The sequence below is a fragment of the Hydrogenophaga sp. NH-16 genome, assembly GCF_004006415.1.
Lineage (GTDB): Bacteria > Pseudomonadota > Gammaproteobacteria > Burkholderiales > Burkholderiaceae_C > Hydrogenophaga > Hydrogenophaga pseudoflava.
The window spans coordinates 2,685,020-2,741,823 of sequence record NZ_CP029344.1 but is presented as its reverse complement, the minus strand read 5'-3'; the positions used below and the strand labels follow the sequence as shown (position 1 = coordinate 2,741,823).

General features: G+C 65.7%; 52 protein-coding genes and 2 tRNA genes (2 of these 54 running past the window's edge). 22 read left to right on the top strand and 32 right to left on the bottom strand.

The window, feature by feature from the left end; all coding sequences use genetic code 11:
• Positions 1-16 carry the 5' portion of a peptide deformylase gene (def, locus tag DD542_RS13250; RefSeq protein WP_127805978.1) on the bottom strand. 524 nt of this gene lie to the left of the window's left edge, so only the first 16 of its 540 coding nucleotides appear in the window; the start codon lies at positions 14-16; the stop codon falls past the left edge of the window.
• 113 nt (positions 17-129) lie between these two features.
• On the opposite strand from def, the gene DD542_RS13245 reads away from it, so the two are divergent.
• Positions 130-453 carry a hypothetical protein gene (locus tag DD542_RS13245; protein ID WP_066160341.1) on the top strand — a complete coding sequence of 108 codons (324 nt, stop codon included), beginning with the start codon at positions 130-132 and terminating at the stop codon, positions 451-453.
• Here DD542_RS13245 and ligA read toward each other — a convergent pair.
• The 7 genes from ligA to DD542_RS13210 form a co-directional block, all read right to left on the bottom strand.
• Positions 446-2,572, bottom strand: coding sequence for an NAD-dependent DNA ligase LigA (gene ligA / locus DD542_RS13240; protein ID WP_127805977.1), 2,127 nt, complete (start codon positions 2,570-2,572; stop codon positions 446-448). The genes DD542_RS13245 and ligA overlap by 8 nt on opposite strands.
• Positions 2,572-3,720 (bottom strand): cell division protein ZipA C-terminal FtsZ-binding domain-containing protein, encoded by a 1,149-nt coding sequence (locus tag DD542_RS13235; protein WP_127805976.1) that lies wholly within the window; start codon positions 3,718-3,720, stop codon positions 2,572-2,574. The genes ligA and DD542_RS13235 overlap by 1 nt, the downstream gene beginning before the upstream one ends.
• Before the next feature lie 31 nt (positions 3,721-3,751).
• Positions 3,752-7,273 (bottom strand): chromosome segregation protein SMC, encoded by a 3,522-nt coding sequence (smc, locus tag DD542_RS13230; RefSeq protein WP_127805975.1) that lies wholly within the window; start codon positions 7,271-7,273, stop codon positions 3,752-3,754.
• An 85-nt stretch (positions 7,274-7,358) separates the two neighbouring features.
• Positions 7,359-7,814, bottom strand: a complete 456-nt coding sequence (locus DD542_RS13225) for a DUF126 domain-containing protein (RefSeq protein ID WP_066160351.1) — start codon at positions 7,812-7,814, stop codon at positions 7,359-7,361.
• Positions 7,811-9,103: an aconitase X catalytic domain-containing protein gene (locus tag DD542_RS13220; protein WP_066160354.1), complete on the bottom strand. Its 1,293-nt coding sequence runs from the start codon at positions 9,101-9,103 to the stop codon at positions 7,811-7,813. The genes DD542_RS13225 and DD542_RS13220 overlap by 4 nt, the downstream gene beginning before the upstream one ends.
• Before the next feature lie 34 nt (positions 9,104-9,137).
• Positions 9,138-9,962: an IclR family transcriptional regulator gene (locus DD542_RS13215; RefSeq protein WP_127805974.1), complete on the bottom strand. Its 825-nt coding sequence runs from the start codon at positions 9,960-9,962 to the stop codon at positions 9,138-9,140.
• A 55-nt stretch (positions 9,963-10,017) separates the two neighbouring features.
• Complete coding sequence (locus tag DD542_RS13210) at positions 10,018-11,463, bottom strand: FAD-dependent oxidoreductase (RefSeq protein ID WP_127807392.1); 1,446 nt, start codon at positions 11,461-11,463, stop codon at positions 10,018-10,020.
• Between the two features lie 158 nt (positions 11,464-11,621).
• Here DD542_RS13210 and DD542_RS13205 point away from each other — a divergent pair, with 158 nt between their 5' ends.
• From DD542_RS13205 to DD542_RS13170, 8 genes are all read left to right on the top strand, one after another.
• Positions 11,622-12,644, top strand: coding sequence for a tripartite tricarboxylate transporter substrate binding protein (locus DD542_RS13205; protein WP_127805973.1), 1,023 nt, complete (start codon positions 11,622-11,624; stop codon positions 12,642-12,644).
• A gap of 46 nt (positions 12,645-12,690) precedes the next feature.
• Positions 12,691-13,917: a succinyldiaminopimelate transaminase gene (dapC, locus tag DD542_RS13200; protein ID WP_066160359.1), complete on the top strand. Its 1,227-nt coding sequence runs from the start codon at positions 12,691-12,693 to the stop codon at positions 13,915-13,917.
• Between the two features lie 34 nt (positions 13,918-13,951).
• Positions 13,952-14,785 carry a 2,3,4,5-tetrahydropyridine-2,6-dicarboxylate N-succinyltransferase gene (gene dapD, locus DD542_RS13195; protein ID WP_127805972.1) on the top strand — a complete coding sequence of 278 codons (834 nt, stop codon included), beginning with the start codon at positions 13,952-13,954 and terminating at the stop codon, positions 14,783-14,785.
• A gap of 26 nt (positions 14,786-14,811) precedes the next feature.
• Positions 14,812-15,972 carry a PilT/PilU family type 4a pilus ATPase gene (locus DD542_RS13190; protein WP_127805971.1) on the top strand — a complete coding sequence of 387 codons (1,161 nt, stop codon included), beginning with the start codon at positions 14,812-14,814 and terminating at the stop codon, positions 15,970-15,972.
• Positions 15,972-17,144, top strand: a complete 1,173-nt coding sequence (gene dapE, locus DD542_RS13185) for a succinyl-diaminopimelate desuccinylase (protein WP_066160370.1) — start codon at positions 15,972-15,974, stop codon at positions 17,142-17,144. Before DD542_RS13190 ends, dapE begins: the two co-directional genes overlap by 1 nt.
• Positions 17,145-17,149: 5 nt before the next feature.
• Positions 17,150-18,043, top strand: a complete 894-nt coding sequence (gene prmB / locus DD542_RS13180; protein ID WP_127805970.1) for a 50S ribosomal protein L3 N(5)-glutamine methyltransferase — start codon at positions 17,150-17,152, stop codon at positions 18,041-18,043.
• On the top strand, positions 18,040-20,052 hold the full coding sequence (locus tag DD542_RS13175; RefSeq protein ID WP_066160377.1) for an ATP-binding cassette domain-containing protein: 2,013 nt from the start codon (positions 18,040-18,042) through the stop codon (positions 20,050-20,052). The genes prmB and DD542_RS13175 overlap by 4 nt, the downstream gene beginning before the upstream one ends.
• A gap of 131 nt (positions 20,053-20,183) precedes the next feature.
• Entirely contained in the window at positions 20,184-20,435 is a 252-nt protein-coding gene (locus DD542_RS13170) for a GlsB/YeaQ/YmgE family stress response membrane protein (RefSeq protein WP_206610671.1), read from the top strand.
• Between the two features lie 66 nt (positions 20,436-20,501).
• Here the strand turns inward: DD542_RS13170 and DD542_RS13165 are convergent, their stop codons facing one another.
• The 8 genes from DD542_RS13165 to tolB form a co-directional block, all read right to left on the bottom strand.
• The gene (locus tag DD542_RS13165) at positions 20,502-22,067 is read right to left on the bottom strand and encodes a methyl-accepting chemotaxis protein (protein WP_127805969.1); all 1,566 of its coding nucleotides are present in this window, start codon (positions 22,065-22,067) and stop codon (positions 20,502-20,504) included.
• A gap of 273 nt (positions 22,068-22,340) precedes the next feature.
• Positions 22,341-22,416: transfer RNA gene (locus DD542_RS13160), tRNA-Lys, on the bottom strand.
• Positions 22,417-22,470: 54 nt separating this feature from the next.
• Positions 22,471-22,546, bottom strand: a tRNA-Lys gene (locus DD542_RS13155).
• A gap of 46 nt (positions 22,547-22,592) precedes the next feature.
• Positions 22,593-23,408, bottom strand: a complete 816-nt coding sequence (locus DD542_RS13150) for a tRNA threonylcarbamoyladenosine dehydratase (protein WP_127805968.1) — start codon at positions 23,406-23,408, stop codon at positions 22,593-22,595.
• Positions 23,405-24,517, bottom strand: coding sequence for a YeeE/YedE family protein (locus DD542_RS13145; RefSeq protein ID WP_127805967.1), 1,113 nt, complete (start codon positions 24,515-24,517; stop codon positions 23,405-23,407). The genes DD542_RS13150 and DD542_RS13145 overlap by 4 nt, the downstream gene beginning before the upstream one ends.
• Positions 24,518-24,573: 56 nt before the next feature.
• Positions 24,574-25,326 (bottom strand): tol-pal system protein YbgF, encoded by a 753-nt coding sequence (ybgF, locus tag DD542_RS13140; protein ID WP_241559549.1) that lies wholly within the window; start codon positions 25,324-25,326, stop codon positions 24,574-24,576.
• A 49-nt stretch (positions 25,327-25,375) separates the two neighbouring features.
• Positions 25,376-25,948 (bottom strand): peptidoglycan-associated lipoprotein Pal, encoded by a 573-nt coding sequence (gene pal, locus DD542_RS13135; protein WP_079365802.1) that lies wholly within the window; start codon positions 25,946-25,948, stop codon positions 25,376-25,378.
• A gap of 67 nt (positions 25,949-26,015) precedes the next feature.
• Entirely contained in the window at positions 26,016-27,326 is a 1,311-nt protein-coding gene (gene tolB, locus DD542_RS13130; protein ID WP_127807391.1) for a Tol-Pal system beta propeller repeat protein TolB, read from the bottom strand.
• Between the two features lie 205 nt (positions 27,327-27,531).
• Here tolB and msbA point away from each other — a divergent pair, with 205 nt between their 5' ends.
• Entirely contained in the window at positions 27,532-29,286 is a 1,755-nt protein-coding gene (gene msbA, locus DD542_RS13125) for a lipid A export permease/ATP-binding protein MsbA (RefSeq protein WP_241559798.1), read from the top strand.
• An 8-nt stretch (positions 29,287-29,294) separates the two neighbouring features.
• On the opposite strand, the gene rng is transcribed toward msbA, so the two are convergent.
• From rng to DD542_RS13085, 8 genes are read right to left on the bottom strand one after another with little or no spacing between them, the layout of a single operon-like run.
• A complete protein-coding gene (gene rng / locus DD542_RS13120; protein WP_066150998.1) occupies positions 29,295-30,836 on the bottom strand; it encodes a ribonuclease G in 1,542 nt (513 codons plus the stop codon).
• Positions 30,837-30,862: 26 nt separating this feature from the next.
• Positions 30,863-31,486, bottom strand: coding sequence for a Maf family protein (locus DD542_RS13115; protein ID WP_127805965.1), 624 nt, complete (start codon positions 31,484-31,486; stop codon positions 30,863-30,865).
• Positions 31,487-31,492: 6 nt separating this feature from the next.
• Complete coding sequence (gene rlmH, locus DD542_RS13110; protein WP_079365798.1) at positions 31,493-31,960, bottom strand: 23S rRNA (pseudouridine(1915)-N(3))-methyltransferase RlmH; 468 nt, start codon at positions 31,958-31,960, stop codon at positions 31,493-31,495.
• Positions 31,957-32,667 carry a ribosome silencing factor gene (gene rsfS, locus DD542_RS13105; RefSeq protein ID WP_066151008.1) on the bottom strand — a complete coding sequence of 237 codons (711 nt, stop codon included), beginning with the start codon at positions 32,665-32,667 and terminating at the stop codon, positions 31,957-31,959. Before rsfS ends, rlmH begins: the two co-directional genes overlap by 4 nt.
• The gene (gene nadD, locus DD542_RS13100; RefSeq protein ID WP_127805964.1) at positions 32,664-33,314 is read right to left on the bottom strand and encodes a nicotinate (nicotinamide) nucleotide adenylyltransferase; all 651 of its coding nucleotides are present in this window, start codon (positions 33,312-33,314) and stop codon (positions 32,664-32,666) included. Before nadD ends, rsfS begins: the two co-directional genes overlap by 4 nt.
• A complete protein-coding gene (hemF, locus tag DD542_RS13095) occupies positions 33,314-34,228 on the bottom strand; it encodes an oxygen-dependent coproporphyrinogen oxidase (RefSeq protein ID WP_127805963.1) in 915 nt (304 codons plus the stop codon). The genes nadD and hemF overlap by 1 nt, the downstream gene beginning before the upstream one ends.
• Before the next feature lie 2 nt (positions 34,229-34,230).
• Complete coding sequence (purD, locus tag DD542_RS13090) at positions 34,231-35,505, bottom strand: phosphoribosylamine--glycine ligase (protein ID WP_066151016.1); 1,275 nt, start codon at positions 35,503-35,505, stop codon at positions 34,231-34,233.
• Entirely contained in the window at positions 35,502-36,227 is a 726-nt protein-coding gene (locus tag DD542_RS13085) for a YebC/PmpR family DNA-binding transcriptional regulator (protein WP_066151019.1), read from the bottom strand. The genes purD and DD542_RS13085 overlap by 4 nt, the downstream gene beginning before the upstream one ends.
• Before the next feature lie 88 nt (positions 36,228-36,315).
• On the opposite strand from DD542_RS13085, the gene DD542_RS13080 reads away from it, so the two are divergent.
• Together DD542_RS13080 and DD542_RS13075 are read left to right on the top strand one after the other, a co-directional pair.
• Positions 36,316-37,857, top strand: a complete 1,542-nt coding sequence (locus tag DD542_RS13080) for a helicase HerA-like C-terminal domain-containing protein (protein WP_127805962.1) — start codon at positions 36,316-36,318, stop codon at positions 37,855-37,857.
• A gap of 31 nt (positions 37,858-37,888) precedes the next feature.
• Entirely contained in the window at positions 37,889-38,662 is a 774-nt protein-coding gene (locus DD542_RS13075; RefSeq protein WP_079365794.1) for an SGNH/GDSL hydrolase family protein, read from the top strand.
• Positions 38,663-38,739: 77 nt separating this feature from the next.
• Here DD542_RS13075 and clpA read toward each other — a convergent pair whose 3' ends face one another.
• The 3 genes from clpA to icd form a co-directional block, all read right to left on the bottom strand.
• Positions 38,740-41,079 (bottom strand): ATP-dependent Clp protease ATP-binding subunit ClpA, encoded by a 2,340-nt coding sequence (gene clpA / locus DD542_RS13070; RefSeq protein WP_066151025.1) that lies wholly within the window; start codon positions 41,077-41,079, stop codon positions 38,740-38,742.
• A gap of 92 nt (positions 41,080-41,171) precedes the next feature.
• Complete coding sequence (gene clpS / locus DD542_RS13065; protein ID WP_127805961.1) at positions 41,172-41,528, bottom strand: ATP-dependent Clp protease adapter ClpS; 357 nt, start codon at positions 41,526-41,528, stop codon at positions 41,172-41,174.
• Between the two features lie 216 nt (positions 41,529-41,744).
• Complete coding sequence (icd, locus tag DD542_RS13060; protein ID WP_066151028.1) at positions 41,745-42,998, bottom strand: NADP-dependent isocitrate dehydrogenase; 1,254 nt, start codon at positions 42,996-42,998, stop codon at positions 41,745-41,747.
• 134 nt (positions 42,999-43,132) lie between these two features.
• On the opposite strand from icd, the gene DD542_RS13055 reads away from it, so the two are divergent.
• Positions 43,133-43,585 carry a DUF192 domain-containing protein gene (locus DD542_RS13055; RefSeq protein WP_066151031.1) on the top strand — a complete coding sequence of 151 codons (453 nt, stop codon included), beginning with the start codon at positions 43,133-43,135 and terminating at the stop codon, positions 43,583-43,585.
• A gap of 70 nt (positions 43,586-43,655) precedes the next feature.
• Here the strand turns inward: DD542_RS13055 and DD542_RS13050 are convergent, their stop codons facing one another.
• From DD542_RS13050 to xseA, 3 genes are all read right to left on the bottom strand, one after another.
• Complete coding sequence (locus DD542_RS13050; protein ID WP_127805960.1) at positions 43,656-45,890, bottom strand: NADP-dependent isocitrate dehydrogenase; 2,235 nt, start codon at positions 45,888-45,890, stop codon at positions 43,656-43,658.
• A 257-nt stretch (positions 45,891-46,147) separates the two neighbouring features.
• The gene (locus DD542_RS13045; protein WP_127805959.1) at positions 46,148-46,729 is read right to left on the bottom strand and encodes a Fe-Mn family superoxide dismutase; all 582 of its coding nucleotides are present in this window, start codon (positions 46,727-46,729) and stop codon (positions 46,148-46,150) included.
• 93 nt (positions 46,730-46,822) lie between these two features.
• On the bottom strand, positions 46,823-48,049 hold the full coding sequence (gene xseA, locus DD542_RS13040) for an exodeoxyribonuclease VII large subunit (protein WP_241559797.1): 1,227 nt from the start codon (positions 48,047-48,049) through the stop codon (positions 46,823-46,825).
• 389 nt (positions 48,050-48,438) lie between these two features.
• Between xseA and DD542_RS13035 the strand changes: the two genes are divergently transcribed.
• From DD542_RS13035 to adk, 6 genes are all read left to right on the top strand, one after another.
• Positions 48,439-49,083, top strand: coding sequence for a MotA/TolQ/ExbB proton channel family protein (locus tag DD542_RS13035; RefSeq protein WP_066151043.1), 645 nt, complete (start codon positions 48,439-48,441; stop codon positions 49,081-49,083).
• Between the two features lie 20 nt (positions 49,084-49,103).
• Complete coding sequence (locus tag DD542_RS13030; RefSeq protein WP_079365791.1) at positions 49,104-49,541, top strand: biopolymer transporter ExbD; 438 nt, start codon at positions 49,104-49,106, stop codon at positions 49,539-49,541.
• 10 nt (positions 49,542-49,551) lie between these two features.
• A complete protein-coding gene (lpxK, locus tag DD542_RS13025) occupies positions 49,552-50,658 on the top strand; it encodes a tetraacyldisaccharide 4'-kinase (protein ID WP_127805957.1) in 1,107 nt (368 codons plus the stop codon).
• A complete protein-coding gene (locus tag DD542_RS13020) occupies positions 50,639-50,839 on the top strand; it encodes a Trm112 family protein (RefSeq protein WP_066151054.1) in 201 nt (66 codons plus the stop codon). The genes lpxK and DD542_RS13020 overlap by 20 nt, the downstream gene beginning before the upstream one ends.
• Positions 50,836-51,618, top strand: a complete 783-nt coding sequence (gene kdsB, locus DD542_RS13015) for a 3-deoxy-manno-octulosonate cytidylyltransferase (protein ID WP_066151056.1) — start codon at positions 50,836-50,838, stop codon at positions 51,616-51,618. Before DD542_RS13020 ends, kdsB begins: the two co-directional genes overlap by 4 nt.
• A 126-nt stretch (positions 51,619-51,744) precedes the next feature.
• Positions 51,745-52,401, top strand: a complete 657-nt coding sequence (adk, locus tag DD542_RS13010) for an adenylate kinase (protein ID WP_127805956.1) — start codon at positions 51,745-51,747, stop codon at positions 52,399-52,401.
• 74 nt (positions 52,402-52,475) lie between these two features.
• On the opposite strand, the gene DD542_RS13005 is transcribed toward adk, so the two are convergent.
• Positions 52,476-53,414 (bottom strand): asparaginase, encoded by a 939-nt coding sequence (locus tag DD542_RS13005; protein WP_347232076.1) that lies wholly within the window; start codon positions 53,412-53,414, stop codon positions 52,476-52,478.
• A gap of 116 nt (positions 53,415-53,530) precedes the next feature.
• On the opposite strand from DD542_RS13005, the gene lexA reads away from it, so the two are divergent.
• The 3 genes from lexA (at position 53,531) to DD542_RS12990 (ending at position 55,749) form a co-directional block, all read left to right on the top strand.
• Entirely contained in the window at positions 53,531-54,211 is a 681-nt protein-coding gene (gene lexA / locus DD542_RS13000) for a transcriptional repressor LexA (protein ID WP_066151065.1), read from the top strand.
• 132 nt (positions 54,212-54,343) lie between these two features.
• A complete protein-coding gene (locus tag DD542_RS12995) occupies positions 54,344-54,694 on the top strand; it encodes a hypothetical protein (RefSeq protein WP_127805955.1) in 351 nt (116 codons plus the stop codon).
• Between the two features lie 47 nt (positions 54,695-54,741).
• Positions 54,742-55,749, top strand: coding sequence for a D-2-hydroxyacid dehydrogenase family protein (locus tag DD542_RS12990; protein ID WP_127805954.1), 1,008 nt, complete (start codon positions 54,742-54,744; stop codon positions 55,747-55,749).
• Between the two features lie 72 nt (positions 55,750-55,821).
• Here DD542_RS12990 and DD542_RS12985 read toward each other — a convergent pair whose 3' ends face one another.
• Positions 55,822-56,804, bottom strand: the final stretch of a protein-coding gene (locus DD542_RS12985; protein ID WP_127805953.1) for a hypothetical protein. 1,060 nt of this gene lie beyond the right edge of the window; the window shows 983 of its 2,043 coding nt (coding positions 1,061-2,043); its start codon lies beyond the right edge, outside the window; the stop codon is at positions 55,822-55,824.

The window sequence follows — 56,804 nt, the reverse complement described above, 5'->3', positions numbered from 1 at the left end:
TCGTGTGAATGGCCATGAGAAAGCGGCGGTATTGGGGTTTTGCCCGGGTGGCGCGCGATTGTGGCGCAGCTAGAGTGGGCAGAGATACCCACCCCTGTAATTGCTGCCACCACGTTGTCAGGAGGACCCATGAACTTCGCGCCGATTGGCACCGCTTTGGCCACCCTGGCGTTCTCAGGCGCCGTCTTCGCCCAGGGCGCCGAGATTTTCAAGGGCGCCGACCTGGCGCTGGGCGAGAAGCTCATCGCCGAACACAAGTGCGCGCAGTGCCACGCCAGCAAGGTGGGCGGCGACGGCAGCGCGATCTACAAGCCGCAAGGCAAGTTCAACAACGCTGGCCTGCTGCGCGGCATGGTCGAGATGTGCAACACCCAGATGAACCTGGGCCTGTTTCCCGAAGAAGTGACGGCAGTGGCCGCGGTGCTCAACCGCGACCACTACAAGTTCAAGTAGCCAGCAAGGCCAGCATCCCGGCTTCGTCGATGACCGCCACGCCCAGCTCACGCGCCTTGTCCAGCTTGCTGCCCGCCTCTTCGCCGGCCACCACGTAGTCGGTCTTCTTGCTCACCGAGCCGGCCACTTTGGCGCCCGCGGCTTCTAGCATCTCCTTGGCCTGTTCGCGCCTGAGCGTGGGGAAGGTGCCAGTCAGCACGAAGGTCTTGCCCGCCAGCGGCTGGGCTGCGCGCTCGGCGGGTGCCCCTTCTTCCCAGTGCACGCCGCAGGCCCGCAGCTGCTCGACCACCTCGCGGTTGTGCGGCTGGTCGAAGAAGGTCCGCAGGCTCTGCGCCACCGTCGGGCCGACATCGTTGACCTCCAGCAGCTGTTCCTCGCTGGCGTCCATGATCGCGTCGAGGCTGCCGAAGTGGCGCGCCAGGTCCTTGGCGGTCGCCTCGCCCACGTGGCGGATGCCCAGGCCGAACAGGAAGCGCGGCAGCGTGGTGTGCTTGGACTTCTCCAGTGCGTCCAGCACGTTCTGCGCCGACTTTTCGGCCATGCGGTCCAGGTTGGCCAAGGCCATCAGGCCCATGCGGTAGAGGTCGGGCAGGGTCTTGACCACGCCGGCGTCCACCAGCTGCTCCACCAGCTTGTCGCCCAGGCCTTCGATGTCCACCGCACGGCGCTGGGCGTAGTGCAGGATGGCCTGCTTGCGCTGCGCGCCGCAGAACAGCCCGCCGGTGCAGCGGTGGTCCACCTCCCCCTCTTCGCGCACCGCTGCGCTGCCGCAGACCGGGCAGGTGTGCGGCATGGTGAAGATGGCCGCACCCTCGGGGCGCTTCTCCGGCAGCACCGCCACGACCTCGGGAATCACGTCGCCCGCGCGGCGCACGATCACCGTGTCGCCGATGCGCACGTCCTTGCGGCGCGCCTCGTCCTCGTTGTGCAGCGTGGCGTTGGTCACCGTCACGCCGCCGACGAACACGGGGGCCAGTTTGGCCACGGGCGTGAGCTTGCCGGTGCGGCCGACCTGAATCTCGATGCCATTCAGTCGGGTCAGCTGTTCCTGCGCCGGGTACTTGTGGGCCACGGCCCAGCGCGGCTCGCGGGTCTTGAAGCCCAGCTCGCGCTGCAGCGCGAGCGAATTGACCTTGTAGACCACGCCATCGATGTCGAACGGCAGCGCGTCGCGCTTCGCAGCAATCTGCGCGTGGAACGCCACCAGCCCGGCCGCGCCCTGCGCCACGCAGCGTTCGGCGCACACCGGCAGACCGAAGGCGGCCAGGGCTTCGAGCAGGCCGCTGTGGGTGCCGGGCAGGGTCCAGCCACGCACCTCGCCCAGGCCGTAGGCGAAGAAGGACAGCGGGCGCTGCGCCGTGATCGCCGGGTCGAGCTGGCGCACCGCGCCGGCGGCGGTGTTGCGCGGGTTGATGTAGGTCTTCTCGCCCTTCTCGCGCTGGCGCTCGTTCAGCCGCTCGAAATCGTCGCGGCGCATGTAGACCTCGCCGCGGACCTCCAGCACTTCTGGAATAGCGCCGTGGGTTTCGCCGCCGGGCCGCCCCAAGGCGAAACGCGCCCCCTCGGGGGGCAGCGAACCACGCGAAGCGGGGAGCGAGGGGGCCAACATCAACGGAATCTGCCCGATGGTGCGGATGTTCTGTGTCACGTCCTCGCCGGTTTCGCCGTCGCCACGTGTGGCCGCCTGCACCAGCACGCCGTGCTCGTAGCGCAGGTTGATCGCCAGGCCGTCGAACTTGAGCTCGGCGGCGTACTCGACCGCGGACGCGTCCACGGGCAGACCCAGTTCGCGGCGCACGCGCGCATCGAAGGCCTCGGCGCCCGCGGCGGTGGTGTCGGTCTCGGTCTGGATCGACAGCATGGGCACCGCATGGCGCACCGGCACCAGTCCGTCCAGAATCTTGCCACCCACGCGCTGGGTCGGCGAGTCAGCGGTCAGCAGTTCGGGGTGCGCGGCCTCGATGGCCTGCAGCTCCTGGAACAGCCGGTCGTACTCGGCGTCCGGCACCTCTGGCGCGTCGAGCACGTAGTAGCGGTGGGCGTGGTGGTGCAGTTGGGCGCGCAGGTCGGCGGCGCGTTCCGCCGGCGTGGGCTCGGCGGCAAACAGGTCAGGTGTCATCAGGAGAACAGGCGTCGCGCCTGCGGTGAGCCGGCGGAGAGGTCGTGGCTGTCGAGCGCGTCGTAGAGGGACTCGAGGTCGGCGCCGATCTGGTCCATGGTGTCGGCGCCCAGTGGCTGGCCGGCGTCGTCGGTGACCACACCGTCCATGGCCTCGGCCAATGCCGAGGCGGCCTGGCGCAGGCGCACAAAAGGCTGCTCGCTGCGGGGCACGTGCGTGACCTCCAGCGACAGGTTGATCTCGCGCAGCGCACTCTGCTCCGGGTCCTCGGCCATGGCCGCCTGCGGATCGAACGACAGACTGAGGATGGGGGCCTGGCCCGCGGCGCTGCCGGGCAGCACCATGCGGCCGGGCAGCACGCCCGCCACAAAACCGAAGCGCGCGGCGTTCTGCGACACATAGCCCGGGCTCCAGGCCGCGCGGCGAGCGCGCAGCGTAAAACCCAGCTGCGCGTCGTGGCCGCTGGCAAAGGCGTCCAGCTCTCGGGCCCGCGCCACCTCGGCCCGCATGTCAGGGAAGTCCGGCATAGCGCCGATGGCGTCGGCAAAGGCCTGGGCCTTCATCACGAACTCGGAGAACTCGATGTCGTTCAGGGCGCCGGCGCGGTTGGCCAGCTGCACACCCACCTGCAGGGCCTTGTAGCGCTGCCCCAACCGGGGCGCCTCCCACTCGCCGCCATCTTCGACCAGCCCTTCGACCGCGAACGGCTTGCTGCCCACGCGGCGCGTGCCCGGCAGGGCGGCGATCACGGCATCGCCCGAGACCTCGCCATCGAGCTGCAGGGGGGCGATGACGTCGATCAGCGCATCCAGCCCGGGCCGCTTGTCCGGCGTGGTGACGACGTGGTTGAGCGTGACCGCCACCGAGGGCACGGGCCGCACTTCTTCGCGCACCGACACCGCTTCCACCGGCTCGTCGCGCAGCACGGGTTCGATGCGCTCGCCGTCGCCCACCGCGCGATCCACCACGGGTTCGGACTCGCCCACAGGCACGGTGTCCGCGCCCGCATCATCGTGCGACAGGTCGGCCTCGGGCAGGCCCCGGGCGGTGCGAGGGGCGCTGCGGCGCGTGACCCAGGCGTTGTAGGCGACCACGCCCGCGAGAACAAGACCGCCGACGATGGCCAGGCTGATTTGCAGGGTGCTCATGGGTGGAAATCGGCGGTGGTGGGGGATGGCCTCAGGCGGATTCGAGCATACCGGCGGCGGATTCCATGTCCACCGCCACGATGCGCGAGACCCCCTGTTCCTGCATGGTCACGCCGATCAGCTGCTCGGCCATTTCCATGGCGATCTTGTTGTGGCTGATGAACAGGAACTGCGTACCCTGCTTGCTCATGCTGGTCACCAGGCGGGCGTAGCGCTCGGTGTTGGCATCGTCCAGTGGCGCGTCCACCTCGTCCAGGAGGCAGAACGGCGCCGGGTTGAGCTGGAAGATGGCGAACACCAGGGCGATGGCGGTCAGCGCCTTCTCGCCGCCCGAGAGCAGGTGGATGGTCTGGTTCTTCTTGCCCGGTGGCTGGGCCAGCACCTGCACGCCAGCGTCCAGGATCTCTTCGCCGGTCATCACCAGCTTGGCGTTGCCGCCGCCGAACAGCTCGGGGAACATGCGGCCGAAGTGCTCGTTGACGGTGTTGAAGGTGTTGCCCAGCAGGTCGCGGGTCTCGGCGTCGATCTTCTTGATCGCGTCTTCCAGCGTGTTCATCGCCTCGATCAGGTCCTTGGACTGGGCGTCGAGGAAGGTCTTGCGCTCGCGCGCGGCGGTCAGCTCGTCCAGCGCGGCCAGGTTGACCGCGCCCAGGGCCTGGATCTCTCGGTGGAAACGGTCGATTTCGGACTGCAGGCCGGCCAGGCGCACATTGCCTTCGGTGATGCTCTGCGCCACCGCGGCCAGGTCGGCCTGTGCCTCGGCCAGCAACTGGCTGTACTGCTCGACGCCCAGGCGCGCGGCCTGTTCCTTGAGCTGGAAATCGGTGATGCGCTGGCGCAGCGGGTCGAGCTCGCGCTCCAGCTTCAGGCGGTGTTCGTCGCTGGCGCGCAGCTTGGCGGTGAGGTCGTCGTACTGGCTGCGCAGTGCGCCCAGCGCCTGCTCACGCTCCAGCTTCATGGCCAGCGCCGACTGCAGGCCGGCCTGGGCGGCAGCGTCGTTCAGGCGGGCGAATTCATCGGCGGCGCGCGCGGCCTCGTCGGCCAGCGCCTTTTCCTGCGTCCCGGCAGTCTCCAGCGAGCGCTGCAGCTCGCCCTGGCGCGCCTGCAGGCTGCGCAGCGTGAAGGTGGCCTCCTGCGCCTGGCGCTCCAGCCCGCGCTGCTGTTCGCGCGCATCGTTCAGCGCCCGTTCGGCAGCGATCACCTTGTCGTCCAGCTGGGCGTGCCGCTCCTGGCTGTCGGCCAGCTGCATGTCCAGTTCTTCGAAGCGGGCTTCGGCCGTGACGCGGCGCTCCTGCAGCTCGTCGAGCTGGCCATCGACCTCGGCGAGGTCGGCGGCGATCTGCTCGCTGCGGGCGCGGGTCTGCTCGGCCAGCTGGGTCAGGCGCAGCATCTCCACCTGCAGTTCGTGCGCGCGGGTGCGGGTCTCGGCACCCTCGCGGCGCGCGGCCACCAGGCGCTGCGAGGCGTCGGTGTAGGCCGCTTCGGCGCGCACCAGCGCGGCGCGCGCCTGTTCGGCGATCAGCACCTGGGCCTTGAGCTGTTTGTCGAGGTTCTCGATTTCCTGGGCGCGGGCCAGCAGGCCGGCCTGTTCGCTGTCGGGCGCGTAGAAGCTGACGCTGTGCGCCGTGACCACATGGCCGGCCGGCACATAGAGGGCTTCGCCGGCCTGCAGCTGGCTGCGCAGCGCCATGGCCTCGTCCAGGCTCGCGGCGGTCCAGCAGCCCTGCAGCCAGTCGGCCAGCAAGGCCTTCTGCCCGGCGTCGTTCAGGCGCAGCCAGTCGGCCAATGGCTTGAGACCGGCGCGGGCCGGCGCGGGCACGTCCGCAGCAGGCGGACTGTAAAACGCCAGTTTGGCCGGCGGCGCGTCGTTGCCGAAGGCGCGCACCATCTCCAGGCGCGACACCTCCAGCGCGCTCAGGCGCTCGCGCAAGGCGGACTCCAGGGCGTTTTCCCAGCCGGGCTCTATATGAATACGGCTCCACAGGCCCTGCAAGCCGTCCAGCCCATGCTTGGCCAGCCAGGGCTTGAGCTTGCCGTCGGTGCGCACTTTCTCCTGCAAGGCCTTGAGCGCTTCCTGCCGGGCCGACAGGTCGGACTGCCTGGCCGACTCCTGGTTGACCGCGAGCTGCGCCGCGCGACGCTGTTCGTCCAGCTCGGGCACGCTCTCCTGCAGTTCGTGCAGCACCGCCTCGGCCAGCTCGGCGGCCTGCTCGGCCTGCTGGAACGCCGCCTGGGACTGCGCCAGTCGGGCCTCATCGGGCGCGGCCAGGGCGTTGCGGTCGGCCACCAGCCGCTCGCGCCGCTGGTTGAGCTGGCGGCTCTGTTCTTCGATGTTGCGCTGCTCGGCGGCCAGCACCTGGATCTGCTGCTGCACCTGGGTCACGCTGCCGCGCTGCTCGTTGGCGGCGTTCTGCGCGGCGCGCAGCGCGTCTTCCAGTGACGGCAGGCTGCCGGACTGCTCCTCGCCTTGCGCTGCAAGCTCGACCGAGCGCTCCTCGGCCGCGACGATGTTCTCTGCCAGCTGCTCCAGCTCGACGGCGGCGTCCTGGCTGCGGGTCGACCAGGAAGCAATCTGCTCCTTGAGCTGTGTCAGGCGCTGCTCGGCGCGCTGGCGGCCCTCGACCACGAAACGGATCTCGGCTTCGAGCTTGCCCACCTCGGCGCTGGCCTCGTAGAGTTTGCCCTGGGCCTGGTTGACCTGGTCGCCCGCGGCGTAATGCGCCTGGCGGATGGTTTCCAGCTCGCTTTCCACACGGCGTAGGTCCGCGGTTCGCGATTCCAGATCGTTTACCGCCTGGGCCGCATCGTTCTTGACCTTGACCTGGTCGGCTTCGGCTTCGGCGCGCTTGAGGAACCACAGCTGGTGCTGCTTGAGCGTGGCGCCGGACTGCAGCTCGTGGTAGCGCGCCGCCACCTCGGCCTGCTTTTCCAGCTTGTCGAGGTTGGCGTTGAGCTCGCGCAGGATGTCCTCGACCCGGGTCAGGTTCTCGCGCGTGTCGGCCAGGCGGTTGGCGGTCTCGCGGCGGCGCTCCTTGTATTTGGAGACGCCCGCGGCCTCTTCGAGGAACAGGCGCAGTTCCTCGGGCTTGGATTCGATGATCCGGCTGATCGTGCCCTGGCCGATGATGGCGTAGGCCCGCGGCCCCAGGCCGGTGCCCAGGAACACATCCTGCACGTCGCGGCGGCGCACCGGCTGGTTGTTGATGTAGTAGCTGCTGGTGCCGTCGCGCGTGAGCACGCGCTTGACCGCGATTTCGGTGAACTGGCCCCACTGTCCACCGGCGCGGTGGTCGCTGTTGTCGAACACCAGCTCCACGCTGGAGCGGCTGGCCGGCTTGCGGTTGTTGGTGCCGTTGAAGATCACGTCCTGCATGGACTCGCCACGCAGTTCGGAGGCCTTGGACTCGCCCAGCACCCAGCGCACCGCGTCCATGATGTTGGACTTGCCGCAGCCGTTCGGGCCGACCACGCCCACCAGTTGCCCGGGCAGCATGAAGTTGGTCGGCTCGGCGAACGATTTGAAGCCGGACAGCTTGATGGAATTCAGACGCAAAGGGGCCCCAGTCGGTGATCGGATACAGGCCCGAAATGTTACCCCAGCCGCCCTGGCGCCCAAGGGGGCAGCGCCCCGCCCCGCCTCAACCGCGCTTGGTGATTTCCACCACGCCGGCTTCGGCGTCCACCCGCACCCAGTCTCCGGTCTCGATGCAATCGAGCGGATCTCGATCGAACCCGGTCATGGCCGGTGCATGGGTCACCACGGCGCCCAGTGCCATCTTGGTGGTCATTTCATTGAACAGGAACGCCGCCGGCGCGGTCTTGAGCAACCGGGTCATGTGGAACATGGCCGACCAGCCCGAGGAGCCTTTGGCTCCCGGGAACACCAGCACCTTGCCGGCAAAACTCTGTCCCCGCAGTTCGTGGCGGGTTTCGATCACGCTGCCGGTGCGCGGGTCGATGCCGCCCCAGCCTGAAATGTGGTCGCGCGTGACCAGCGCCTCGCCTTCGCTGATGCCACCCACCACTTTGCGTCCGTGGATGACGATCACCTTTGGTTCGCTGGGCGGGGCCAGGGACGGTGTTTCGGTGCTCATTGCAGTCCTCCTTGCCAGCGGCCGGTGCATGCCGCGTCGATGCATTGCGCCGTGGTGCCGAACCAGGCCTGCACGCCGAGGATGGCGGGCAGGTAGTGCGCCTGCTTGGCCGAGTCCAGTGCCACCGTCCGGGTGCCCTTGGGCACAGCGCGGCTCATGGCAGAACAGCTGTCGGACATGAGGATGCCGCCGGCGTCTTCGATGATCTTGGTGTAACCGTTGCGGTCGGCCAGCGCCTTGATGGCGCGCGGCGTGAAGATCCACAGCTCGCAGTCCGGATGCACGCGCCGTCCTTCCAGCAGTTGCGCGGCTTCCCAGATCTGCTCGATTGTGTAGTGCGGACAGCCCAGCATGACGTACTGGATCTCGGCCGACTGCGCGGTCATGTTGAGCTTCTCGTAAGCGAGGCGGCGCTCGGCCTCACCGTAGCGCAGCACTTCGCGCGGCGCCCGCCCCCCGAGCGCCTGTTCCAGCGTCAGGGCATCAGGGGTGATGCCGGCGATGTGGAAAAGCTCCACCCCGCCCGAGGACGCGGCGGCGGCGCCAAAGTGCTTGAGGCGCGGCAGGTTGGGCACCTGCTCCAGCCCCCCTCGCCGATGCAGCACCGGCACCCGATCCTGCACATGTTCGCCGATGAAGTAGCCCAGCAGTCCCCAGTCCTGCACCGACTCGACCTCGATGTCGAGTTCCACGAGGTGTGTGGCGTATCGGTTTTCGGGAAGGTGATAGCCCCAGTAGGGAATGCGCCCGGTCAGCATCGCCGCACCACAGCTCTCGCGTCCCTCGGTGTTGGTGCGCGCCCCCAGCACCGAGTTGCAGTAGACCACCGCGGACGACTCCATCCATGCGCAGTGCTCGCCGCGGGTGGGAATGTTGCCCACCTGATACGGGGTGCAGGTGTTCATGATCTGGGCGCCCAAACCGGCAGCGTGGCGCTCGCTCTGCTCATAGAACCGCACGGTCTCCTCGTTCACGCCCATGCGCTCGGGCTGACCGGGATCGAAGCCCAGCTGCAGATGGCTGGTGAAGACCTTGAACTTAGGAATCTGCACCACTTCCTGGCTGTCGAGGCTGAACTCGGAAAACACCGCGTCCATGCCGCCCTTGGCCAGCGCGAATTCGCGCTGGAACGGCGTGGTCGAGGTGATGGTGGCGCAGACGTTGCGGGTCTGCACCAGGCACTCGGCATCCAGCGCTTCTCCGTAGCGCACCAGCAGGTCCATCGCCTTCTGAACGGCCGGTCCGTCGCGGCCGTCGTACATGGCTTTCTCTTCATCGCTCAGTTGCATGGGGTCTCCGTAACGTGGGTGGTGGCAGGCCGCCTCAGGACGGCCGCAGTTCGGGCAAGCGCCCGCCGATGGCCTGGGCGATGTCTTTGGCAATGGCCCGCAGGCGCGGCGCCAGCTCCTCGCGCAGGCGCTGTTCGGTGAACATGAACGCGGCGCCACCGCAGTTCAGCGCCATGACCTCGCCGGACGGTCCGTACAGCGCCACCGACACCGAATTGATCTCGCGGTGGAATTCGCCGAGCGACAGGCAGTAGCCCAGCCGCCGGGCCTCGTCGATCGAGCGGTGCATGGCCGGGGCCACACTGTCCCATTCGGGGCCGCGCAACAGCCGCAGCGAATCGATCAGCTGCTGGCGCTGGGCATCGTCGACGGCCGACAGGAAGGCTCGCCCCAGTGCCGACACCGGCAGTGGTGCGCGCGAGCCCACGTCCAGCCGTGCGGTGAGCATCGACGAGCGCGGACGGCACGCCTCGATGATCACCATCTCCATGCCGTCGCGCACAGCCAGATAGGTGGACACACCCACTTCCTCCGCCAGCGCCTGGAGGTGGGGCCGGGCCACGCCCCGAACATCCAGGCTGCCGAGAAAGACCCGCGCCAGCGACACCACGCCCGGCCCCAACATGAACCGGTCGGCCGCAGGCGCGCTCTTGAGCATGCCGGCCCCCAGCAATGTGCCGACGATGCGGTTGAGCGTGGGCCTGGGAATGCCCGTCATGCGCACCAGCTCGGCGTACCCCTGCACTGGCCGTTCCTCGGAGAAACAGCGCAACACAGAAAGGCCACGCTCCAGCGCGGACACGGTATCGGGGCGCTCGGCTCGCGGCGCGTCGTGGATGCCTGGACGATCGTTCGCCATGGTGGTCTCCTCCTGGAAACCCGCCAATATAAGAGGTGCCTTCATGAGGATGCGCTCACGCCGACGCGACCAACGGCTCGGGCTGCACGGCCGCGCCGGGTCGCAGATACACCCCCTGGCGCAACAACTCGGCCTGCAAGGCACCGATGTCCACCGCGCGCGGTGCGACGCCGTGGCGCACCGCCAGCGCGGCCCCCACTCCGGCGGCCTGGCCGGTCAGCCAACATTGCGGAATCTCGCGCATGAATCCGTGCGAATTGCGGTCACAGGAAATGTGGCGGCCACAGGCCAGCAGCCCGTCGAGCTTCTCGGGCACCAGCGCACCGTAGGGCACGGAGATGTTGGGGAATTTGGGCGAGACCGCCGGCGAAACCGCCACCTCGTCGGGCAGCGCACGCCCCTCGGGCCAGCGGTGGCGCCAGACGCCATCCGTGCCGACCAGCCGGCGCGCGTGGCGCACGCCGATCTGCGGCGCGCTTTGCAGCAGATAGGCGTCTTCGAAGCCCGGCGCGTGTGCCTTGAAATAGTCCAGATGGGCGGCCATCGCCCGGTGCGAACGCACTTCAACCGCCGTCAGATCGTCCACATCGAGCGCCGAGTACCCCGACTGCCGCGGCCCCATGAACAGCGCGATGTCGTTGCGCCAGGACACAAACGGGCGTTCGAACAGTTTGAGCTGCTCACGACCTCGGGCCATGAAGGCCGCGTGATCGTCGGGTCGCCCAGTCTTGAAGTCGATCCAGCGGTTCATGTCAACGCCCCCGAACAGCCAGGAGGTGTTCATGCAGTGGTGCACGTCGGCCTGTTCGATGTCGTTGACGAACGCCGCACCGGCGCGCGCGAACAGATCACCGTCGCCGGTGGCGTCGACCACCACGTCGGCCATGATGGCCATGCGCCCTTCCTTGCTCTCGAAGACCACGCCTTTGACGACCCCCTTTTCATCCACGATGGGCAGCGCGGCCCATGAGTGGTAGATCAGCTTGACGCCACGCTCGATCACGATTTCCTGCGACAGAAGTTTCAGACGCTCGGGGTCGATGGTGGGCGACCAGGTCACGACGCCGTGGAAGCCCGCCGTGCGGTGCGACCAGTAGCCCGCCTTGTCGGGCTCCTGGGACCCCCAGTCCTCCCGGGTCGGCCCGGCGATGGCATCCGCCGGCAACCGCTCGAACACCTCCTGGGCGAAACCTCGCACAACCAGTTGCCCTTCCCAGTCGGTCATGCGGTCGATCCAGATCACCAGCCCGCCGGTTGACAGCCCGCCCAGGTGGTTGTAGCGCTCCAGAAGTGCCACGTCGGCACCGGCGGCGGCGGCGGAGGCGGCGGCGGCGGTACCCGAAGGCCCCCCACCCACGACCAGCACACCACAACGGTGGTAAATCGGGATGCGCCGCCCGGGCTCGTCCCAGGTGCCGTGATCCGGCCGCGCCACCCGCTGGTCGCGATCGAACACATCCGAGGTGAGGAAGCGTTCGTCGGTCCGCGTGAGGGTCTGCACTTTCATATCTTCTCCTTGGTTGCTCTAATTATGGACTGTGTTTTCATTTTTACAATCCAAATTGGCGTTTATAAGGGTTAACACCGACAAAACACGCTTACTGAAAGTGTTTTATGGATATACAGTCCATTTTCATCGCAACCACAACAGGAGACAACATGCCCGAACTTGGCCCCACCACCCCTTCTCGTACGGCCTCGCGCACACGCCGTCAGGTCGTGACGCTGCTGGCAGCCGCCGCACTGACCGGCAGCACGCTGCCCGCATTCGCCCAGGATTTCCCGACAAAAGACCGTCCGATCCGCCTGGTGGTCGGCTTCACCGCAGGTGGCGGCACCGATGCCCAGGCCCGCACCGTGGCCCAGAAGCTCGGCGAGGTGCTGGGCACCAATGTGGTCGTGGACAACCGGCCAGGCGCCAGCACCATGCTCGCCGCCAGCGAGGTCGCCCGAGCCGCACCGGATGGCTACACGCTCATGTACTCGCCATCCTCCACCTTTGCGCAGAACCCCCACATGTTTGCCAAGGTGCCCTACCACCCGTTCAAGGACTTCACCCCGCTGTCGGTGGGCGGGCGGGGCCCGCTGGTGCTGTCGATGAGCACCTCCGTGCCGGCGAACAACGTGCGCGAACTGGTCGCCTACATCAAGGCGAATCCCGGCAAGACCAGCTATGCATCGTTCGGCCTCGGCACGTCGTCGCACATCTACGGTGAGGCGTTCACCCGTCAGACCCAGATCGACTCCGTGCACATCCCCTACAAGGGTGGCTCCGACGCGGCCAAGGACCTGATCGGGGGCCGGGTCCAGTACATGTTCGATTCCGCACCCTCCGCGATCATTGCCGCGCAGAGCGGCAAGGTGAAGATCATGGCCATTGCGGCGTCCCAGCGCGTCAGCGCCCTGCCCGACGTGCCCACGTTTGCCGAACAGGGGTACACCGGCATGGACCTGCCCAGCTGGCTTGGCTTCTTCGGCCCGGCCAACATGCCGCCGGCCGTCGTGAAGAAGCTCAACGACGCGCTGGTGAAAGTGCTGGCCATGCCCGAAGTCGCCAAGTTCTACCGGGATGGCGGCTACGAGGCGGGCGGCAACACACCGCAGGAATTCGCCGCGCTCGTGCAGAAAACCCACGACGAATGGGGCGCCATGATCAGCAAGCTGGGACTGCCCAAACAGTAAGACCTGCAGCCGGCGGGCCGCAGGCCATGGCCGATAATCGCGGCCCATGAATCCCCTGCTCTCCCGCCTGCAGCCCTACCCCTTCGAACGGCTGCGCCGGCTCTTCGCGGGCGTCACGCCCAACCCCGACCTGCGTCCCATCAGCCTGGGCATCGGCGAGCCCAAACACGCCACGCCGCAGATGCTCAAGGACGCGCTGGCCGCCGCGCTGGACACCGGCCTGACCGGTTACCCGGCCACCGCCGGCGAACCCGCCCTGCGACAGGCCTGCGCCGCCTGGATGCAGCGCCGCTATGGCGTCCCCGTCGACGCCGCCACCCAGGTGCTGCCGGTGAACGGTTCGCGCGAGGCCCTGTTCTCGTTTGCACAGACGGTACTGGACGCCTCAAAGCCCGGCGCCACGCTGGCCTTTCCCAATCCGTTCTACCAGATCTACGAAGGTGCGGCCCTGCTCGGCGGCGCCCAGCCCTTCTACGTACCCAGCGTGCCGGCGCGCAACTTCGCGGTGGACTGGGACAGCGTGCCCGACGAGGTCTGGGCGCGCACGCAGCTGATCTTCGTCTGCTCGCCCGGCAACCCCACCGGCGCCGTGATGCCGCTGGACGAGTGGCAGAAGCTGTTCGAGCTGAGCGACCGCCACGGCTTCGTGATCGCGTCCGACGAGTGCTACAGCGAGATCTACTTCCGCGACGAGCCGCCCCTGGGCGGCCTGGAAGCCGCGGTGAAGCTGGGCCGCCCGGACTTCAAGAACCTCATGATGTTCACCAGCCTGTCCAAGCGCAGCAACGTGCCCGGCCTGCGCAGCGGCTTCGTGGCGGGGGATGCCGCGCTCATCAAGAGCTTCCTGCTCTACCGCACCTACCACGGCGGCGCCATGAGCCCGGCCGTGCAGGCCGCCAGCGTGGCCGCGTGGGGCGACGAGGAGCATGTGATCGACAACCGCCGCCAGTACCGCGAGAAGTTCGCCGCCGTCACACCCATGCTGGCCGAGGTGCTGGATGTGGCGCTGCCCGACGCGGCCTTCTACCTCTGGGCCGGCGTGCCGGCCTCGTTCGAGGGCAAGGTGGCCGGCCTGAGCGCCGACGAGGCCTTCGCCCGGGAACTGCTGGCTCAATACAATGTGACCGTTTTGCCCGGCAGCTACCTGGCGCGAGCCAGTGGTGGCACCAACCCCGGCGCCGGCCGCGTGCGCATGGCCCTGGTGGCCGAACCCGCCGAATGCCTGGAAGCCGCTGAACGCATCGTGCGCTTCTGCCGCGAACAGTCTCGCTGAACCACCCATTTCAACCCCAACGCCGACCCGTCTCATGACCCAACAACTGCAAACCCTGATCGACAACGCCTGGGAACAGCGCGCCGACTTCTCGCCCGCATCCGCCCCGAAGGAAGTGCTGGACGCGGTCGAGCACGTGATTGCCGAACTCGACAGCGGCAAGCTGCGCGTGGCCACCCGCGAAGGCGTGGGCCAGTGGACGGTGCACCAGTGGATCAAGAAGGCCGTGCTGCTGTCGTTCCGCCTGAAGGACAACGCGGTGATGAAGGCCGGCGACCTGGCTTTCTTCGACAAGGTGCAGACCAAATTCGCCCACCTCTCCGAGGCCGAACTCAAGGCCACCGGCGTGCGCGTGGTGCCCCCGGCCGTGGCCCGCCGCGGCAGCTTCATCGCGTCGGGCGCGATCCTCATGCCCTCCTATGTGAACATCGGCGCCTATGTCGACTCGGGCACCATGGTCGATACCTGGGCCACCGTGGGATCCTGCGCACAGATCGGCAAGAACGTGCACCTCTCCGGCGGCGTCGGCATCGGCGGCGTGCTGGAACCGCTGCAGGCCAACCCGACCGTGATCGAGGACAACTGCTTCATCGGCGCCCGCTCCGAAGTGGTCGAAGGCGTGATCGTGGAAGAGAACTCGGTGCTCGGCATGGGCGTGTACATCGGCCAGAGCACCCCGATCTTTGACCGCGCCACCGGCGAGATCAGCTACGGCCGCGTGCCCTCGGGCTCGGTGGTGGTCAGCGGCAACCTGCCCAAGAAGGCCGCCAACGGCGCCGACTACAGCATGTACGCCGCCATCATCGTCAAGCGCGTGGACGCCCAGACGCGCTCGAAGACCAGCATCAACGACTTGCTGCGCGACTGATCTCAACGCCTGACCCGGGAGCCGACATGAGCAGCGGAACGATGGAGCGCATCCTGCGCCTGATGGCCGACAAGAAGGCCTCGGACGTCTACCTGTCGGCCCATGCGCCGGCGATGATCAAGATCAACGGCCAGACCATCCCGATCAACAGCCAGGTGCTGCCGCCCGAGGCGCCGCGCAACCTGCTGTCCGAAATCGTGCCGCCGGCCCGCATCGAGGAACTGGTGGAAACCGGTGAACTCAACATGGCGGTGCCGCTGGACGGCATCGGCAACTTCCGGGTCAGTGCCATGCGCCAGCGCGGCAACTACGCGGTGGTGATCCGTTTTGTTCCGGCGGACGTGCCGTCGCTGGACTCGCTGAACGTGCCCCCGATCCTCAACGAGATCGTGATGGAAAAACGCGGCCTGGTGCTGATGGTCGGTGCCACCGGCGCCGGCAAGTCGACCACGCTGGCGGCCATGATCGACCACCGCAACGAGAACGCCACCGGCCACATCCTCACCATCGAGGAGCCGATCGAGTACATGTACCGCAACAAGCGCTCGGTGATCAACCAGCGCGAGGTCGGCCGGGACACCGCATCGCTGCAGGTCGGCCTGAAGAATGCCCTGCGCCAGGCGCCGGATGTGATCCTGATCGGCGAAATCCGCGACCGCGAGACCATGTCGGCCGCCATTGCCTACGCCCAGTCGGGCCACCTGTGCATGGCCACCCTGCACGCCAACAACAGCTATCAGGCCCTCAACCGGATCCTGAGCTTCTACCCCGTCGAGGTGCGCCCGACCATGCTGGGCGATCTGGCCGCTGCGCTGCGCGCCGTCGTGTCGCAGCGCCTTCTGCGCACCCACACCGGCGGACGAGTGCCAGCGATGGAGGTGCTGCTCAACACCGCCCTGGTGGCCGACCTGATCCAGAAGGGCGACTTCTCGGGGGTGCGCGAAGCGATGGAAAAGTCGCTGGCGGTCGGCTCGCAGAGCTTCGAGCAGGACCTCGCGCGTCTGGTGCTCGACGGCCTGGTCACGCGCAACGAGGCGCTGGTGCATGCCGATTCGCCCAACAACCTGCTCTGGCGTCTGCAGAACGACTTCAACGCCTCCAAGGCCAGCCAGGCGGGGACGCCGTCGGACGACGACCAGAGCGACCAGGCCACCTTCACCGAGTTCACGCTCGACGTCAAATTCTGATGACCGCCACGCTGCGCCTTGCCGAAGAACTGATCGCCCGCCCCTCGGTCACCCCCGATGACGCGGGGTGCCTGGACATCATCGCGGCGCGGCTGCAAACGCTGGGCTTTGCATGCGAGCGCATGGACAGCGGACCGGACGCCTTCCGCGTTGCCAACCTGTGGGCGCGCTGCGGCACCGGTCGGCGCCCCACCCTCGTCTGGGCGGGCCACACCGACGTGGTGCCCACCGGCCCGCTGGACGCCTGGACCAGCGACCCTTTCGTGCCCAGCCACCGCGACGGCAGGCTCTTCGGACGCGGCGCGAGCGACATGAAAACCTCGCTGGCGGCGATGGTGGTGGCCTGCGAACAGTTCCTCGCCGCCACGCCGCGGCCGGCCATCGACATCGCCTTCCTGCTCACCAGCGACGAGGAAGGCCCGGCCAACGACGGCACGGTGGTGGTCTGCAAGGAACTGCAGCGACGCGGTGAACGGCTGGACTGGTGCATCGTGGGCGAACCGACCTCGGTCGAGCGCACCGGCGACATGATCAAGAACGGCCGCCGCGGCACCATGAGCGGCAAGCTCACGGTCAAGGGCATCCAGGGCCACATCGCCTACCCGCAGCTGGCGAAGAACCCTATCCACCTGGTGGCCCCTGCACTGGCCGAACTGGCGGCCACGGTCTGGGACGAAGGCAACGCCTTCTTTCCGCCCACCAGCTGGCAGGTCAGCAACATCCACGGCGGCACCGGCGCGAGCAACGTGATTCCCGGCACCGTGGTCATCGACTTCAACTTCCGCTTCTCCACCGAGTCCACGCCCGAAGGCCTGCAGGGCCGCGTGGCCGAGGTGCTGGCGCGGCATGGTCTGCGGCCAGGCAGCGACTACGACCTCGCGTGGACCCTGGGCGGCCTGCCCTTCCTCACCACGCCAGGCACCCTGGTCGATGCCGTGCGCGCCGCCATCCAGGACGCCACCGGCATCGCGACCGAGCTCTCCACCACCGGCGGCACCAGCGACGGCCGGTTCATCGCGCAAATCTGCCCGCAGGTGGTCGAACTCGGTCCTCCCAACGCCACCATCCACAAGGTCGACGAGCACGTGGCCGTGGCCGACATCGAGCCGCTCACGGCCATCTACCGCGGCGTGCTCGAACGCCTGAACCGCAGCGCGGCGCTGGCCGGCTGAACACCATGACATTGCAGGAACTGCTGGACCGGTCCCAGGACCGGCTGGAGGCCGCCGGCCTCGTCTACGGCCATGGCACCACCAACGCGCGCGACGAAGCGGCCTGGCTGGTGCTCTGGTCGCTGGGCATGCCGCTGGACAGCGATCTGGACGCCATCGGGTGCCAGGAGCTGCAGGCCGCCCAGGTCGGCGAGGCCGAGGCCCTGATCGGGCGTCGGATCGAAACCCGCCAGCCCGCCGCCTACCTCACGCGCGAAGCCTGGCTGCAAGGCGTGCCTTTCTACGTCGACGAACGCGCCATCGTGCCGCGCAGCTTCATTGCCGAGCTGATCGCCGACGGCGGCTTCGACGCCTGGCTCGGTGAGGACACCCGGCAGGTGCTCGACCTGTGCACCGGCAATGGCAGCCTGGCCGTGCTCGCGGCCATGGCCTGGCCCGAGGTGCAGGTAACCGGCGCCGACCTCTCCCCCGAAGCCCTGGCGGTGGCGCGCATCAACGTCGACCGCCACGGGCTGCAGGATCGAGTTCACCTGATCGAGTCCGACGGACTTGCCGCCTGCCCGGGTCCCTGGGACCTGGTGCTGTGCAACCCGCCCTACGTCAACGCCGACAGCATGTCCGCCTTGCCGCCGGAGTTCCGCGCCGAGCCCGAGCTGGCGCTGGCCGGTGGCGCCGACGGCATGGACTTCGTGCGCGCACTGCTGCGCGACCTGCCCCCGCGCCTGTCCCCGCACGGCGTGCTGGTGCTCGAAATCGGCCACGAGCGCCCCTTCTTTGAAGCCGCCTTCCCGCAGCTGGAGGTGGTCTGGCTCTCGACCAGCGCCGGTGACGACCAGGTGCTGCTGCTGACCGCCGACGCCCTGCGCGCCGGCACTTCTCCCGCTTCCGTTTCCCCATGATCACCCTGAAAAACCTGGTCCTTCGTCGCGGCACGAAGGTCCTGCTCGATGGCGCCTCCTGCACCATCAACCCCGGCGAGAAAGTCGGCCTCGTGGGCCGCAACGGCGCCGGCAAATCCAGCCTGTTCCGCCTGCTCGACGGCACGCTGCACGAAGACAAGGGCGACTTCAGCGTGCCCACCCACTGGCGCATGGCCCAGGTGGCGCAGGACATGCCCGAGACCGACATGCCCGCGACACAGTTCGTCATCGAAGGCGACGTGACCCTGCTGGCCGCCCAGCAGGAAGTGACCGCGGCCGAGGCCAGCGACGACGGCGAGCGCATGGCCCACGCCTACATGGCGCTGCACGACGCGGGCGCGCACGATGCGCCGGCGCGGGCGCAGGCCCTGATCCTGGGCCTGGGCTTTCGCAGCGACGAACTGGAGCGCCCGGTCAACAGCTTCTCTGGTGGCTGGCGCATGCGCCTGCAGCTGGCGCGCGCGCTGATGTGCCCGAGCGAGCTGCTGCTGCTCGACGAACCCACCAACCACCTGGACCTGGACGCCTTGGTCTGGCTGGAAGACTGGCTCAAGCGTTACCAGGGCACGCTGCTGGTGATCTCCCACGACCGCGAATTCCTCGACGCGGTCACCGATGTCACCGTGCACATCGAACGCGCCCTGCTGACCCGCTACGGCGGCAACTACAGCCGCTTCGAGGACATGCGCGCCGAGCAGATGGCGCTGCAGGCCACGGCCTACGCCCGCCAGCAGGAGAAGATGGCACACCTGCAGAAGTTCATCGACCGCTTCAAGGCCAAAGCCAGCAAGGCCAAGCAGGCGCAGAGCCGGGTCAAGGCGCTGGAGCGCATGGAGAAGATCGGCCCGGTGCTGGCCGAGGCGGAGTTCAACTTCGAGTTCGCCGAACCGCAGAACCTGCCCAACCCCATGCTGGCCATGCACGACGTGAGCTTCGGCTACCCGCCGGCGGTGGACGGCGGCGACCCGATCACCATCGTGCGCGGCGTCAGCAAGTCGGTGCTGGCCGGCCAGCGCATCGGCATCCTGGGCGCCAACGGCCAGGGCAAGTCCACCGTGGTCAAGACCATCGCGCGCGACCTGGCCGCGATCAGCGGCGAGATCATCGAGGGCAAGGGCCTGAACATCGGCTACTTCGCGCAGCAGGAACTGGACGTGCTGCGCCCGGCCGACACGCCGCTGGAGCACATGATCCGACTGGTCAAGGACTGCACGGCACAAGGCCGCCTGAGTGGCCAGGCCACGCGCGAGCAGGACCTGCGCAGCTTCCTGGGCGGGTTCAATTTCAGCGGCGACATGGTCAAGCAGGCCGTGGGCAGCATGAGCGGCGGCGAGAAGGCGCGCCTGGTGCTGTGCATGATCGTCTGGCAGCGCCCAAACCTGCTGCTGCTGGACGAACCGACCAACCACCTGGACTTGGCCACGCGCGAGGCGCTGTCGGTCGCGCTCAACGAGTTCGAAGGCACGGTGATGCTGGTCAGCCACGACCGGGCCCTGCTGCGCGCGGTGTGCGACGAGTTCTGGCTGGTCTCGCGGGGCGGCATCGCCCCGTTCGACGGCGACCTCGACGACTACCAGCGCTACCTGCTGGACGTGGCCAAGCAGGCCCGCGAGGCGCGCCGGCAGGAGGCGCGGGCAGAGACTGCACCGGCCCCGGCACCGGTGGTGGCGTCAGCCCCCGCCCCGGCCGTGGCCGCCGCACCGGCGCCCAGCAGCGCCGAACAGCGCAAGCTCGATGCACAGAAGCGCCAGCAACTGGCCGAGCGCCTGCGACCGCTGAAGAAATCGCTGGAACAGGCGGAGAAACGTCTCGCCGCGCTGACCCAGGACAAGCAGCGGCTGGAAGACACCCTGAGCCAGCCGGCCACGCCCGCAGCCCTGGCCGACGCCGGTCGGCAGCTCAAGGCGGTGAACGACGAGATCGAGACGGTCGAGGCGCGGTGGCTTGAACTGACCGAAGCGATTGAAGCGGCGAACTCTGTCGCCTGAAGGCTGCTGCGGGATGACGTCCTGCACACACCGGGCGACGGCGCCAGGTACAGGCTGCGCCATCGAAAGAATGGCGCTACAGTGACCGACACTCAGAGGCCTGTCTCTGCGTTCTGAAAGGAGCCTTTCGCATGATGTCCATTCTCGGCACCCTGTTCATCGGCCTGATCGCAGGCCTCGTCGCACGCATGCTCAAGCCCGGCGATGACAGCATGGGCTGGATCATGACGGCCCTGCTCGGCGTCGCCGGCTCGTTTCTGGCCAGCTACGCAGGCGCCGCCCTGGGGCTCTATGCGCCGGGTCAACCGGCGGGATTCGTCGCTTCCGTCGTCGGCGCCATCGTGCTGCTGGCGCTCTACGGCCTGCTCAAGAAGAAGGCCTGAGCGCAGGCGCCCGGTCGAGAGCGAAGGCCGCGACCGCAAAGACTCCGCTCCTGCGGCGGATCGTGGTCATTGCACCCGGAACACCTGCACCGTGCGGGTCAGCACAGTGGCTTGGTCTTTGAGGCTCTGAGCCGCTGCTGCACTTTCCTCGACCAGCGCGGCGTTCTGCTGCGTCATCTGATCCAGCTGCGCCACCGCCACGTTCACCTGGCCGATGCCGTCGCTCTGTTCGCCCGCGGCCGCACTGATCTCACCGATGATGTCGGTCACCCGCTGCACGCTGGCCACCACCTCGCCCATGGTCTGGCCCGCGTCGCCCACCAGACGGCTGCCGGTCTCGACCCTGTCCACGCTGGCGCTGATCAGCCCCTTGATTTCCTTGGCCGCCTCGGCGCTGCGTTGCGCCAGGCTGCGCACCTCGGCCGCCACCACCGCAAAGCCGCGGCCCTGCTCGCCGGCCCGAGCCGCTTCCACCGCCGCATTGAGTGCCAGGATGTTGGTCTGGAAGGCGATGCCATCGATCACGCCGATGATGTCGTTGATCTTCTGGCTGCTGCGGTGAATCTCCTGCATGGTGTGCACCACCTGGTCGACCACCTGACCACCACGCACCGCGATCTCCGAGGCGCTGGCGGCCAGCTGGTTGGCCTGGCGGGCCGCATCGGCGCTGTTCTTGACCGTGCTGGTCAGCTGCTCCATGGAGGCCGCGGTCTGCTGCAGGTTGCTGGCCGCCTGCTCGGTGCGCCTGGAGAGGTCCTGGTTGCCCGATGCAATCTCCGCGCTCGCCGTGCCGATGCTGTCGCTGGCCTGGCGCACCTGCGTCACAGCCGCCTGAAGCGACACCTGCATGGACTGCAACGAGGTCAACATGGCGGCGGTTTCGTCGCGCCCATCAGTGTCCACATGGCGGGTCAGATCACCTTGGGCAATGGCGCTGGCCAGTTCGCGCGCCTGGTCCAGTGGGACACAAATGCTGCGCATGTTGAGCCAGACGAATGGCACCAGCAGTGCCGCCACGGCCACCAGCACGCCCAGGCTGATCATGGTGGCCTGCTGGACGCCCTGCTCTCGCGCGGCGCGCGCTTCGGCGGCATCGGTATCCAGCACCTGCGCCAGCGCCTGCAACGCCGCCTCGATCAGGCGCATCTGTTCCTTGGCCTGTCCCAGCATCTTGTCGGCCGTGTGGCTGTTGTCGTAGGCACCGTCCTCCACCTGCAACACGATCTGTTTGGTGGCGGCTTCATACGCCTCCAGCCTGGTGAGCGCCTCTTTGAGCGGTGGGGCCGCCTTCTCGCCGGCGCCGTCCAGCAGAACGCCCAGTTGCTTCTGCACCGCAGCCACCGCGGCTGTCCACCGATCCCGGTGCTGGTTGAGCGTGATGCGGTCGTCGTAGTAGATGACCATGTCCTTTTCCGCCCGATTGATGTCCCCGACCTTTCGGTTGATCTCACTGAGCTGGTGAGACAAATGCAGCGAGCGGTTGATGAACTCGTCGGTGCGCTGGCTTTGCAGTTGCAGGGACAGGACCCCGGCCGCGGCCACAAAGCACACCAGAGTCAGTGCGATCACAAGCAGGGCAACCATGCGTGTGCGGATTCGCCATTGGCGCAGGGCCTTGATGATCAGTCCCATGTGGTGTCCCCGTTTGATTCACTGCCCGTCCGAACAGAGCTGTATGCGTCGCAAGGAGCAGCTCCACCTTCCCCACTCCGACAATGCCTCTGTGTGGTGGAAGCACGCCAAGATGGCAATGGGTTTCTGGAATATCGGACACCCTGGCACGGACTGAAGGCCGAATGACCACAGCCAAACCCGGCCATTCCTGCGCAGGCAGCGGGAACGCCAACAAAAAAAGCCTGCTACAGGAAAAGTAGCAGGCTTTCTATGTCCTCAGAGAGAGGATTTTGGTAGGACGTGGCAGGCTCGAACTGCCGACCAACGGATTAAAAGTCCGCTGCTCTACCAACTGAGCTAACGTCCCATCAAATCGAACGGTGACCCTGACTTCAGCCAGGAACTTCACATACCAAATAACTGGTGGGGCGTGAGTGACTCGAACACTCGACCTACGGATTAAGAGTCCGCTGCTCTACCAACTGAGCTAACGCCCCGCACACATTCCGTTGTCTTACGAATCGGATAGCGCGAAGCCTCAAATTATAGCGTCATTTCAGGCCGTTTCGAAAGCATGCCCAGTTTGTTTGATGCGCAATCTGCGAGAGCGTTGAGCACGCTCCCCGCCGAACACAGCCCGAAGCTTGCCGTCACGCTGACCACCGACCCGTAACCATGGCAGTTGAGCGATCCATCGGATGACGAAAGATTGCACGACGCATCGGGCGGCGCCACGGCCTCGCGGCTGAACACACAGCTCACACCCATGCGACGGGTGCGTGGCGCGCCGTGTGCCCTGCGCAGCCTGTACCGCAACTGGGCCAGCAGCGGGTCGTGGGTGACCTCGGCCAAGTCTCCAACCTCGATGGCCTGCGGCTTGCGTTTGCCCCCCGCTGCGCCCACGGACACAAAGTTGGCCCCGCACGCCATGGCCCACGCCGCCATGGCCGTTTTGGCACGCACCTGATCACAGGCATCGATGACTGCGACCGGTCCTGCATGCTCCAGCAGCCTGGCGCCGAGCACAGGCCAGTTTTCCTCCGTCACGAAGTCGTCGACTGTCTCGACCACGCATGCAGGGTTGATCTGCGCAATCCGCTCGCGCATGGCCGCGACCTTGGCCATGCCCAAGGTGTCGGTCAGCGCATGGATCTGTCTATTGATATTGGACTCGGCCACATGGTCCATGTCGACCAGCGTCAGGCGCCCCACGCCGCTGCGAGCGAGGCCTTCCACGGCCCAGGACCCCACCCCTCCAATGCCCACCACCATCACATGCGCGTCAAACACCGCTTGTGCGCCCTGAACGCCGTAGAGGCGGCGCATGCCGCCGAAGCGCCGGTCGAAATCTGCGTTCATTCGCGTTCAAGCAGCCAGATCTGGAAACGGAAGCCCAGCACAGCCCCGATCATGATGCCGGTCACTGCAATGGCACTGGTCAGGCTCAGCGTGGACAGGCCCGACAGTCCCTGGCCGACCGTGCAACCCATGGCGGTCACGCCGCCCACACCCATGCAGGCGGCTCCAGCAAGGTGCAAGGCGGTGTCCTGGGTGTCGCGAAATCCCTCCCAGCGAAAGCTGCGAGACAGCAGCGACTGAACGAACGAGCCAACGACCACGCCGACCACCGTCACCACGCCCAGTGTCAGCGCCTTGGAGGTGTCACTGTAGAAAATGAGCCAATCCAGCAGGTAGGCCATCGGCGCCGTGAAGGTCAGCGATTCCATGCGCCCGCTGTTGGTCGCGAGATACACCGATTCCAGCGTCTCGGGATGCTCTGGCACAAAGCCAAGGTGGCCACTGATCCACCACATCCATGCGATCACCGCGCCCAGCCCGACACCGGCCAGCAATCCGTCCGGCGTGCGGAAGTCCCTCCCTAGCAGCGCCCAGAACATCAGCGCGCCCCCCACCAGCAGCGCGGCAACCAGACCGGACACGTCGGGAGCAAAACCGAAAAACTGCGTCAACCACATGGGCACACTCCCGCCAGCAGCGATGTCCACGGCGACCTTGTCAACCGTATTCACGCGCAGCACGGCAAAAACTCCGCGCAGGGTGGCAAACGCAAAAAAGCCCATGACGAAGAACACCACCAGCGACTTCAGGCTGCCCGCTCCGATGCGCACCAGCGTCTTGCTGCCGCAGCCGGAGGCCAGCACCATGCCGAAGCCGAACAGCAGGCCGCCCACGAGCGCGGACAGCCAGATGATGCGCCCGGAGCTGTAGATGGTCTTGCCGGTGTCGATCCAGCCCAGCCAGCCCATGCCGTAGAAGCCGATCATGGCCACACCCACCGCCATGCCCCACATCCGCATGCGGGTCCAGGACCCCATGTTGACGATGTCGCTCACCGCCCCCATGGTGCAGAACTGCGTCCGCTGGGCGATGAAGCCGAAAAGACAAGAGGCCGCGAATGCGGCCCAGAGAACAGTGGTTTGAAGAGTTTGAATGCCGGCGAGGTCCATCCGGCGATTGTAGAAGCGGCCCTCCACCTCAGGCGGGGTGGAGGCTTCTGGCAGGATCAGCGCAGACGCGACAGACGCTCGCGGCCCGCTGCAGCTGCTTCGGACTGGGGATAGGTCCGGACCAGGGTCTCCAGCGTGCGCTTGGCCGACTTGCTGTCCTTGAGTTCAACCTGGCTGTTGGCCATCGCGAGCATGGCTTCAGGGGTGCGCATGTGGGTCGGGTACTGACTCACCAGACGCCGGTGGCTGTCAATCGACTCCTTGTAGGCACGGGTGGCGTACAAGGCATTGCCCTGCCAGTACAGGGCAGAAGGGATGTAACCACTGCCGGGGAAACGCCGCAGGAAGGCCGAGTAGGCGGAGGCGGCTCCGGCGAAGTCCGACTTGCGCAGCAGTTCCATGGCTGCGTCGTATTCGCGCTGCTCCTCTGGTGACGCAGAGAACTCCGCGCCGTCGACCGACACCTTGCTGGGCTCAACCTGTTTCAGACGCGCATCAACACCCGCCTGGACATCCTTCTGCAAGCGCTGCAGCTCGGACACCTCGCGAGCCAGTTGCTCGTTCTGGCCACGCAGACGGGCAATCTCAGACCTGAGCTGTTCGTTCTGGTTGGAGAGCTCCAGCAGGCTCCGCTGGCCGGCCGAGCCCGCATCGCGCGACTCTGCTGCCATGCGATTGAGCTTTGCATCGATTTCCAGCTTGTAAGCGTCAAATTTCTGCCGAAGGTCCAGGATCGCCTTGCGCGCCTCATCGTCGTCGAACAAGGCATGGGCCTGCAGCGGCCACAGGCAAGCGCCAACCAGCGCCATGGCAGCTGCGACTCGAACAGACAGGACAGCAGATGTGCGCACGGTCATGTCAGCGGTAGGTCATTTCCACGCGGCGATTCTTGGCATAGGACGTCTCGTCCATGCCCATCGCGGCGGGCTTCTCTTCCCCGAAGCTCACCGGCTCCATCTGGGACTCGCTCACACCCAGCAGCGCCAGCGAACGGCGAACGGCCTCTGCGCGCTTCTGGCCCAGCGCCAGGTTGTACTCACGGCCACCGCGCTCGTCGGTATGACCTTCTAGCGCCACCTTGCGGTTCGGGTTGGCCTTGAGATAGCGGGCGTTGGCTTCCAGAGCCGCGGTGTATTCGGCACGAATCTCGAAGCTGTCGTAGTCGAAATAGACGATGCGGGAGAGCGCAGCAGGCTGCTCAGAGTCCATGCCAGGAACCTGCACCCCGGTGACGCCACGCGGATCGACGCCGGAACCGGTGCCATCCTGACCGGCCTGGCCAGTGGTGGTGTTGCGGTCTTCGACCGGCGCTTCATCCAGCTTCACGCTGGAGCCGCAGGCCGCGAGCGATGCCACCAGGATCAAGGCGCCGAGCCGGGAGGCCCATTGGGAAGTTTTGCGTTGCGCAGCCGGGGTCGAGGTGTTGTTCATTGACAGGTCCCTTTCTGAATCGGGTTGGTTGGTTTTGAAAAGAGGCAAGGCACCAAAGCGGCAGGGGTCAGCGGACGAACGGACCCCACTCGGGCTCTCGGATGTCGCCCTGGGCACCGGTCAGCCGCGTCTTGACACGACCGTCGACGGTCGACGTCATCAGAGCCTCTTGGCCTCGATCACGGGTGGCGTACACGATGAGTCGGCTGTTGGGTGCAAAACTGGGGCTTTCGTCTGCGCTCGCATCGCTCAGCGCAGTGACATTGCCACTGGACAGCTCCATGACGTGCAGGCGGAATGCCCCGCCCACGCGGGAGATGAAGGCCAGCCAGCGCCCGTCGGGGCTGGGTGCCGGAGAAATGTTGTAGTTGCCGGTGAAGGTCAGGCGCTGAGGGTTTTCGCCGCCGGCACCCATGCGGTAGATCTGGGGCGAGCCACCACGGTCGCTCACGAAGAAGATCGAGCGACCATCGGCACTGAACACTGGCTCGGTGTCGATGCTGCCCGACTGGGTCAGCCGGCGCGGCTGGCCGCCATTGGCGTCCATGGCATACACCTGCGCATTGCCCGAGAGAGACAGTGTGGCCACGACCTGGCGACCATCCGGCGACCAGGAGGGCGCACTGTTGGAGCCGCGGAAGTTGGCCAGCAGGCGCCTTTTTCCGGTGGCTACATCGTGCGAGTAGATGACGGGTTTGCGCGATTCGAACGACACATAGGCCAGTTGCCCACCACCGGGCGCCCAGCTCGGGGAAATGATCGGTTCAGGACTGCTCAGTGTGGCCTTCGCGTTTTCACCATCGGAGTCGGCCACCAGCAGGGTGTAGCGCGGACCGTTCTTGGTCACGTACGCGATGCGGGTGGCGAACACCCCTTTTTCACCCGTGAGCTTCTCGTACACGTAGTCGGCGATACGGTGCGCCGCGTAACGCAGATCGCTGGCGTTGACCGGGTAGCTGAGCCCTCCAAGGTCCTGTCCGCGAACCGAATCCCAGAGCCGGAAGCGGATGTCGAAGCGTCCATCGGCAAGCTTGGACACGCTGCCGGTCAGCAGAGCGTCCGTGCCTTTCTCACGCCAGGCAGCCAGATCGGGTCTCGAGGTCTCGTCCAGACGGACCGGCAGCGGCTCGATGAACTTGAACTGCCCACTGCGCTCAAGGTCGGCCCGGACAATCGCGATCATGTCCTGATTGGCCAGACCGTTGTCGCGGAAAACCACGCCAGAAATCGGAATCTGGGTCACACCAGCGCCGGAGACTTCGACGCGAAATTGCGCCAGAGCGTTTTGGAGGGGAAGAGCCGCCAGCGGGAGGGCAGCGGCTTGGGACAACAGATGCCGCCGCGTGGGCAGCCATTCGGGTCGATTCAAATCCAGCATGCGTCGGGTGTTGGTGTCAGCGACAGAAAGCGCTGCCGTCGGATAATACCGGAAGCGCATTCCCCGACCGTGACAAGATGTGCCATATCCTTGCCGCACGCGGGCCCGGAGCCCTCTCGCCGAGCCTCACGAACCACCGACCGCCGCCTTGACCTCGCCTTCCACCCCTGCTGCACCACCCTCCGCCACCATCCGCGAGCGCCTGGTGAGGTTCTGGCCTTACTTCCGCTCGGCGTCGGCGGGCATCGTGCTCGCGGTGATCTGCACCATCATCGGAGCACTCACCGAGCCGATGATTCCCGCGCTACTCAAGACGCTGCTGGACAGTGGCTTCTCTGAAGGAAACATCGACCTCTGGATGGTCCCTGTGGCTCTGGTGGGACTGTTCGGTATCCGCGGGCTGGCCGGCTTCCTCGCGCAGTACGCACTGTCCTACACCGCCAGCCTGGGCCTGCTCAATCTTCGACGCGCCATGTTTGCCAAGCTCAACGACGCGCAGCTGACGCTGTTCGCCCGCCAGAGCGCCAGCAAGCTCTCCAACACGCTGGTCTACGAAGTGCAGACAGGCTCAACCCTGCTGGTCAACGCACTGCTGACCCTGGCCAAGGACAGCCTCACACTGCTGGCGTTGTTGGGCTATCTCATGTATCTGAACTGGAAGCTCACCCTCATCGTGCTCTTCCTGTTCCCGGCGCTGGTGGTGGTGATGCGGGTGCTCTCGCGCCGCCTCTACAGCCTCACCAAATCCAGCCAACAAGCCACCGACGAGCTGGCCTATGTGGTCGAGGAGAATGCCCTCGCCCACCGCATGGTCCGTCTGCACGGCGCGCAGGAGCGTCAGTCCGAGCGCTTCGAGTCGCTGAGCGTGCGCCTGCGGCGGCTGGCACTGAAGTCGACCATCGCGCAGGCCGCGATGACACCCTTGACGCAGATGCTGGCGGCGGTGGCGCTGTCTGCGGTGATCGCGGTGGCCTTGTGGCAGAGCAGCCGCAGCGGCGTCACTGTCGGCAATTTTGTGGCCTTCGTCACGGCCATGCTGATGCTGGTGGCGCCTATCCGGCACCTGGCCGAGATCGCCGGCCCCATCACCAGGGGCCTGGCGGCCCTGGAGCGCGGACTGGAGCTGATCGAGGACACACCCGAACAGTCCAGCGGCACCCACCAGGCCGAGCGCGTCCAGGGCGCCATCGAGCTGAAGGACGTCTGGGTGCGCTACCCGTCGCGGGACGACGAAAACACCAGCGACGACGAGGTCAACCGCACGGCGCTGTGCGGCGTGTCGCTGCAGGTGCAGCCGGGTGAGGTGCTGGCGCTGGTGGGCCCTTCCGGTTCTGGCAAGACCACGCTCGCCAACCTGCTGCCCCGTTTTGTCGAGGTGCTGCATGGCGACGTGCTGCTCGACGGCGTCGCCCTGCCGGACTGGGACCTGCACTGCCTGCGCCGGCAGTTTGCGATGGTCAGCCAGGACGTGATCATGCTCAACGACACCCTCGCCGCAAACGTGGCGCTGGGCGCCGCGGAAGGGGCCATCGACGAGGAGAAGGTGCTCGCGGCCCTCCACTCGGCCAACCTGGGCGAGCTGGTTTCGCGGCTGCCACGCGGCATCCACAGCAACGTCGGACACAACGCAGCCGAGCTGTCGGGCGGACAGCGCCAGCGGCTGGCGATTGCCCGGGCGATCTACAAGGATGCGCCGGTCCTGATCCTCGACGAGGCCACCTCGGCGCTGGACAACGAGTCCGAGCGGCTGGTGCAGGAAGCGCTGGCCCGCCTCATGAAAGGCCGCACGACGCTGGTGATCGCCCACCGACTCTCGACCATCGAACACGCCGACCGTGTGGTCGTGCTGGCCAACGGCCGCATCGCGGAGCAAGGCACCCACCAGGAGCTGCTGCGCGCGGGTGGCCTGTACGCACGGCTGCACGCCCAGGGCTTCTCACCGGAGCCCGAGGCGGTGTGAACCAGGACTCAGAGCAGGACGATGTCGTACTGCTCCTGGGTCATCGAACTCTCGGCCTGCAGAGAGATGGGCTTGCCGATGAAGTCCGAAAGACCCGCCAGGTGCTGCCCCTCCTCGTCCAGAAAAAGCTCGATCACCCGGGGTGAAGCCACCACCCGGAACTCGCGTGGGCTGAAGGCACGCGCCTCGCGCAGGATTTCGCGCAGGATGTCGTAGCAGACGCTGCGCGCAGTTTTCACCACACCCTTGCCATCGCAGGACGGGCACGGCTCGCTGAGCATGTGGGCCAAGGACTCGCGGGTGCGCTTGCGGGTCATCTCCACCAGGCCGAGCTGCGAAAAGCCGCCGGTCATGGTCTTGACGCGGTCTCGCGACAACTGTTTGCGGAACTCGGTCAGCACGGCGTCGCGGTGGTCTTCACGCACCATGTCGATGAAGTCCACGATGACGATGCCGCCCAGATTGCGCAGCCGCAGCTGGCGCGCGATGGCCTGCGCGGCCTCCAGATTGGTGCGGAAGACGGTGTCGTCGAAATTCCGGGCCCCGACGAACCCGCCCGTGTTCACGTCGACCGTGGTCAGCGCTTCGGTCTGGTCGATCACCAGATAACCACCAGACTTGAGGTCGACCCGGCGACTGAGCGCGCGCGTTATCTCCTCGTCGATGTTGAACAGGTCGAAGATCGGTCGCTCGCCGGTGTAGAGCTGCAGCTTGCTGGCGGTGTCGGGCATGAATTCCGCGGCGAAGGACTGCAGCAGCCCGAACTGCTCGCGGGAATCGATGCGGATCGAGTGCGTCTGCGCGCCCACCAGGTCGCGCAACACCCGCTGCATCAGGTTGAGGTCCACATGCAGCACGGTGGCCGCAGGCTGGCGCGAAGCCGCATCCTTGATGCGCTGCCAGGTCTTGCGCAGGTAGGCAATGTCTTCGCCCAGTTCTTCGTCGCTGGCGTCCTCGGCGTTGGTGCGCAGGATGAAGCCACCGGCCGCACTGCCGTCGGGCATGGCCGTCAGTGTCAGCAGGCGCTGGCGCAGCGACTCGCGCTGAGCCGAGGGAATCTTCTGCGACACGCCGATGTGGTTGTCCTGCGGCAGAAACACCAGCAGCCGGCCAGCGATGCTGATCTGCGCGGTCAGGCGGGCGCCCTTGGTGCCAATCGGGTCCTTCAGGACCTGGACCATCAGCGCCTGTCCTTCAAAGATCTGCCGCTCGATCGGTTGCACCGGGTCAGGGGTCAGCACGCGGTTGGCGCCGCCGTTGGGGGCCTCGGACCCCGGCTGGGCGGCGGCACGCTCGCGCGGCGCCGCGTGCTTGGCGTTGATGTTGGGCATCAGGTCAGCGACGTGCAGGAAGGCCGCACGGTCCAGGCCAATGTCGATGAAGGCCGATTGCATGCCCGGCAGCACGCGGGACACCTTGCCCAGGTAGATGTTCCCCACGAGGCCGCGCTCCAGCGTGCGTTCGAGGTGCACTTCCTGCACCGCGCCCTGTTCCACCACCGCCACGCGGGTTTCCTGGGGTGCCCAGTTGATCAGGATGTCCTGGCTCATCGATGCCTCGTGATTGTGTTCAGGGTTCAGCAGGCCAGCCGCACGCCAGCAGCCCGCAGGAGTTGCGCGGTTTCATGGGCCGGCAAACCCATGATGCCCGAGTAACTGCCGCTGATGTGCCGGATGTGCAGGGCCGCCGCGCCCTGGATGGCATAGGCACCAGCCTTGCCCATGGGCTCGCCGCTGTCCACGTAGCGCCGGATGTCCGCGCCGCTCCACGGGTCGAACTCGACCTGCGAGGTGGACAGCGCCGCCCACTGGCGGCCCGGACCTCGGACCCCGGGTCGCGCCACCGCCACCGCCGTCAGCACGCGATGGCGACGGCCGGACAGATCGGACAGCATGCGCCGGGCCTCGGCGGCGTCAGCAGGCTTGCCCAGAATGCGGCGCCCGAGCGTCACGGTGGTGTCTGCGCACAGCACCGGCGCCAGCAGCCATCCCCTGCGCCGAAGCCGGTCAACGGACGCCTCCAGCTTCAGAGCGGTGACCCGCTGCACGTAGGCGGCAGGCGCCTCGCCGGGTTTCACCGCCTCCAGGGCCTCGACATCCTCGTCGGCATCGGGCAACAGCAGCTCGCAGCGCACACCCCACTGTTCAAGCAACTGCTTGCGGCGGGGGCTCTGGGAAGCCAGGTAGATGAAGTCACTCACGGCGGATCATTCCCGGTGGTAAGGGTGGTTGGCGTTGATCGACCATGCGCGATAGAGCTGCTCGATCAGCAGCACCCGGACCATGGCGTGGGGCAGCGTCATGTCCGACAGGCGGATGCGCTGGTGGGCCGCTTCGCGAAACGCGGGTTCGAGGCCGTCCGGCCCACCGATCACCAGCGCCACATCGTCGCCACCGAGCTGCCAGGCCTTGAGCTGCTGGGCCAACGCCTTGGTGGTCAGCTGCGCCCCACGCTCGTCGAGCACCACCACGCGGCAGCCCTTGGGCAGCGCGGCCACGATGCGCTCACGCTCGGCAGCCATGACGGTTTCCACCGTCTTGGCGCCACGCGGCTCGGTTTTTACGGTCTTGAGTTCCACCCGGAGTTCGGGCGGAAAGCGTTTGGCGTAGTCGTCGTAGGCGGTCTGGGCCCAGTCGGGCATGCGCTGCCCGACCGCGACGATCACCAGCTTCATGCCTTCTTCTTGGGCGCGGCCTTTTTCGCGGCGGCGGGTTTCTTCGCCGCCGGCTTGGGCTTGTTCACGACCAGCTTGGGCAGCACCGCTTTGGGTTGGGCCGTCTTGGCCGAGCCAGCGGTCTTGCGTGTCGCCTTGGCCGCGGGTGTCTTGACGGCTGCAGTCTTGGCTGTGGCCTTCTTGGCAGGCGCTTTCGCGGGTGCCGCCGCAGCAGCGGCCGCCTTGGCCTGCTTGCGGGCCACGGACTTGGCGTCCACCGGCTTGACCTCTTTCTCGACGCCCTTGCGGGTGGTCTTGCCCGCCGGCTTGGCGGCCGCGCGCGCCTCGGCGGCCTTCTCGGCAGCACTCTTGAGTCGTACCGGCTTCTGGCCCCAGATCTCTTCCAGGCGGTAGTACTGCCGGATCACCGGTTGCATCACATGGGCGACCGCCTGACCGCAGTCGATGATGATCCACTCACCGTTGTCCTCGCCCTCGATGCGGGGTTTGTCGAAGCCGGCCTCCCGCACAGCGTCGCGAACGCTGGACGCAAGCGCCTTGGTCTGCCGGTTGGAGGTGCCGCTGGCGATGATCACGCGTTCGAACAGCGGGGACAGCGTTTCGGTATTGAAGACCACGATGTCCTGGCCCTTGACGTCCTCCAGACCGTCGACGATGGCACGCTGGAGTTTCTGGATGTCTTTTTTGGCGGTGGTTTCGCTGGTCATGAAGGCTGCTGGTAAAGGGAATGGGTGGAAATATAGCCGGCGACGGCTTCGGGCACCAGCGCGGCCAGTTCCTGGGGCGCCGCGCCGGCAGACGCCATCGAGCGGAGGGCGGTGGAGCTGATGGGCGAAAGCGGCAACGGAAGCCGAAGGTGGGGCACGGGCGGGTCGTCGCTGGCATCACCAGATACGCGGGTCGCAGGAGACGGGAAGCCGGGACGCCCCGCCACCACCAGCCGCGCCAGATGCAGCACCTCCGGCCAGCGCTTCCAGGTCTTGAAGGCGGCCAGCTGGTCTTCGCCAATGATCAGGAACAGGCCCGCCCCCGGATATTCGAGCGCCAGTTCGTCCAGGGTGTCGATGGTGTACGAGTCGCCCGGGCGATCGATTTCGCGGCGGTCCACGCACACGCGCCCCAGGTCGCCAAAGGCCAGCTCACACATGGCCAGCCGGTGCTCCGCCGGGCTGAGCGCGCGCGCCTTGTGCCAGGCACGCCCGGTGGGCAGGATGTGCAGGCGGTCGAGCCGCAGCACATCCAGCGCAGACTCCACCAACAGTCGGTGCGCACGGTGCGGCGGATCGAATGCGCCGCCGAACAGGCCGACCCTTCGTACGGGCACCGTCCGGTCGTTCGACCGCCCAGAAGACATCAAACCCAGTCCTTGCGCACCAGGAAGTCGCTGTAGAGCTGTGCCTCGTGGGAGCCGGGCGCTTCCTGGCGCTGGTAGGACCAGCTCACCAGGGGGGGCATGGACAACAGGATGGACTCGCTGCGCCCGCCAGATTGCAAGCCGAAGTGGGTGCCACGGTCCCAGACCAGGTTGAATTCCACATAGCGGCCACGGCGGTAGAGCTGGAACTCCCGCTCACGCTCACCAGAAGGAAGCGTCTTGCGACGGTCCACGATGGGCAGGTAAGCGTCCAGGAAGGCATCGCCCACCGATCGCATCATGGCGAAACTGCCCTCGAAGCCCAGCTCCGAGAAGTCGTCGAAGAACACGCCACCGATGCCACGCTGCTCGTCGCGGTGCTTCAGGTAGAAGTACTCGTCGCACCACTTTTTGAAGCGAGGGTATTTGTCGACACCAAACGGGTCCAGCGCGGCCTTGCAGGTGCGGTGGAAGTGTTCGGCGTCCTCCTCGAAACCGTAGTACGGCGTCAGGTCCATGCCCCCGCCGAACCAGCACACCGGTTGCCCGCCCTTCGGCGTGGCAGCGATCATGCGAACGTTCATGTGGACGGTCGGCACCATGGGGTTGCGCGGGTGAAACACCAGCGAGACGCCCATCGCCTCGAAGGGTGCCCCCGAGAGCTCCGGCCGGTGCTGGGTGGCCGAGGGCGGCAGGGCGGGCCCCGTCACATGCGAAAAACCACACCCTGCCCGCTCGAACACTGCGCCGTCTTCGAGGATCTGGGTGATGCCACTGCCCTGCAGGCGCTCGCCCGCCGGTTTTTTCCAGTGGTCCACGACGAAGCTCCCGCCATCCACCACGGCAATGGTGGACGTGATGCGGTCCTGGAGGTTGACGAGGTGGTCGCGGACCCTCTGGGTGGGATTTTTCATGGTCAGAGCGCCCGATAACCGATGTCGCGGCGGCACTGCATGCCGTCGAAGCGGATGCCATCGACCACGCCGTAGGCCTTCTGCTGCGCGGCGGCCACCGTGTCGGCCAGCGCCGTCACGCACAGCACGCGGCCGCCCGAGACCACCACCTGACCGTTGGCATCGGCCGTTCCGGCGTGAAACACCATGCGGTCGGCCTCGTCGGCTGGCAGGCCACTGATGGCGTCGCCCTTGCGCGGGTTCATGGGGTAACCGGCGGCGGCCAGCACCACGCCCAGCGCCACGCGCGGGTCCCAGTCCAGCGTCACCTGGTCCAGCTCGGCGCGGGTGGCCGAGAGCAGCACCTGGGCCAGGTTGGAACGCAGCCGCATCATGATCGGCTGGGTCTCCGGGTCGCCCATGCGGCAGTTGAATTCGAGCGTCTTCACACGGCCATCGGGCGTGATCATCAGGCCGGCGTACAGGAAACCGGTGTAAGGAATGCCGTCGGCCGCCATCCCACGCAGCGTGGGCAGGATCACCTCGTCCATGGCGCGCTGGTGCACCGCGGGCGTCACCACCGGCGCAGGCGAATAGGCGCCCATACCGCCGGTGTTCGGACCCTGGTCGGCGTCCAGCAGGCGCTTGTGGTCCTGGCTGGTGGCCAGCGCCAGCGCGTTCACTCCGTCGCACAGCACGATGAAGCTGGCCTCTTCGCCTTCGAGGAACTCCTCAATCACCACGCGAGCGCCGCCTTCGTTGTGCGCCACGCCCAACTTGTTGTCCAGCAGCATGAAGTCGATGGCCTCGTGCGCTTCGACCAGCGACATCGCCACCACCACGCCCTTGCCCGCTGCCAGCCCGTCGGCCTTGATCACGATGGGCGCGCCCTTGGCGTCCACATAGGCATGGGCCTGCGCCGCGTCGGTGAAGGTCTGGTACTCGGCCGTGGGAATGCCATGGCGCTGCATGAAGGCCTTGCTGAAGGCCTTGGAGCTTTCGAGTTGCGCGGCCTTCTGCGTCGGACCGAAGATGGCCAGACCATGGGCACGGAACTCGTCCACCACACCGGCCGCCAGCGGCGCCTCGGGGCCGACCACGGTCAGGCCGATGCCGTTGGCCTGCGCCCATTCGCGCAGCGCCACCTTGTCGGTGATGGGCAGGTTCGTCAGCTGCACATCGCGCGCGGTGCCCGCATTGCCCGGTGCGACAAACACCTGCTCCACGCCTTCAGACTGCTTGAGCTTCCACGCCAGCGCGTGCTCGCGGCCACCGCCGCCAATCACCAGGACTTTCATTCGTTGATCTCGGCGTTGTGGAACACGTCCTGCACATCGTCCAGGTCTTCGATGACATCCAGCAGCTTCTGCATGCGGGCGGCGTCGTCGCCGGTCAGCTCGATGGTGTTTTCGGGCCGCATGGTCACCTCGGCCACTTCGGGCTTGAGGCCAGCCGCTTCCAGCGCGTTCTTCACCGCTTCGAAGTCGGTGTAGGCGGTCAGCACCTCGATGGCGCCATCGTCGTCGGTGATCACGTCTTCGGCCCCGGCTTCCAGCGCCACTTCCATGACCTTGTCTTCGCTCGTGCCGGGCGCAAAGATGATCTGACCGCAGTGCTTGAACTGAAAGGCCACCGAACCTTCGGTGCCCAGGTTGCCACCGTACTTGCTGAACGCGTGGCGGATCTCGGCCACGGTGCGCACCTTGTTGTCGGTCATGGTGTCGACGATGATGGCGGCGCCACCGATGCCGTAGCCCTCGTAGCGGATCTCTTCCAGCGCCTGGCCTTCGAGGTTGCCCGAAGCCTTGTCGACGTTGTACTTGATGCGGTCGGCTGGCATGTTGGCCGCCTTGGCCTTGTCAATCGCCAGCCGCAGGCGCGGGTTCATGGCCGGGTCGCCACCGCCCGTGCGGGCTGCGACCGTGATCTCTCGGATCACGCGCGTCCAGATCTTTCCCCGCTTCTCATCCTGCCGGCCCTTGCGGTGTTGAATGTTGGCCCATTTGCTGTGTCCAGCCACGAGAGAGTCCTTTTTTCTGACCAGAATTTGGTGTAATAACTCTCGATTTTACGACCCACCCTCTCCTCTCTCTGCAAGGATGCCCGACATGGCCGAACCGATGCTGATCGCCCAGAACGCCAGTACACAGTGCCACCTGCTGCCCGGTCTGGCCAACCGCCACGGGCTGATCACCGGCGCCACCGGTACCGGCAAGACGGTGACACTGCAGACCCTGGCCGAACAGTTCTCCAACATCGGCGTGCCGGTGTTCATGGCCGACGTCAAGGGCGACCTCACCGGCATCAGCCAGACCGGCAACCTGCCCGACAAAGTCCGCAAGATCCTGGCCGACCGGGGCCTCACCCCCACCCCGCCCCAGGCCTGCCCCACCACACTGTGGGACGTGTTCGGTGAGCAGGGCCATCCGGTGCGGGCCACCGTCTCCGACATGGGCCCGCTCCTGCTGTCGCGCATGCTGGACCTCAACGACACCCAGGCCGGCGTGCTCAACCTGGTCTTCAAGATCGCTGACGACAACGGCCTGCTGCTGCTGGACATGAAAGACCTGCGCGCCATGCTGCAGCACGTGGGCGACAACGCCAAGCAGTTCACCACCGAGTACGGCAACATCAGTGCGGCCAGCATCGGCGCCATCCAGCGCGGCTTGCTGCAGATCGAGCAGCAAGGCGGCGACAAGTTCTTTGGCGAGCCCATGCTCGACATCAGCGACTTCATGCAGACCGTGGGTGGCAAGGGCGTGATCAACGTGCTGACCGCCGACAAGCTGCTGAACGCGCCGCGCCTGTACGCCACCTTCCTGCTGTGGATGCTGTCGGAGCTGTTCGAGAGCCTGCCCGAGATCGGCGACCCCGAGAAACCCAAGCTGGTGTTCTTCTTCGACGAAGCCCACCTGCTGTTCGACGAAGCGCCCAAGATCCTGGTCGAGCGCATCGAACTGGTGGTGCGCCTGGTGCGTTCCAAAGGCGTCGGCGTGTATTTCGTGACGCAGAACCCGCTGGACATCCCGGATTCCGTGCTCGGGCAGTTGGGCAACCGCGTGCAGCACGCGCTGCGCGCCTTCACCCCGCGCGACCAGAAGGCCGTCAAGGCGACCGCCGAGACCATGCGCCCAAAAGCCGGACTGGACATCGAAGCCGCCATCACCGAGCTGGCGGTGGGCGAGGCGCTGGTCAGCCTGCTCGACAGCAAAGGACGCCCGAGCGAGACGGAGCGCGTGTTCGTGCTGCCCCCGGGCAGCCAGCTCGGGCCCATCACCCCCGAACAGCGCAAAGCGCTGCTCCAGGGTTCGCTGGTGGCCGGCGTGTACGAGAAGGTGGTGGACCGCGAAAGCGCCTATGAGATGTTCCGCAAGCATGCGGGTGCCGCAGACGATGCCGACGCCGCACCGCAAGATGCACCCAAGACCCCTCGCATCCCCGGCGCTGCAGGCAAGAAAGCCGAAGCGGAAAGCGGCGGCATCGGCGGCATGCTGAACGAAGCGCTGTTTGGTCGGACCGGCCCGCGCGGTGGACAGTACGACGGCATCGTCCAGACCATGGCCAAGACCGCCGCCCGCAGCGTGGCCAGCGGCATCGGTCGCCAGATCGTGCGCGGCGTGCTGGGCAGTCTGCTCGGCGGCAAGCGCTGAACCTTCAAACCATTCGCCAAGGACCTTACATATGCCCCAGCGCTTCTTAGCTCATGCTTGCCTGGTCGGCCTCAGTGCCCTGTTGAGCGCCTGCGGCGGCGGCGACAGTGGCGACGACGCCGGAGGTGGTGGCAGCTCGGCCGAGAAGGTGGCCAGCTGTGGCCTCAGTGGCGGCCCGTTGCGCATCATGCCTCTGGGCGACTCCATCACCGAGGGCGAAGCCGGCCACAACAGCTACCGCCGGGTGCTGTGGCAGCGCCTGAACGGCGCGGGCTGCTCGGTCAACCTGGTCGGCAGCAAATCGGGCGTGTCCAGAGGCTCACGCGACAGCGGGTCGGTCAACCCACCCAACGCCGACTTCGACCTGGACCACGAAGGCTACTGGGACTATTCGGTCAACGAGCTCGCGCCCCGGGTGGGCGGGCTGGTGGCCCAGGCACAGCCCGATGTCGTTCTGGTGCATCTGGGCACCAACGACGTGCTCGCAGGCCAGTCGGCCAGTGGCATCGCCGCCGAGCTCGGCGGCGTCATCGACGCGATCCGCGCAGGCAAGCCGGACGCCCACATCCTGCTGGCCAAAATCATCCCGGCGGCACCCGACCCCTCCGGCACCGCAGCCCTCAACCGCCTGATCGACGGCGTCGCGTCCGGCCGGTCCAGCGCCACATCGCCGATCGCGGTGGTCAACCAGGCCAGTGGGTATTCCACCGGCGACAACTACGACGGCGTCCATCCCAATGTCAGCGGGGAGTCCAAGCTGGGCAACCGCTGGGCGGACGCCGTGCTCGCCTGGCGGACTCAGTGATCGCCGGGTCTTCGGCTCGCTGCGCCCAAAAAGAAACCCGGCATTGCCGGGTTTCTTTTTGAACATGCCGGCGGTGATCAGCCCGCTGTGGCCTCTTCGGGCTTGGCCTTGCCTTCCTTCTTGGGCAGCGGCTGGATGTCGAGTTTGACCTCCTGCGTTTCCTTGCCGTCCTCGCCGACCTTGGACTCCAGGTCCACCGTCAGGCGCCCGCCCTCGGTCAGACGTCCGAACAGCAGCTCGTCGGCCAGCGCGCGGCGAATGGTGTCCTGGATCAGGCGCTGCATCGGACGCGCCCCCATCAACGGGTCGAAACCCTTCTTGGCCAGGTGCTTGCGCAGCGTGTCGGTGAAGGTGACCTCCACTTTCTTCTCGGCCAGTTGGCCTTCCAGCTGCAGCAGGAACTTGTCCACCACGCGCATGATGATCTGCTCATCCAGCGCCTTGAAGCTGACGATGGCGTCCAGCCGGTTGCGGAACTCCGGCGTGAACAGGCGTTTGATATCGCCCATTTCGTCGCCGGCCACACGCGGGTTCGTGAAGCCGATGGTCGCCTTGTTCATGGTCTCGGCGCCCGCATTGGTCGTCATGATGATGATGACGTTGCGGAAGTCGGCCTTGCGCCCGTTGTTGTCCGTCAGCGTGCCATGGTCCATCACCTGCAGCAGCACGTTGAAGATGTCGGGGTGCGCCTTCTCGATCTCGTCCAACAGCAGCACGCAATGCGGCTTCTTGGTGATGGCCTCGGTCAGCAGACCGCCCTGGTCGAAACCGACATAGCCCGGAGGCGCGCCGATCAGGCGGCTGACCGCGTGCCGCTCCATGTACTCCGACATGTCGAAGCGGATCAGGTCGATGCCCATGATGTAGGCCAGCTGCTTGGCGGCTTCGGTCTTGCCGACGCCGGTGGGGCCGCTGAACAGGAAGGCGCCAATCGGCTTGTCGGCCTTGCCCAGCCCTGAACGGGCCATCTTGACGCTGGCGGCCAGCACCTCCAGCGCCTTGTCCTGGCCGAACACCACGCTCTTGAGGTCGCGCTCCAAGGTCTGCAGCTTGCCTCGGTCATCATTGGACACGTTCGCAGGCGGAATGCGCGCGATCTTGGCCACGATTTCCTCGATCTCGGCCTTGCCGATGGTCTTCTTCCGCTTGGAAGGCGTGAGGATGCGCTGCGCCGCACCGGCCTCGTCGATCACGTCGATGGCCTTGTCCGGCAGATGGCGGTCGTTGATGTACTTGGCCGAGAGCTCTGCGGCGGCCTGAAGGGCGGCCACCGCGTACTTGACGCTGTGGTGCTCCTCGAAACGGCTCTTGAGCCCCTTCAGGATATCCACCGTCTGCTCCACCGTCGGTTCGACCACATCCACCTTCTGGAAGCGGCGGGACAGCGCCGCGTCCTTCTCGAAGATGCCGCGGTACTCGGTGAAGGTGGTGGCGCCGATGCACTTGAGCTGGCCGCTGGACAGCGCCGGTTTGAGCAGGTTCGAGGCGTCCAGCGTCCCGCCCGAAGCCGCACCGGCCCCGATGAGCGTGTGGATCTCGTCAATGAACAGGATGGCGTTGGGCTTGTCCTTGAGCGACTTCAGGACAGCCTTGAGGCGCTGTTCGAAATCACCCCGGTATTTGGTGCCCGCCAGCAAAGCGCCCATGTCGAGCGAGTACACGGTGGCCTCGGCCAAGATGTCGGGCACATCATTCTGCGTGATGCGCCAAGCCAGGCCTTCGGCGATCGCGGTCTTGCCCACGCCAGCCTCACCGACCAGCAGCGGGTTGTTCTTGCGGCGGCGGCAGAGGATCTGGATCGTGCGCTCGACCTCGTACTCGCGGCCGATCAACGGGTCGATCTTTCCTTCCTTGGCCGCCTGGTTGAGGTTCTGGGTGAACTGCTCCAGCGGTGACTGTTTTTCGTTGCTCTTGGCCTCGGCGCCCTGCTCCTCGTTGTCCGCAGCACTTTCGCCAGGCTTGGACGACTCGGGAGGATCGCTCTTGCGGATGCCGTGGGCGATGAAATTCACCACGTCCAGGCGCGTCACGCCCTGCTGGTGCAGGTAGTAAACGGCGTGAGAATCCTTCTCGCCGAAGATAGCCACCAGCACGTTGGCGCCGGTCACCTCTTTCTTGCCATTGCCGGTGGACTGCACGTGCATGATCGCGCGCTGGATCACCCGCTGGAACCCCAGCGTGGGCTGCGTGTCCACCTCGTCGGTGCCGGCCACCTGGGGCGTGTTGTCCTTGATGAAGTTCGTCAGGGACTTGCGCAGGTCGTCGATATTGGCCGAGCAGGCGCGCAAAACCTCGGCTGCGCTGGGGTTGTCCAGCAGCGCCAAGAGCAGGTGCTCAACCGTGATGAATTCGTGTCGTTGCTGGCGAGCCTCAACGAAGGCCATATGCAAGCTGACTTCAAGTTCCTGGGCAATCATGGACGCTTCCTTTGGGCTGGTGAGAATCTGAAACGCAAGCGTTCGGGTAGAGGTTTACAGGGAAGAGACCATCAGTTGGGGTAGACCCGCCTTTATTCAACCGGTTCACTCAGACATTGCAGCGGGTGACCAGCGGCTCGGGATGCCGCCAGCACCTGATCGACCTTGGTGCTGGCCACGTCCCGGGTGTAGATGCCGCAGATGCCTTTGCCCTCCAGGTGGATCTTGAGCATGATCTGGGTGGCCGTCTCCCGGTCCTTGCTGAAAAACTCCTGGATCACGTGCACGACAAACTCCATGGGCGTGAAGTCGTCGTTGAGCAACACGACCTGAAACATCTGTGGTGGCTTGGTTCGCTGGGTGCGCCGCTCAAGCACCACCGAGTCATCGCTGCCGATGCCTGTCGGAGCGGCTGGAACTGGGGGTTTCTTCGGTATCTGCGTGGCCATGAAAATGATTCTAGCGGCCAGCTGACTAGCAAGTCGGGCTGTGGACATGTCCAGGCAAGTTCCGGCGGGCGGGCTGCGCCTGCCGGGTGCCTAGTGTCTCTGTTGCTGACCCTTTCCATGGCGCCATTGTCCGCCTGGATGCCAAGAAAAAACCGCCAAGGAATGGCAATTCCTGGCGGCTTTTGTGCCCTTTCCCCGGAGGGAGAAAGACCGGACCTACATGTGGTCAATCATGACCTGCCCGAAACCGGAACAGGACACCTGGGTGGCCCCGTCCATCAGCCGAGCGAAGTCGTAGGTCACCTTCTTGGAGAGAATGGCCTGCTCCATGGCCGAAATGATCAGGTCGGCGGCCTCCGTCCAGCCCATGTGGCGCAACATCATTTCAGCCGACAGGATCTCGGATCCGGGATTTACGTAGTCCTTGCCGGCGTATTTCGGCGCGGTGCCGTGGGTGGCTTCGAAGCAGGCCACCGAGTCGGACAGGTTGGCGCCCGGGGCGATGCCAATGCCGCCCACCTGGGCCGCCAGGGCGTCAGAGACGTAGTCGCCATTGAGGTTGAGCGTGGCGATCACCGAGTATTCGGCCGGCCGCAGCAGGATCTGCTGCAGGAAGGCGTCCGCAATCGAGTCCTTGATCACGATGTTGCGGCCGGTTTTGGGGTTCTTGAACTGGCACCACGGGCCTCCGTCGATGGGCTCGGCGCCGAATTCCTTCTGGGCCAGGGCATAACCCCAGTCGCGGAAACCGCCCTCGGTGAACTTCATGATGTTGCCCTTGTGGACCAGGGTCACGCTGGGCTTGTCGTTGTCGATCGCATACTGGATCGCCTTGCGCACCAGCCGCTCGGTGCCCTCGATCGACACCGGCTTGATGCCGATGCCCGAGGTTTCAGGGAAGCGGATTTTGGTCACGCCCATCTCGTCCTGCAGGAACTTGATCAGCTTCTTCGCCTTGTCACTCTGGGCGGCGTATTCGATGCCGGCGTAGATGTCTTCCGAGTTTTCTCGGAAGATCACCATGTTGGTCTTCTCAGGCTCCTTCAGCGGCGACGGCACGCCTTTGAAGTACTGCACCGGCCGCAGACACACGTACAGGTCCAACTCCTGCCGCAGTGCCACGTTCAGGGAACGGATCCCGCCCCCAACCGGCGTGGTCAGAGGGCCCTTGATCGAGACCACATACTCCCTGAGCGCGGCCAGCGTCTCTTCCGGCAGCCAGACGTCGGGGCCATACACCTTGGTCGACTTCTCGCCCGCGAACACCTCCATCCAGTGGATCCTGCGCTTGCCGCCGTAGGCTTTCTCCACGGCCGCGTCAACCACCTTGAGCATCACCGGTGTGATGTCCAGACCGGTGCCATCGCCTTCGATGTAGGGAACGATAGGCTCATCCGGCACGTTCAGCGACATGTCCTGATTGACAGTGATCTTCTGGCCCTGGGCCGGCACCTTGATGTGCTGATACATGGAAAACGATCTCCGGTGGAATGATGGATGCGGCAACTCTGAGGCCGGAATCGGCTCAGACAGCCGGAAATTCTATTCCGCTTGACAAGACTGATCGCGCACAATGCGCGCTTGCACGACACGAGAACCTCCCTATGATTCGCCGGACCACCCTCCTCGGCCTGCTGGCCCTGTTCGTCTCTCCTGCTTGGTCGCAGACTGCTCCGCAACTCGACCTGCCCAAGGTCACGCTGAAGGCGGGCATGCACCTGATTCACGCCCAGGTGGCCTCCACTCCTGAACAGCGGGCGACGGGTCTCATGTTCCGTTCTGAGATGCCCGCCAACGAAGGCATGCTGTTCGTTTTCGAGGAGTCCGCGGGGCAGTGCTTCTGGATGAAGAACACCCTGCTGCCCCTCACCGCTGCCTTTGTGGCCGACGACGGCACCATCGTCAACCTGGCGGACATGAAACCCAGGACGCTGGACTCCCACTGTTCCGCCAAGCCGGTGCGGTACGTGCTGGAGATGCACCAGGGCTGGTTCGCCAAGCGCGGCATTCAGGCGGGGTCTCGTCTTGGCGGGCTGCCCTTCGAAGGACGGCGCTGAACCACAACGCCAATAAAAAAGCCCGCCGTGAGGCGGGCTTTTTGGATGGTGGGTAACGGCCAAACCAGAATCAGGCCACCAGTTCCAGCGCAGCATTGAGCGTCTTGCTCGGACGCATCACCGTGGAGAGCTTGTCGAAGTCGGGCTTGTAGTAACCGCCAATGTCCACCGGCTTGCCCTGGACCTCGATCAGTTCTGCGACGATGGCCTGCTCGTTGTCCGCCAGCTGCTTGGCCAGCGGCGCAAACTTGGCAGCCATTTCGGCATCCTCGGTCTGCGCGGCCAGTTCCTGTGCCCAGTACAGCGCCAGGTAGAACTGGCTGCCCCGGTTGTCGAGCTGGCCGGTCTTGGGGGACGGGTTCTTGTTGTTGTCCAGCAGCTTGCCCGTGGCACTGTCCAGGGTCTTGGCCAGGAGCTTGGCTTTGCTGTTGCCGGTCTTCAGGCCCAGGTCCTCCAGCGACACGGCCAAGGCCAGGAATTCACCCAGCGAGTCCCAGCGCAGGTGGTTCTCTTCCACCAGCTGCTGCACGTGCTTGGGTGCCGAACCACCGGCGCCCGTTTCGTACATGCCACCACCGGCCATCAGCGGCACGATGGACAGCATCTTGGCCGAGGTGCCCAGTTCCATGATGGGGAACAGGTCGGTCAGGTAGTCGCGCAGGATGTTGCCGGTGGCGCTGATGGTGTCCAGGCCGCGGATCACGCGCTCCAGCGTGTAGCGCATCGCGCGCACCTGGCTCATGATCTGGATGTCCAGACCGTTGGTGTCGTGCTCGTGCAGGTACATCTTGACCTTGCGGATCAGCTGGGCTTCGTGCGGGCGGTACGCGTCCAGCCAGAACACCACCGGCATGCCGGAATTGCGGGCGCGGTTGACGGCCAGTTTGACCCAGTCGCGGATCGCGGCATCCTTGACCTGGCACATGCGCCAGATGTCGCCCTCTTCCACGTTCTGGCTCAGCAGCACCTCGCCGGTTTCCAGGTCGGTGATGTTGGCGATGCCGTCCTCGGGAATCTCGAAGGTTTTGTCGTGCGAGCCGTATTCCTCGGCCTGCTGGGCCATCAGGCCGACGTTGGGCACCGTGCCCATGGTCTTGGGATCGAAAGCGCCATGCCACTTGCAGAAGTTGATCATCTCCTGGTAAATGCGGGCGAAGGTCGACTCGGGCATCACGGCCTTGACGTCCTTCAGGCGGCCGTTCGCGTCCCACATCTTGCCGCCGTTGCGGATCATGGCCGGCATCGAGGCGTCGACGATCACGTCATTGGGCGAGTGGAAGTTGGTGATGCCCTTGGCCGAGTCGACCATGGCCAGCTCGGGACGGTGCTCATGGCAGGCATGCAGGTCGCGCTTGATCTCGTCCTGCTTGGACTGCGGCAGCTTGGCGATCTTGTTGTACAGATCGACCATGCCGTTGTTGACGTTGACGCCCAGCTCCTTGAACAGCTCGCCGTGCTTCTCGAAGGCTTCCTTGTAGAAGATTTTCACGCAGTGGCCGAACACGATGGGGTGCGAGACTTTCATCATGGTGGCCTTAACGTGCAGCGAGAACATCACGCCGGTCTTGCGGGCATCCTCGATTTCCTTCTCGTAGAAAGCCAGCAGGGCCTTCTTGCTCATGAACATCGAGTCGATGACTTCGCGGTCGAGCAGGGAAACCTTAGGCTTGAGCACGATGGTCTTGCCGCTCTTGGTGATCAGCTCCATCTTCACGTCGCGCGCCTTGTCCAGCGTGATCGACTTCTCACCGTGGTAGAAATCGCCAGCGTGCATGTGAGACACGTGCGATTGCGAGGCTTGGCTCCATTCGGCCATGCTGTGCGGGTTCTTGCGGGCGAACTCTTTCACCGCACGGGGGGCGCGGCGGTCCGAGTTGCCTTCGCGCAGCACCGGGTTCACGGCCGAGCCGGTGCACTTGGCGTAACGCGCCTTGATGGCCTTTTCTTCGTCGTTCTTCGGGTTTTCAGGGTAGTCGGGGAGCTTGTAGCCTTTGGCCTGAAGCTCCTTGATAGCCGCCACCAGCTGGGACACGGAGGCGCTGATGTTGGGCAGCTTGATGATGTTGGCCTCGGGGCGCAGCGTCAGCTTGCCCAGCTCGCCCAGGTAGTCCGGCACCCGCTGCTCTTCGGTCAGGTATTCGGGGAACTGCGCCAGGATGCGGGCGGCGACGGAGATGTCGCTGGTGGTCACGTTGACGCCCGCGGGGGCGGCAAAGGTGCGGATGATGGGCAGGAACGACGCCGTCGCCAGCAGGGGCGCTTCGTCGGTGAGGGTGTAAACGATGGTCGAGGACGGTTGGCTCATGGCATGGCTCCTGATGTCGTTGTTGGAAATCCGCCGCTCCCGACAAACTCGGGGCAAGCGGTCGATGGTGTGGGATTTTGCTTTCAGTCCTCTGACCTCGGCTTCAAAATTCGAAGTGTTATCTCACATAACAAAATTGAACATCAAAAACTCCAACTTTTTTTCACCGTTGCCTTGACCTCATGGGGCCGAGGCCATGAAAAAAGCCCGAAGGCATGCACCTTCGGGCTTCGCCGAACCGGATTGGTCCGTCGCCGTCAGGCGAAGTTGCTTTCGGCAAACGACCAGTTGACCAGCTTGTCCAGGAAGGTTTCAACGAACTTCGGCCGCAGGTTGCGGTAGTCGATGTAGTAAGCGTGTTCCCAAACGTCCACGGTCAGCAGGGCCTTGTCACCGGTCGTCAGGGGCGTGCCGGCGGCGCCCATGTTGACGATGTCCACGGAGCCGTCGGCTTTCTTGACCAGCCAGGTCCAGCCGGAACCGAAGTTGCCCACGGCGGACTTGACGAAGGCTTCTTTGAAAGCCGCGTAGCTGCCCCACTTGGCGTTGATCGCAGCGGCCAGCGCACCGGAAGGCTCACCGCCGCCGTTGGGCTTCATGCAATTCCAGAAGAAGGTGTGGTTCCAGATCTGGGCGGCGTTGTTGTAGACGCCACCGCTGGACTTCTTGACGATCGATTCGAGGTCCATGGACTCGAACTCGGTGCCCTTCTGCAGGTTGTTCAGGTTGACCACATAGGCGTTGTGGTGCTTGCCATGGTGGAACTCCAGCGTTTCCTTGGAGTAGTGCGGTGCCAGGGCATCGATGGCGTACGGCAGTGCGGGCAGGGTGTGTTCCATGTGGGGTCCTCGTCTGTTGAGTGGGAAAAGTCCGGCGCATTGTAGGCAACACATTGAACCGCTGCTGCACTCAGGGGAAAAGAGGTCCGACCTTCAACGGTCCGCAGTCAGATCCACCGAACCGTCCGCCAGAGTCGCCGTGACGGACTGGCCCGGCCGCACCTGCGCGGCCTGGGTGATCGCGCGTCCATCACGGTCAGCGAGAAATGCATAGCCGCGCTCGAGCACCAGCATCGGATCCAGCAGGCCGAGCGCCGCACCGCAACGATCCAGCCGCTGCACGTGCGCCGACAGCGCGCGTGCGACCGCCTGGGGCAGCGTGGAGGACAGCCGCTCGAGATGGAGGGCGTGGCGCTGCTGGCGCAGCTGCACCGCCGACGTGAGCCGGTGCTGCAGGGCCGACAGCCGCTGGCTGCTGTCGTGCAGACGGCCCGAGGGGCGCCCCAGCCGCTGGGCCAGCCGGTCCAGCCGCTGCGCCCGCAGGTCCAGCCCCCGCCAGACCACATCCCTGAGATCGGTTTCGAGCTGCTCCAGCTCGTCAAGCCGCTGTTGCCGGGCCGGTGCGCACAGCTCGGCCGCCGCCGTAGGCGTGGGGGCCCGCAGGTCGGCCGCAAAGTCGGACAGCGTGAAATCGGTCTCGTGCCCGACGCCGCAGACCAACGGCATGGGCGCGCGCACGACCGTGCGCACCACCGATTCGTCGTTGAACGCCCAGAGGTCTTCCAGCGATCCCCCTCCACGAACCAACAGAAGCACATCGCCTTCGCCGGAGTCCCTGAAGCGCTGGTAGGCCTGCTCCAGCGCCCGGCAGATTTCCTGCGGCGCCTGTGCCCCTTGCACTGACGCAGGATGCACCAGCACCGGTATGTGGGGCACCCGCCGCCGCAGTGCGGTTACCACGTCGCGCAGCGCAGCGGCTCCCAGCGAGGTCACCACCGCGATGCTCCGGGGCTGCGACGGCAACCCCCGTTTGCGCCGGGGGTCAAACAGCCCCTCCGCCTCCAGCTTAGCCTTGAGCCGGATGAACTGTTCGAACAAAGCGCCCTGCCCCGCCGGTTTGAGCGCTTCAACGATCAGCTGCAGATCCCCACGCGGACCATAGACATCCAGCCGGCCCTGAGCTTGCACCAGCAGCCCATCCCGCGGAACAAACTGCAGCTGATCCGCCGCACGGCGGAACATGGCACAACGCAACTGCCCCGATTCGTCCTTCAGCGAGAAGTAGCAGTGTCCGCTGGCGGCACGGGAGAAGCCCGAGATCTCGCCACGAACTGCCACGGGGTTGAAGCGCACAGACAAGACGTCCGCAATCGCTTGCATCAGCGGCCCAACCGCCCACACGCGCCGCGCAGAGCCGTCGTCCTGGGTGAAAAACGGCTCAGACACAGGCATCTCCGGACCGAACCTGTCCACAAGGCGCGCCGTTGCTGGAATCCGTACCCTCTACCCCCGTGTCATCTAGGACCTGCGGGAAGTGGCTTGATTTCAAAGCACTTTGGGCTGCCTGTTTTGTCATCGAACTGTTGAAACGCAGACGTTTGGCGGGATGCGCCGCCATCGAGGTACGGTTCTGCACAAAGTTATCCACAGAATCTGTGCATGGACCCAAGGGTCGGGTTCGGGTGGAGAGGCTGGTGCATCGGCGCAGGACTGCCGCGGGCGGTCGCAGGGGCTGAGACATAATCAAAAGATTGCACCGGAGCCCTGATTTGTTTTCCATCATACAAGCCGCTGGCTGGCCGATCTGGCCCCTCATCTTCTGTTCAGTGATCGCTCTCGCCCTCGTGATCGAGCGTTTTGTCAGCCTCAAGGCGGCCAAGGTTCTGCCTCCACAACTGCTCGAGGAAGCCATCATGGTTTCCCGCAACGGCGTCCCCAACCCGGATGTGGTCACCCAGCTGGAGCAGAACTCGGTGTTTGGCGAGGTGCTCGCCAGCGGCTTTCGGACCCTGAACAACAACCCCAGGGCCACCGAAGACGACCTGAGATCTTCACTGGAGGGCGCGGGACGCATCGCCGGTTCGCGGCTGCAACGCTACCTGGGGGCGCTGGCCACGATCGCCTCCGCAGCCCCTCTGCTGGGTCTGCTGGGCACGGTGATCGGCATGATCGAGATCTTCGGCTCCCAGGGTGGCGACGGTGGCATGGGCACCATGCCGGGCGGCGGCAATCCCACCCAGCTGGCGCACGGCATCTCGATCGCCCTGTACAACACCGCTTTTGGCCTGATGGTGGCCATTCCCGCGCTGATTTTCTGGCGCTATTTCCGCGCCCGGGTCGACGACTACCTGCTGGCCATGGAAGTCGCCACGGAGCGGTTCGTCCGCCACCTGGTGACACTGCGCAACAAGTAAGCAGCGCCCGGGAACCCCGCATGAACTTCCGTCCTGGAACCCGTGATGAGCCGGAGATCAACCTGATCCCTTTCATCGACATCCTGCTGGTCGTGCTGATCTTCCTGATGCTGACCACGACCTACAGCAAGTACACGCAGCTGCAGGTCAATCTGCCGGTGGCCGATTCCGAGGCCCAGCGCAGCGCCCCGAAGGAAGTCATCGTCTCGGTCAGCAGCGACGGCCGCTACGCGATCAACCAGTCGATGCTGGACGGCTCGTCCGTCGAGTCGCTCACCCGTGCGCTCGAAGAAGCAACGCAGGACACACGCGACATGGTGATCATCATCAGCGCAGATGCCGCGGCCACCCACCAGTCGGTGATCAACGTGATGGATGCGGCGCGGCGCGCCGGGCTGGTGCAGATCACCTTCGCCACCCAGCAGTCCGGCTCGGCCCCCTCGCGCGGCAAGTCCTGACCCCCCCGCCATGACACGCCCGGACGCCGAAGCCCGGTGGCAAGCGATCTGGGCGCAGCGGGGCTGGAAAGCCCGCCTTCTGTGGCCGATGTCCCAGATCTACCGGGCGCTGGTCGGCTTGCGGCGGCGCCGCTACGCACAGGGTCAATGGCCAGTGGAACGCCTGCCCGTGCCGGTGATCGTGATCGGCAACGTGGTGGTCGGTGGCGCGGGCAAAACGCCCACGGTGATGGCGCTGATCTCCCATCTGCGCTCGCGGGGCTGGTCGCCGGGCGTGGTGTCCCGGGGGCACGGGAGGCTGGGTGAAGGACTGCTGGAGCTCACATCCGGGACAACGGCCTCGGAGGCTGGGGACGAACCCACCCTGATTCACCGGAGCACAGGCGTGCCGGTCGTGGTGGGAAGGCGTCGTGCGCACGCTGCCCGTGCACTGCTGGCGGCGCACCCCGAGGTGGACCTGCTGCTGTGCGACGATGGGTTGCAGCATCTGGCACTGGGACGTGACATCGCCATCGCGGTGTTCGATGACCGGGGCACCGGCAACGGATGGCTGCTGCCGGCGGGCCTGCTCAGGGAGCCCTGGCCTCCTGCCGCGGAAGACCCGTTCTCGCCACAGTTTGTCTTGCTGCAGCGACGGGCTGACTCCGCACCGGTCTCGCCCCCTGCCTTGCCCGTGGGCGCGACCTTGTTTGTGGCCACCCGGCGTCTCGCTGGCGTCGCCCGCGGTCCTAGTGGCAGTGAACGACCGTTGTCCGAACTGGCGGGCCAGGACCTGGTGGCCGTGGCCGGCATCGCCCGGCCGGATGTCTTCTTCGAAATGCTGCGCAACCAGGGGCTGACCCTGTCCCGGTGCATGGCCCTGCCAGACCACGCGCCGCCGGACGCCTACCAGGCAGTCCTGGATTCACCCTCATCCACCGTGGTGTGCACGGAAAAAGATGCGGTCAAGCTGTTCGCCCAGGCACTGGCGCTGCCAGCCGACCGGCGCCCGTCCCTGTGGACGGTGCCATTGGAGCTTCAGCTCGACCCGGCCTTTCTGGCTGAACTGGATCATCGGCTGGAGGCTCTGCGTGCAAGCGCGCGACTATCATCGCGGCATGGATACCAAACTGCTTGAACTGCTGGTCTGCCCCGTCACCAAAGGCCCTCTGATCTTCGACCGCGAGGCCCAGGAACTGATCTCTCGCAGCGCCCGCCTGGCCTATCCGGTGCGCGACGGCATTCCCATTCTCCTGGAGCACGAAGCCCGGACACTGAGCGACGAAGAAGCCGCTCGGCCACCGGCGCCCACCGCATGAGCGCGGCTGTCCGGACACCGGCCTTCAGCGTGCTGATTCCGGCGCGCATGGCCTCCAGCCGCCTCCCAGATAAACCTCTGGCAGACATTGCGGGCCTGCCCATGGTTGTTCGTGTGGCCCGGCAGGCGCTGCTCAGCGGCGCCCGCCAGGTGGTGGTGGCGGCCGACGATCCCCGCATCCTGAGCGCCTGTGCGGAGCATGGCGTCACGGCGCTGCTCACCCGTTCCGACCACCCCTCCGGCAGCGACCGGCTGGCCGAAGCCTGTGAACTGCTTGGCCTGGCTGACGACGAGCTCGTGGTGAATGTGCAGGGGGACGAGCCGCTGGTGGACCCCGCGCTCATTGCCGCAGTGGCCACGCAGCTGGCGCAAAGGCCCGATTGCGTGATGAGCACCGCCGCCCACGCCATTGAGCAGGTGGAAGACTTTCTCAATCCGAACGTGGTCAAGGTGGTGCTCGACCGGCGGCAGGTGGCGCTGTATTTCAGCCGCGCGCCCATCGCCTGGTGGCGCGACGGCATGTCGAACGGCCAGCCGCTCAGCCTGCCTTCTCCGGCCCCTTGGCGGCACATCGGCGTCTACGGATACCGGGCGGGTTTCCTGCGCCGTTTTCCGTCGCTGGAGCCGGCACCGCTGGAACTGACGGAGTCGCTGGAGCAACTGCGCACCCTATGGCACGGTGAGCGCATTGCGGTGCATCTCGCGACCCATGCGGCCGCTCCCGGTGTGGACACCCCCACGGACCTGGAAAGGGTCCGGGCGCTGCTCCGGAAGTCTTGAACTGCGACACTGTCTGTAAGGCAGTGTCGGGGTAGGCCATGCTATCCTCGTTCGACCCTCGATACCGGGGCCAGCTCAGCCGCGGAGACAGGCGAGCACGAATGAAACACTGATACAAGGAAGACGATGAGACTGATCCTGTTGGGCGCTCCTGGTGCGGGCAAGGGCACACAAGCCACCTTCATCTGCCAGAAGTACGGCATCCCCCAGATCTCGACCGGCGACATGCTGCGTGCCGCCGTGAAGGCTGGCACGCCTCTGGGCATGCAGGCCAAGGCGGTCATGGACGCCGGTGGCCTGGTGAGTGACGACCTGATCATCAACCTCGTCAAGGAACGCATTGCCCAGCCCGACTGCGCAAGCGGCTTCCTGTTCGATGGCTTCCCGCGCACCATCCCGCAGGCCGACGCTATGAAAGCGGCCGGCGTGAAGCTGGACTACGTGCTGGAAATCGACGTGCCGTTCGACGCCATCATCGAACGCATGAGCGGCCGCCGCTCACACCCCGCCTCAGGGCGCACCTACCACGTGAAATTCAACCCGCCCAAGGTGGAAGGCAAGGACGACGTCACCGGTGAACCGCTGATCCAGCGCGACGATGACAAGGAAGAAACGGTCAAGAAGCGCCTGGAGGTGTACAGCGCCCAGACCCGACCGCTGGTCGACTACTACAGCCAGTGGGCCAGGACAGATCCGGCCGCCGCCCCCAAGTACCGCGCCATCAGCGGCACCGGTTCGGTGGATGAGATCACAGCCCGCGCGTTCCAGGCCCTGGCCGCCTGACCCAGCTCCCACTCCTCCTGCAAACCCGGCAACTTGCCGGGTTTCTTTTTTTGTCGTTGCAACGGGCTGGCGCGTCAGGGTTCCAGCAGCGAGAGTGCCAGAGCCAGCCGCGCCTTCACAGGGGGCAGTCCGGCGGAGTCGGGCATGGGATTGGCCGTGTCAGGAATCACACGCCCTCGGGCACAGCGCGTGGCCCTGACCACCCGCACACCACGGGCCATGGCCTCCGACAAGGCCGAGGCCAGCGACTGGTGAACCGTGCCGTTGCCGGTGGCAGCCACCACAATGCCCTGCGGACGCAGTGCCGGGTCCGCCTGCAGCAGCGCGCGAACGATGGAGCCGTCGGCATCGGCATGGCTGGTCACCAGTTGGACGCGTGGCAGCGCATCGGCCCGCAGCACCCGCGCCAGCAGTGCCTCAGAACGCTCGGCGGTCGGGCGGCTTGCAGGAGCATGGAACCACCGGACCTCGCCTTCTTCCACACACGCCATAGGGCCGGCATCGCCCGAATCGAACGCATCCACCCGGTAGCTGTGAACCTTGGTCAAGTGCTCGGGCGCGTGCACCAGCCCCGCACAGACCACCACACACCCTCCGACCTCGGGATGACCCGCCACGGTCACGGCATCCAGCAGGTTCTGAGGGCCATCGGGCACAAGGGCGGTGGCTGGGCGCATCGCGCAGGTGAACACCACCGGCTTGCGGGGCTGCAGCACCGTCTGGATGAAAAAGGCAGTTTCTTCCAGCGTGTCGGTGCCGTGTGTGACCACAACGCCGGCAACCTCGTCGCGTGCAAGGTGGTGAGAGAGCCGAAGCAACAGCCGCTTCCACAGACCGAAGTGCATGTCCTTGCTGTCCACCTGGTCCACCTGCTCCACCTCCAGTGGACTGCCTTGCAGCGCTGGAACGCCCTCCAGAAGATCTTCCACACGAACCTGCCCTGCCACATATCCCACGTTATCTCCTGCCCGGGCGGCCCGTCCGGCGATCGTTCCGCCAGTCCCCAGGATCACGCAAAAGCCTCTGTTGTTGTCGTTCACTTGCCAAGTCTCCGAAACTGTTTAAAAATACAGATACTGGATGTGCAAACAGCCCGTCCAGCCGCATCCCGCCTAACCACGAGGTTGACATGATCGAGTCGTTCCCGCCCAAGCTCACGGCCCGCCAGCAGCAAATCCTGGAGTTGATCCAGAACGCCATTGCCCGCACCGGCGCTCCACCCACCCGCGCAGAAATCGCCACCGAGCTCGGATTCAAGTCGGCCAATGCGGCCGAGGAGCACCTTCAGGCGCTCGCACGCAAAGGCATGATCGAACTGGTCAGCGGCACCTCCCGCGGGATCCGTCTTCGCAGCCGGGATCTGCAGGCCATCAACGATCAGCGGACTCATCAGCTTACACTGCCGATGCCCGGCCTTTCTCAGCTCATGCTGCCCCTGATCGGGCGGGTGGCTGCCGGCTCACCGATCCTCGCTCAGGAACACGTCGACCAGACTTATCACGTCGAGCGCAGCCTGTTCCAGCGCACACCTGACTACCTGCTGCGCGTGCGCGGCATGTCCATGCGCGACGTCGGCATCCTCGACGGCGACCTGCTGGCCGTGCAGTCCGGCAAGGACGCGAAGAATGGGCAGATCGTGGTGGCCAGGCTCGGAGACGATGTGACTGTCAAGCGTTTCATGCGCCGCGACCACCAAATCGAGCTGCACGCGGAAAACCCGGACTACAAAACGATCGTGGTGCAACCGGGTGAACCCTTCGAGATCGAAGGCCTCGCCGTGGGCCTGATTCGCAACAGCTTCCAGATCTGACCCGCTGGGTCGGTGCCGCCCTCGCAGGTGGCGGGCGTTTTGCCAGAACAGCACACTGTCCTTGGCAAACCCTGCGAGAGCGGCTCTTCCGAACCAATCCTGCCTGTGTCCAACCCCTTTCCGGAGTTTCACATGGGAATCCGCATCACCTCCAAGACCTGGCGCGCTCCGTTGCAGTTGATCGACAACTGGCTGCCGTCACCTCCTTGTCCCAACAAGACCCGCAAACCGCTGCCAACGTTGATGCAGCGGTTTGTCAGGGCCGGATGGTTGGCCAACAAGCAACCGAAACAGTCGCTGTCGGCCTCTCACGGCGCTTCCATGGACGAGGTGTCGCGGCCCTCACAGACAGCAACCATCCGCTTGAAGCACACCAGCCAACCGGATCGAAGCGCTTGCCTGGTGATTTCAGGGCGCATGGCCGATGTCTGCGCCGAACTGGACCGTCTGGCCGCTCTCGAGCACCGCACCGAACCCGCCTGACAGCTCAAAGTCTGTACAGAATGCTCATGGCGGCACAATAGTGCTCCATGAACATCGTGATACTGGACGACTATCAGGACGCCGTCCGAAAGCTGGATTGCGCAGCGCGCCTCGACCCCTATCCCGCCAAAGTGTTCACCAACACGGTCAAGGGGGTCGGGCAACTGTCCATACGGTTGCGGGATGCCGACATCGTGGTCCTGATCCGGGAAAGAACCCCGGTATCCCGTCAACTGGTTGACAAGCTGCCTCGCCTGAAGCTCATTGCGCAGACGGGGCGTATCGGCAGCCATATTGACGTCACTGCCTGCACCGAACGCGGCATCGCCGTGGCCGAAGGCACAAGTTCCCCGATCTCCACCGCCGAGCTGACATGGGCTCTGGTCATGGCGTCGATGCGGCGCATTCCCCAGTATGTCGCAAGCCTCAAGCACGGTGCCTGGCAACAGTCGGGGCTGAAGTCATCGTCCATGCCCGCCAACTTCGGCCTCGGCATGGTTCTTCACGGCAAGACACTCGGCTTGTGGAGCTATGGCCGCATCGGCAAGCTGGTCGCTGCTTACGGCAAGGCCTTCGGCATGCAGGTGCTGGTCTGGGGTAGCGATGAGTCCTGCCGGCAGGCCGTTTCCGACGGCTTTGAGGTCGCAGCCAGCCGGGAAGATCTCTTTGAGCGTTCGGATGTGCTCAGCCTTCATCTTCGACTCAGCGACCGCAGCGCGGGCTGTGTCACGCTGGAGGATCTTTCTCGCATGAAGCCGACCGCTCTGCTGGTCAATACATCCAGGGCCGAACTGATCGAGGCCGAGGCCTTGCTGACCGCGTTGAACCGGGGGCGCCCCGGCATGGCCGCCATCGATGTTTTCGAATCAGAGCCGATTCTTCAGGGGCATGCGCTGCTCAGGCTCGAGAACTGCATCTGCACGCCTCACATCGGCTACGTCGAGCTCAGCAACTACGAGACCTTGTTCTCGGCTGCCTTCGACAATGTGGTCAATTTCATCAAGGGAACGCCCACCAACATCGTCAACCCTGGCGCCCTGCAAGTGCGACGCTGACCATCAGGCTCAGCAGCGCCAACAAAAAAAGCCAGCACGTGTCTGGCTTTTTTTGTTGAGCAAACATGCTGACTATTTGGACTGTGCGTCCTTACCCGGTGGGATTTCTCCGTCATCGGGTGGCGTGAAATCAAGAACTTCAAAATCAATGAGGTTGCCCATGTCCGCGGCCTCCACTGCAGAGGTGCCCGTCGATGAATCGTGCCTGGCCGTGGGCTCCACCGGCACCACAACGTCGGGCAGCGATGCTTCGAACGCCGACGCATCGTGCAGCGCATCCAGGTCGATATCCAGGCCGAGACGGGGGGAGGCGTGCGGGATTTCATCCATCGGTTCGGTCAACCGTTCCGAAGCTGCCGCAGAGGATGAAACAGCAGCCATCTTCGGCCCCGCAGCCTTCAGCGGACGAATCGCCGTGTGCTGGAAGTCCGAAGAAGGGGTGCTCGAATCGCGCTGGATCACATCCTTCGCGATGGCGTGAAGGAGCAGGAGCTCACGGTACGCTTCGAGATCAAACACCTCCGACTCGGGATCGGCCGCATCCCTGAAGATGGACTTCTCGATGACATCCAGCACCTTGGGTTGAGGCCACAGGGCCTGGATTCGCCCGAATGCAGTTTCGTAAGCTTCGAGCCCCCGGTTGGAGTCGCTGTACTGGTCAAACGGCGGTGCACTCGCATTGAACTGGTGGTTGAACTCTTCGCGCAGCTTTTCGTACTCGTCGCGCCGCCCCAGCCGGTGGTAGAGCTTGAAGAGGTCAAGATACGCGAGCGCACTGGGCTCCTGGCTTTCGTGTAAGTGCGTCTTGAGGATGCCGATCGCCTGGTCAAACTCGCCCAGCGAGACGAAGAAATCCGATTGCTGCTGAACGTCGAACAGTTCTTCCGTGGCAACGGACCGGGACACGCCGATGTGGCTGGTGCGGAAATCGCGGCGCTCGGAAGTGGACAAGGGCATCGCTCCACTGTCACCAGAACCACTGCGCATCGGACCCAGTTCGTCCAGCCCGGAATCGGCATCCAGATCAAGGTCAAGATCCAATCCTTTGGCCGCCA

Excerpts from the sequence above, each read along its gene's own strand:
- xseA (WP_241559797.1), bottom strand. The coding sequence starts at position 48,049 with ATGCAAGCGATTGCGGACGTCTTGTCTGTGCGCTTCAACCCCGTGGCA.
- DD542_RS13170 (WP_206610671.1), top strand. The coding sequence starts at position 20,184 with ATGATGTCCATTCTCGGCACCCTGTTCATCGGCCTGATCGCAGGCCTC.
- DD542_RS12990 (WP_127805954.1), top strand. The coding sequence starts at position 54,742 with ATGAACATCGTGATACTGGACGACTATCAGGACGCCGTCCGAAAGCTG.
- DD542_RS13145 (WP_127805967.1), bottom strand. The coding sequence starts at position 24,517 with ATGGACCTCGCCGGCATTCAAACTCTTCAAACCACTGTTCTCTGGGCC.
- DD542_RS13225 (WP_066160351.1), bottom strand. The coding sequence starts at position 7,814 with ATGAGCACCGAAACACCGTCCCTGGCCCCGCCCAGCGAACCAAAGGTG.
- icd (WP_066151028.1), bottom strand. The coding sequence starts at position 42,998 with ATGTATCAGCACATCAAGGTGCCGGCCCAGGGCCAGAAGATCACTGTC.
- DD542_RS13205 (WP_127805973.1), top strand. The coding sequence starts at position 11,622 with ATGCCCGAACTTGGCCCCACCACCCCTTCTCGTACGGCCTCGCGCACA.
- rlmH (WP_079365798.1), bottom strand. The coding sequence starts at position 31,960 with ATGAAGCTGGTGATCGTCGCGGTCGGGCAGCGCATGCCCGACTGGGCC.
- DD542_RS13190 (WP_127805971.1), top strand. The coding sequence starts at position 14,812 with ATGAGCAGCGGAACGATGGAGCGCATCCTGCGCCTGATGGCCGACAAG.
- DD542_RS13030 (WP_079365791.1), top strand. The coding sequence starts at position 49,104 with ATGAACTTCCGTCCTGGAACCCGTGATGAGCCGGAGATCAACCTGATC.
- kdsB (WP_066151056.1), top strand. The coding sequence starts at position 50,836 with ATGAGCGCGGCTGTCCGGACACCGGCCTTCAGCGTGCTGATTCCGGCG.
- DD542_RS13020 (WP_066151054.1), top strand. The coding sequence starts at position 50,639 with ATGGATACCAAACTGCTTGAACTGCTGGTCTGCCCCGTCACCAAAGGC.
- dapC (WP_066160359.1), top strand. The coding sequence starts at position 12,691 with ATGAATCCCCTGCTCTCCCGCCTGCAGCCCTACCCCTTCGAACGGCTG.
- pal (WP_079365802.1), bottom strand. The coding sequence starts at position 25,948 with ATGAACAACACCTCGACCCCGGCTGCGCAACGCAAAACTTCCCAATGG.
- dapD (WP_127805972.1), top strand. The coding sequence starts at position 13,952 with ATGACCCAACAACTGCAAACCCTGATCGACAACGCCTGGGAACAGCGC.
- hemF (WP_127805963.1), bottom strand. The coding sequence starts at position 34,228 with ATGAAAAATCCCACCCAGAGGGTCCGCGACCACCTCGTCAACCTCCAG.
- DD542_RS13235 (WP_127805976.1), bottom strand. The coding sequence starts at position 3,720 with ATGAGCACCCTGCAAATCAGCCTGGCCATCGTCGGCGGTCTTGTTCTC.
- DD542_RS13080 (WP_127805962.1), top strand. The coding sequence starts at position 36,316 with ATGGCCGAACCGATGCTGATCGCCCAGAACGCCAGTACACAGTGCCAC.
- adk (WP_127805956.1), top strand. The coding sequence starts at position 51,745 with ATGAGACTGATCCTGTTGGGCGCTCCTGGTGCGGGCAAGGGCACACAA.
- rng (WP_066150998.1), bottom strand. The coding sequence starts at position 30,836 with ATGAGCCAGGACATCCTGATCAACTGGGCACCCCAGGAAACCCGCGTG.
- DD542_RS13245 (WP_066160341.1), top strand. The coding sequence starts at position 130 with ATGAACTTCGCGCCGATTGGCACCGCTTTGGCCACCCTGGCGTTCTCA.
- prmB (WP_127805970.1), top strand. The coding sequence starts at position 17,150 with ATGACATTGCAGGAACTGCTGGACCGGTCCCAGGACCGGCTGGAGGCC.
- clpS (WP_127805961.1), bottom strand. The coding sequence starts at position 41,528 with ATGGCCACGCAGATACCGAAGAAACCCCCAGTTCCAGCCGCTCCGACA.
- DD542_RS13175 (WP_066160377.1), top strand. The coding sequence starts at position 18,040 with ATGATCACCCTGAAAAACCTGGTCCTTCGTCGCGGCACGAAGGTCCTG.
- DD542_RS13215 (WP_127805974.1), bottom strand. The coding sequence starts at position 9,962 with ATGGCGAACGATCGTCCAGGCATCCACGACGCGCCGCGAGCCGAGCGC.
- nadD (WP_127805964.1), bottom strand. The coding sequence starts at position 33,314 with ATGTCTTCTGGGCGGTCGAACGACCGGACGGTGCCCGTACGAAGGGTC.
- DD542_RS12995 (WP_127805955.1), top strand. The coding sequence starts at position 54,344 with ATGGGAATCCGCATCACCTCCAAGACCTGGCGCGCTCCGTTGCAGTTG.
- purD (WP_066151016.1), bottom strand. The coding sequence starts at position 35,505 with ATGAAAGTCCTGGTGATTGGCGGCGGTGGCCGCGAGCACGCGCTGGCG.
- lexA (WP_066151065.1), top strand. The coding sequence starts at position 53,531 with ATGATCGAGTCGTTCCCGCCCAAGCTCACGGCCCGCCAGCAGCAAATC.
- DD542_RS13050 (WP_127805960.1), bottom strand. The coding sequence starts at position 45,890 with ATGAGCCAACCGTCCTCGACCATCGTTTACACCCTCACCGACGAAGCG.
- rsfS (WP_066151008.1), bottom strand. The coding sequence starts at position 32,667 with ATGACCAGCGAAACCACCGCCAAAAAAGACATCCAGAAACTCCAGCGT.
- DD542_RS13165 (WP_127805969.1), bottom strand. The coding sequence starts at position 22,067 with ATGGGACTGATCATCAAGGCCCTGCGCCAATGGCGAATCCGCACACGC.
- lpxK (WP_127805957.1), top strand. The coding sequence starts at position 49,552 with ATGACACGCCCGGACGCCGAAGCCCGGTGGCAAGCGATCTGGGCGCAG.
- DD542_RS13075 (WP_079365794.1), top strand. The coding sequence starts at position 37,889 with ATGCCCCAGCGCTTCTTAGCTCATGCTTGCCTGGTCGGCCTCAGTGCC.
- DD542_RS13045 (WP_127805959.1), bottom strand. The coding sequence starts at position 46,729 with ATGGAACACACCCTGCCCGCACTGCCGTACGCCATCGATGCCCTGGCA.
- tolB (WP_127807391.1), bottom strand. The coding sequence starts at position 27,326 with ATGCTGGATTTGAATCGACCCGAATGGCTGCCCACGCGGCGGCATCTG.
- ybgF (WP_241559549.1), bottom strand. The coding sequence starts at position 25,326 with ATGGCGCTGGTTGGCGCTTGCCTGTGGCCGCTGCAGGCCCATGCCTTG.
- ligA (WP_127805977.1), bottom strand. The coding sequence starts at position 2,572 with ATGACACCTGACCTGTTTGCCGCCGAGCCCACGCCGGCGGAACGCGCC.
- clpA (WP_066151025.1), bottom strand. The coding sequence starts at position 41,079 with ATGATTGCCCAGGAACTTGAAGTCAGCTTGCATATGGCCTTCGTTGAG.
- dapE (WP_066160370.1), top strand. The coding sequence starts at position 15,972 with ATGACCGCCACGCTGCGCCTTGCCGAAGAACTGATCGCCCGCCCCTCG.
- DD542_RS13055 (WP_066151031.1), top strand. The coding sequence starts at position 43,133 with ATGATTCGCCGGACCACCCTCCTCGGCCTGCTGGCCCTGTTCGTCTCT.
- DD542_RS13220 (WP_066160354.1), bottom strand. The coding sequence starts at position 9,103 with ATGCAACTGAGCGATGAAGAGAAAGCCATGTACGACGGCCGCGACGGA.
- DD542_RS13150 (WP_127805968.1), bottom strand. The coding sequence starts at position 23,408 with ATGAACGCAGATTTCGACCGGCGCTTCGGCGGCATGCGCCGCCTCTAC.